At 33.3% G+C, this 57671-nt stretch carries 59 protein-coding genes and 2 tRNA genes (1 of these 61 running past the window's edge); 26 read left to right on the top strand and 35 right to left on the bottom strand.

The annotated features are described in order from the left end of the window. Positions 1-714: the 3' portion of a T9SS type A sorting domain-containing protein gene (locus GBH57_RS15350; RefSeq protein WP_151675383.1), read on the top strand. Its footprint begins 57 nt before the window's first position; 714 of the gene's 771 nt are visible here — the last part of the coding sequence; its start codon lies off the left edge, out of view; its stop codon occupies positions 712-714. 117 nt (positions 715-831) lie between these two features. Here the strand turns inward: GBH57_RS15350 and GBH57_RS15345 are convergent, their stop codons facing one another. The 10 genes from GBH57_RS15345 to GBH57_RS15300 form a co-directional block, all read right to left on the bottom strand. After that, positions 832-1131 (bottom strand): immunity 53 family protein, encoded by a 300-nt coding sequence (locus tag GBH57_RS15345; protein ID WP_151675382.1) that lies wholly within the window; start codon positions 1129-1131, stop codon positions 832-834. 152 nt (positions 1132-1283) lie between these two features. After that, the gene (locus GBH57_RS15340) at positions 1284-2027 is read right to left on the bottom strand and encodes a hypothetical protein (RefSeq protein WP_151675381.1); all 744 of its coding nucleotides are present in this window, start codon (positions 2025-2027) and stop codon (positions 1284-1286) included. 157 nt (positions 2028-2184) lie between these two features. Beyond that, positions 2185-2997 (bottom strand): hypothetical protein, encoded by an 813-nt coding sequence (locus GBH57_RS15335; protein WP_151675380.1) that lies wholly within the window; start codon positions 2995-2997, stop codon positions 2185-2187. Positions 2998-3127: 130 nt separating this feature from the next. Then, the gene (locus GBH57_RS15330) at positions 3128-4312 is read right to left on the bottom strand and encodes an asparagine synthetase B (protein ID WP_151675391.1); all 1185 of its coding nucleotides are present in this window, start codon (positions 4310-4312) and stop codon (positions 3128-3130) included. Positions 4313-4624: 312 nt separating this feature from the next. Next, positions 4625-6178 (bottom strand): replicative DNA helicase, encoded by a 1554-nt coding sequence (gene dnaB / locus GBH57_RS15325; RefSeq protein WP_151675379.1) that lies wholly within the window; start codon positions 6176-6178, stop codon positions 4625-4627. A 165-nt stretch (positions 6179-6343) separates the two neighbouring features. Beyond that, a complete protein-coding gene (locus GBH57_RS15320; protein WP_151675378.1) occupies positions 6344-7297 on the bottom strand; it encodes an acetyl-CoA carboxylase carboxyltransferase subunit alpha in 954 nt (317 codons plus the stop codon). A 221-nt stretch (positions 7298-7518) separates the two neighbouring features. After that, positions 7519-8412 carry a DMT family transporter gene (locus GBH57_RS15315; protein ID WP_151675377.1) on the bottom strand — a complete coding sequence of 298 codons (894 nt, stop codon included), beginning with the start codon at positions 8410-8412 and terminating at the stop codon, positions 7519-7521. Next, positions 8399-9478 carry an LptF/LptG family permease gene (locus tag GBH57_RS15310; protein WP_151675376.1) on the bottom strand — a complete coding sequence of 360 codons (1080 nt, stop codon included), beginning with the start codon at positions 9476-9478 and terminating at the stop codon, positions 8399-8401. Before GBH57_RS15310 ends, GBH57_RS15315 begins: the two co-directional genes overlap by 14 nt. Positions 9479-9553: 75 nt before the next feature. Beyond that, positions 9554-10684: a tRNA guanosine(34) transglycosylase Tgt gene (tgt, locus tag GBH57_RS15305; RefSeq protein WP_151675375.1), complete on the bottom strand. Its 1131-nt coding sequence runs from the start codon at positions 10682-10684 to the stop codon at positions 9554-9556. 123 nt (positions 10685-10807) lie between these two features. After that, on the bottom strand, positions 10808-11284 hold the full coding sequence (locus tag GBH57_RS15300) for a lipocalin family protein (RefSeq protein WP_235904728.1): 477 nt from the start codon (positions 11282-11284) through the stop codon (positions 10808-10810). A gap of 220 nt (positions 11285-11504) precedes the next feature. On the opposite strand from GBH57_RS15300, the gene GBH57_RS15295 reads away from it, so the two are divergent. Both GBH57_RS15295 and GBH57_RS15290 read left to right on the top strand, forming a co-directional pair. After that, on the top strand, positions 11505-12350 hold the full coding sequence (locus GBH57_RS15295) for a transketolase (RefSeq protein WP_151675374.1): 846 nt from the start codon (positions 11505-11507) through the stop codon (positions 12348-12350). A gap of 92 nt (positions 12351-12442) precedes the next feature. Beyond that, the gene (locus GBH57_RS15290; protein WP_151675373.1) at positions 12443-13396 is read left to right on the top strand and encodes a transketolase family protein; all 954 of its coding nucleotides are present in this window, start codon (positions 12443-12445) and stop codon (positions 13394-13396) included. 220 nt (positions 13397-13616) lie between these two features. Here GBH57_RS15290 and GBH57_RS15285 read toward each other — a convergent pair whose 3' ends face one another. Then, complete coding sequence (locus tag GBH57_RS15285; protein ID WP_151675372.1) at positions 13617-14552, bottom strand: FKBP-type peptidyl-prolyl cis-trans isomerase; 936 nt, start codon at positions 14550-14552, stop codon at positions 13617-13619. 77 nt (positions 14553-14629) lie between these two features. Here GBH57_RS15285 and GBH57_RS15280 point away from each other — a divergent pair, with 77 nt between their 5' ends. Then, positions 14630-15001, top strand: a complete 372-nt coding sequence (locus tag GBH57_RS15280) for an RNA-binding S4 domain-containing protein (RefSeq protein WP_151675371.1) — start codon at positions 14630-14632, stop codon at positions 14999-15001. A 44-nt stretch (positions 15002-15045) separates the two neighbouring features. Further along, entirely contained in the window at positions 15046-15546 is a 501-nt protein-coding gene (locus tag GBH57_RS15275; protein ID WP_151675370.1) for a phosphoribosyltransferase family protein, read from the top strand. Here the strand turns inward: GBH57_RS15275 and GBH57_RS15270 are convergent. Continuing rightward, positions 15538-16059, bottom strand: coding sequence for a shikimate kinase (locus tag GBH57_RS15270; protein WP_151675369.1), 522 nt, complete (start codon positions 16057-16059; stop codon positions 15538-15540). The two genes, GBH57_RS15275 and GBH57_RS15270, sit on opposite strands and share 9 nt — an antisense overlap. A gap of 164 nt (positions 16060-16223) precedes the next feature. Here GBH57_RS15270 and GBH57_RS15265 point away from each other — a divergent pair. From GBH57_RS15265 to GBH57_RS15225, 9 genes are all read left to right on the top strand, one after another. Beyond that, a tRNA-Lys gene (locus GBH57_RS15265) sits at positions 16224-16296 on the top strand. A 74-nt stretch (positions 16297-16370) separates the two neighbouring features. After that, a tRNA-Leu gene (locus tag GBH57_RS15260) sits at positions 16371-16453 on the top strand. A 355-nt stretch (positions 16454-16808) separates the two neighbouring features. Then, entirely contained in the window at positions 16809-17723 is a 915-nt protein-coding gene (locus tag GBH57_RS15255; RefSeq protein WP_161596109.1) for a MerR family transcriptional regulator, read from the top strand. Positions 17724-17779: 56 nt separating this feature from the next. Further along, complete coding sequence (gene crtID, locus GBH57_RS15250) at positions 17780-19246, top strand: bifunctional phytoene desaturase/3,4-desaturase (protein WP_151675367.1); 1467 nt, start codon at positions 17780-17782, stop codon at positions 19244-19246. Then, complete coding sequence (locus tag GBH57_RS15245) at positions 19246-20088, top strand: phytoene/squalene synthase family protein (RefSeq protein WP_151675366.1); 843 nt, start codon at positions 19246-19248, stop codon at positions 20086-20088. The genes crtID and GBH57_RS15245 overlap by 1 nt, the downstream gene beginning before the upstream one ends. Positions 20089-20153: 65 nt before the next feature. Continuing rightward, a complete protein-coding gene (locus tag GBH57_RS15240; RefSeq protein ID WP_151675365.1) occupies positions 20154-20603 on the top strand; it encodes a sterol desaturase family protein in 450 nt (149 codons plus the stop codon). 3 nt (positions 20604-20606) lie between these two features. Then, entirely contained in the window at positions 20607-21302 is a 696-nt protein-coding gene (locus GBH57_RS15235; RefSeq protein WP_151675364.1) for a lycopene cyclase domain-containing protein, read from the top strand. Between the two features lie 17 nt (positions 21303-21319). After that, the gene (locus tag GBH57_RS15230) at positions 21320-21919 is read left to right on the top strand and encodes a LysE family translocator (RefSeq protein ID WP_151675363.1); all 600 of its coding nucleotides are present in this window, start codon (positions 21320-21322) and stop codon (positions 21917-21919) included. A 43-nt stretch (positions 21920-21962) separates the two neighbouring features. Beyond that, complete coding sequence (locus GBH57_RS15225; protein ID WP_151675362.1) at positions 21963-22463, top strand: DUF1761 domain-containing protein; 501 nt, start codon at positions 21963-21965, stop codon at positions 22461-22463. Here the strand turns inward: GBH57_RS15225 and GBH57_RS15220 are convergent. The 10 genes from GBH57_RS15220 to GBH57_RS15175 all read right to left on the bottom strand — a co-directional run bounded on the left by GBH57_RS15220 (position 22446) and on the right by GBH57_RS15175 (position 34477). Further along, entirely contained in the window at positions 22446-23642 is a 1197-nt protein-coding gene (locus GBH57_RS15220) for a hypothetical protein (protein ID WP_151675361.1), read from the bottom strand. The genes GBH57_RS15225 and GBH57_RS15220 overlap by 18 nt on opposite strands. Before the next feature lie 46 nt (positions 23643-23688). Then, on the bottom strand, positions 23689-24252 hold the full coding sequence (locus tag GBH57_RS15215; protein ID WP_151675360.1) for a TlpA family protein disulfide reductase: 564 nt from the start codon (positions 24250-24252) through the stop codon (positions 23689-23691). A 103-nt stretch (positions 24253-24355) separates the two neighbouring features. Further along, entirely contained in the window at positions 24356-25429 is a 1074-nt protein-coding gene (locus tag GBH57_RS15210) for a hypothetical protein (protein ID WP_151675359.1), read from the bottom strand. A gap of 89 nt (positions 25430-25518) precedes the next feature. Further along, positions 25519-26187 carry a Crp/Fnr family transcriptional regulator gene (locus tag GBH57_RS15205; protein WP_151675358.1) on the bottom strand — a complete coding sequence of 223 codons (669 nt, stop codon included), beginning with the start codon at positions 26185-26187 and terminating at the stop codon, positions 25519-25521. 158 nt (positions 26188-26345) lie between these two features. Then, positions 26346-28616 (bottom strand): aconitate hydratase, encoded by a 2271-nt coding sequence (locus tag GBH57_RS15200; RefSeq protein ID WP_151675357.1) that lies wholly within the window; start codon positions 28614-28616, stop codon positions 26346-26348. Positions 28617-28882: 266 nt separating this feature from the next. Beyond that, the gene (locus GBH57_RS15195; protein WP_151675356.1) at positions 28883-29080 is read right to left on the bottom strand and encodes a hypothetical protein; all 198 of its coding nucleotides are present in this window, start codon (positions 29078-29080) and stop codon (positions 28883-28885) included. Positions 29081-29117: 37 nt separating this feature from the next. Further along, entirely contained in the window at positions 29118-30071 is a 954-nt protein-coding gene (locus tag GBH57_RS15190; protein ID WP_151675355.1) for an AAA family ATPase, read from the bottom strand. Positions 30072-30235: 164 nt separating this feature from the next. Beyond that, positions 30236-31693, bottom strand: coding sequence for a peptidylprolyl isomerase (locus GBH57_RS15185; RefSeq protein ID WP_235904727.1), 1458 nt, complete (start codon positions 31691-31693; stop codon positions 30236-30238). Next, a complete protein-coding gene (locus GBH57_RS15180) occupies positions 31671-32525 on the bottom strand; it encodes a peptidylprolyl isomerase (protein WP_151675353.1) in 855 nt (284 codons plus the stop codon). Before GBH57_RS15180 ends, GBH57_RS15185 begins: the two co-directional genes overlap by 23 nt. Beyond that, positions 32525-34477 carry a peptidylprolyl isomerase gene (locus GBH57_RS15175; protein ID WP_151675352.1) on the bottom strand — a complete coding sequence of 651 codons (1953 nt, stop codon included), beginning with the start codon at positions 34475-34477 and terminating at the stop codon, positions 32525-32527. Before GBH57_RS15175 ends, GBH57_RS15180 begins: the two co-directional genes overlap by 1 nt. Positions 34478-34635: 158 nt before the next feature. Between GBH57_RS15175 and GBH57_RS15170 the strand changes: the two genes are divergently transcribed. From GBH57_RS15170 to GBH57_RS15150, 5 genes are all read left to right on the top strand, one after another. Continuing rightward, positions 34636-35094: an SRPBCC family protein gene (locus GBH57_RS15170; RefSeq protein ID WP_151675351.1), complete on the top strand. Its 459-nt coding sequence runs from the start codon at positions 34636-34638 to the stop codon at positions 35092-35094. A gap of 103 nt (positions 35095-35197) precedes the next feature. Then, positions 35198-35434 carry a hypothetical protein gene (locus tag GBH57_RS15165; protein WP_151675350.1) on the top strand — a complete coding sequence of 79 codons (237 nt, stop codon included), beginning with the start codon at positions 35198-35200 and terminating at the stop codon, positions 35432-35434. A 54-nt stretch (positions 35435-35488) separates the two neighbouring features. Then, on the top strand, positions 35489-36037 hold the full coding sequence (locus GBH57_RS15160; RefSeq protein WP_151675349.1) for a hypothetical protein: 549 nt from the start codon (positions 35489-35491) through the stop codon (positions 36035-36037). 48 nt (positions 36038-36085) lie between these two features. Next, positions 36086-36859 carry a LuxR C-terminal-related transcriptional regulator gene (locus GBH57_RS15155; protein ID WP_151675348.1) on the top strand — a complete coding sequence of 258 codons (774 nt, stop codon included), beginning with the start codon at positions 36086-36088 and terminating at the stop codon, positions 36857-36859. A gap of 129 nt (positions 36860-36988) precedes the next feature. Then, positions 36989-37405 carry a hypothetical protein gene (locus GBH57_RS15150; RefSeq protein WP_151675347.1) on the top strand — a complete coding sequence of 139 codons (417 nt, stop codon included), beginning with the start codon at positions 36989-36991 and terminating at the stop codon, positions 37403-37405. A gap of 88 nt (positions 37406-37493) precedes the next feature. Here GBH57_RS15150 and guaB read toward each other — a convergent pair whose 3' ends face one another. From guaB to GBH57_RS15115, 7 genes are all read right to left on the bottom strand, one after another. After that, complete coding sequence (gene guaB / locus GBH57_RS15145) at positions 37494-38966, bottom strand: IMP dehydrogenase (protein ID WP_151675346.1); 1473 nt, start codon at positions 38964-38966, stop codon at positions 37494-37496. A gap of 187 nt (positions 38967-39153) precedes the next feature. Continuing rightward, positions 39154-39648, bottom strand: coding sequence for an Aq_1264-related membrane protein (locus tag GBH57_RS15140; RefSeq protein ID WP_151675345.1), 495 nt, complete (start codon positions 39646-39648; stop codon positions 39154-39156). Continuing rightward, a complete protein-coding gene (locus tag GBH57_RS15135; RefSeq protein ID WP_151675344.1) occupies positions 39648-40178 on the bottom strand; it encodes an FMN-binding protein in 531 nt (176 codons plus the stop codon). The genes GBH57_RS15140 and GBH57_RS15135 overlap by 1 nt, the downstream gene beginning before the upstream one ends. A gap of 107 nt (positions 40179-40285) precedes the next feature. Further along, entirely contained in the window at positions 40286-41461 is a 1176-nt protein-coding gene (locus GBH57_RS15130) for a putative porin (RefSeq protein ID WP_151675343.1), read from the bottom strand. 188 nt (positions 41462-41649) lie between these two features. Then, entirely contained in the window at positions 41650-42126 is a 477-nt protein-coding gene (locus tag GBH57_RS15125; RefSeq protein ID WP_151675342.1) for a heme-binding domain-containing protein, read from the bottom strand. A gap of 5 nt (positions 42127-42131) precedes the next feature. Beyond that, a complete protein-coding gene (locus GBH57_RS15120; RefSeq protein ID WP_151675341.1) occupies positions 42132-43703 on the bottom strand; it encodes a bifunctional metallophosphatase/5'-nucleotidase in 1572 nt (523 codons plus the stop codon). Positions 43704-43766: 63 nt separating this feature from the next. Further along, positions 43767-44630 carry a hydroxymethylglutaryl-CoA lyase gene (locus GBH57_RS15115; RefSeq protein ID WP_151675340.1) on the bottom strand — a complete coding sequence of 288 codons (864 nt, stop codon included), beginning with the start codon at positions 44628-44630 and terminating at the stop codon, positions 43767-43769. Positions 44631-44760: 130 nt separating this feature from the next. Here GBH57_RS15115 and GBH57_RS15110 point away from each other — a divergent pair, with 130 nt between their 5' ends. After that, a complete protein-coding gene (locus tag GBH57_RS15110) occupies positions 44761-45171 on the top strand; it encodes a hypothetical protein (RefSeq protein WP_151675339.1) in 411 nt (136 codons plus the stop codon). After that, positions 45149-45601 (top strand): hypothetical protein, encoded by a 453-nt coding sequence (locus GBH57_RS16135; protein WP_162851996.1) that lies wholly within the window; start codon positions 45149-45151, stop codon positions 45599-45601. Before GBH57_RS15110 ends, GBH57_RS16135 begins: the two co-directional genes overlap by 23 nt. 21 nt (positions 45602-45622) lie before the next feature. Here GBH57_RS16135 and GBH57_RS15100 read toward each other — a convergent pair whose 3' ends face one another. Both GBH57_RS15100 and GBH57_RS15095 read right to left on the bottom strand, forming a co-directional pair. Next, on the bottom strand, positions 45623-46237 hold the full coding sequence (locus tag GBH57_RS15100) for a LysE family translocator (protein ID WP_151675338.1): 615 nt from the start codon (positions 46235-46237) through the stop codon (positions 45623-45625). Between the two features lie 8 nt (positions 46238-46245). After that, positions 46246-47274, bottom strand: a complete 1029-nt coding sequence (locus GBH57_RS15095; protein WP_151675337.1) for a quinone-dependent dihydroorotate dehydrogenase — start codon at positions 47272-47274, stop codon at positions 46246-46248. A gap of 158 nt (positions 47275-47432) precedes the next feature. On the opposite strand from GBH57_RS15095, the gene pepT reads away from it, so the two are divergent. Then, positions 47433-48668, top strand: coding sequence for a peptidase T (pepT, locus tag GBH57_RS15090; RefSeq protein ID WP_151675336.1), 1236 nt, complete (start codon positions 47433-47435; stop codon positions 48666-48668). 114 nt (positions 48669-48782) lie between these two features. Here pepT and yajC read toward each other — a convergent pair whose 3' ends face one another. From yajC to GBH57_RS15070, 4 genes are all read right to left on the bottom strand, one after another. Then, complete coding sequence (yajC, locus tag GBH57_RS15085) at positions 48783-49073, bottom strand: preprotein translocase subunit YajC (protein ID WP_151675335.1); 291 nt, start codon at positions 49071-49073, stop codon at positions 48783-48785. 33 nt (positions 49074-49106) lie between these two features. Beyond that, positions 49107-49577, bottom strand: coding sequence for a DUF1573 domain-containing protein (locus GBH57_RS15080; RefSeq protein WP_151675334.1), 471 nt, complete (start codon positions 49575-49577; stop codon positions 49107-49109). 52 nt (positions 49578-49629) lie between these two features. After that, complete coding sequence (gene nusB, locus GBH57_RS15075) at positions 49630-50574, bottom strand: transcription antitermination factor NusB (RefSeq protein ID WP_151675333.1); 945 nt, start codon at positions 50572-50574, stop codon at positions 49630-49632. Between the two features lie 147 nt (positions 50575-50721). After that, on the bottom strand, positions 50722-51822 hold the full coding sequence (locus GBH57_RS15070; RefSeq protein ID WP_151675332.1) for a Glu/Leu/Phe/Val family dehydrogenase: 1101 nt from the start codon (positions 51820-51822) through the stop codon (positions 50722-50724). A 115-nt stretch (positions 51823-51937) separates the two neighbouring features. On the opposite strand from GBH57_RS15070, the gene GBH57_RS15065 reads away from it, so the two are divergent. From GBH57_RS15065 to GBH57_RS15050, 4 genes are all read left to right on the top strand, one after another. Then, entirely contained in the window at positions 51938-53695 is a 1758-nt protein-coding gene (locus GBH57_RS15065; RefSeq protein WP_151675331.1) for an ABC transporter ATP-binding protein, read from the top strand. 66 nt (positions 53696-53761) lie between these two features. Next, on the top strand, positions 53762-54160 hold the full coding sequence (locus GBH57_RS15060) for a PUR family DNA/RNA-binding protein (RefSeq protein WP_151675330.1): 399 nt from the start codon (positions 53762-53764) through the stop codon (positions 54158-54160). 94 nt (positions 54161-54254) lie between these two features. After that, positions 54255-56774: a M14 family zinc carboxypeptidase gene (locus GBH57_RS15055; RefSeq protein WP_151675329.1), complete on the top strand. Its 2520-nt coding sequence runs from the start codon at positions 54255-54257 to the stop codon at positions 56772-56774. Between the two features lie 96 nt (positions 56775-56870). Then, positions 56871-57413, top strand: coding sequence for a YHS domain-containing (seleno)protein (locus tag GBH57_RS15050; protein WP_151675328.1), 543 nt, complete (start codon positions 56871-56873; stop codon positions 57411-57413). The last annotated feature ends 258 nt before the right edge of the window (positions 57414-57671 follow it).

The raw sequence follows: 57671 nt of genomic DNA, 5'->3' as shown, positions 1-57671 counted from the left end.
AGTTACGCTCAATCAGTTTCATTACCGCAAGCTTCAATATCTGTCACTCCACTTGGAACAGTTGAAAATAACGGCACAGCTATAGCTGAATTTATTTTTGTTGAGTCGTCTGGTGTTGATGTCCAAAGTACATCATTTGACCAACCTAATGTTTCTATAAATGTTGACTTTTTATATATTGAATTAGCTGATGCTGATATTAGCCAGATTACTGGTACTCTTTTAGATTACTTTGCACCTGTTTATGATGCCACGAACAATATGCTTAGGTTTGATCAAACTGCAGTTATTCCTGGAGATTGGTTTGGATATGTAAACTTTCCAATTGATGTAACTCAAAATTCGACACAAGACGAATCATTTAATGGTTTCAATGCAAATATCGCAGCTGTTGATGCTGGTACTGATGCATCAGGAAATGCATCAATATTCACTTATACGGATGAAGACATTTTATTTACTGAAGATATTGAGCCATTAGTTTTCAATGTATCTCCAAACCCAACTACTGGAATTTTCAATATTAACCTTGAGAACAGCAACGATACACAAGTTGAGCTTTTTGATATATTAGGAAAACTAATTATCTCTAAAGACTATTACAACGTAGATTCAATTGAATTAAATATCGATTATTTATCTTCAGCTGTATATGTACTAAAAGTAACTTCAGATAATGGAGCAACCAATACAGTAAAAGTGATTAAAGAATAACTAACAACTACTTAGCTATCTCCTAAGAATTTAAGGATAACTAATAGCTATAAGAAAGCCCTTTAAATAGTATTTAGAGGGCTTTTGATTTTAATAAATAAACACTGTTTTAGAAAATTAAACGTTTTCAATTTTCTCAATCATCTCTTTAAATAAACCCAATAGAAAAATTAGTTTTCCAGAATCTCCAGCTGCGAAAAATTTTTGATCTTCAATTTTCACACCGTACCAATCCTGTTTACTATTTTCATTTAGAATCCAGCTTAGATTCATATTAGCCACTGATGTGTTTGATATATCTATCTCAACCTCCCAACCAGGATTATCTATTGTGATTATCTGAATACCTCCACCGTGTTCCCATTCTCCATTACAATTAGCTTTAAACCAGTTTTGTATCCACTCTAATATTTCCATTCACTATTTTTATTAATATTATTAAACGTTATTATTTTATTTTTTCTTCTCAATAAGCCAAATTTAAAAATTTGTCGAGCTCGAAAAGAACTGTAAAAATTGGGTTAAGCACCAATTTCCCTATAGTTTTTATACGGTGTTAGCAATAGTTTTTATTCAATTCTGCCATACCAAACTAATTCATCTTTCCAGTTAGTTTTATTGTAATCAACTTTTTCGTTAGTATAAACTCTAAAAATTTTACTAAAATTTGTTTGTTTTAAAATATTCCGAACTGAATCTAATTCAGATGTTTTAATTTTTTTATCTGCGATTAAATTAAAATGTAAGTTGGGTTGTATTCCTTGTTCTGTACTCGCCATATATTCGTACGCAAAATACTTTATATCGGTCAAATCTAAATTTCTGTCATCATCAGATTTTGCAATTAATTTATCTTTATTATATCCAACATAAATATTTAGTCCTACTGATGAATCTGGCTCTTTTACTAAATCCTGTTCTGTTGGTAATTCAATTGTCAGATAATTCCGTTTGAGTTGATAGTCAAATGCGTTTTTAATTCTTAAAATTGCTGGACCAAAAAAGCTATCTGTTTCTCGCTTAATAAATAGTGTATCACGATTTGTGCTTAATCTGTAATCAAATGATTTTGTTTTAAGCGCGAAACTATCAAGTCCTTTAATTGGTTCAAGATAGAGTTTCGATTTGTCAATATTCCATTCATTTATATAACTCATTCCCCATTCGTTTACAATCAACGAATCTTTGTAAAACTCAAATTCATTAAGACCATTTGGCACACTCCAATTCCCAATAAGTTTATCCTTTTCAGAGTTAGATGAGCAAGAACTTAAAATAATAATCAGTATTAATGTTCTATAAATGGGTTTCATTAATTTATTGCTAACGGTTTTGTGTATGATTAGTTGCGATGTTAAGCAACTAATTTAGCAAATAAATCACAGATAGAATATTCCGCAGGAATGTTCGTAAGTCGGCAGTGAACCAAGCAATTGATTATACACGTTGTTGCCTGCAGTAATTTATTCCTTAATTTTTCTCTGTAGTTATAATTTCATAATCGTATTCTTTCCCACAGGGACAATCTTCTAATAAATTAGGTTCATAGAAATTTATTAAGTTTCTAACTGCATATATAGCTTTTTCATATTCAAAATTTATTAATTTCCTATATAATGATTTGTATTTGGTATTAGAAATGTCAGAATTTGGGGTAAGGTGAATAATCTGATTTCTAAGTTCAATCACTTGTCTGACTTTTAAATTATCTCTCTTAGATTTTGTTCTAAACCTTTTTTCATAAACTTTTGGAAGTAAGGTATCCAATTTATGGGTTATAGAAGGCTCAAATATATCGCCGTTTTTATCAATGCATTCGTCTAATACACTTTTTGGAATCCTTCTATTTGCAAAACATTCAACAGATGATTGAAGATTTATTATACAATTTGAAGCATACTGAAAAAACTCCCCAAAAACCTTTAAGTCAATTGGTTTGTCTATTTTTTTTAAAGTAGGGGATTTTTCAAAGAGTTTTACCTTAGCAAACAATAAATTTCTATGAAACATTGTTGCATTTGAATATAAAATTGTGGTTGGATTTATTTCAGGAATTATGTATTTGACTCTATCGTGTAAGAAATCGAAACAAAAAATTAAAGAATCATCAAATTCCAATAGCAAGTCCTGACTGAACTCGTCTGATAGCTTTTTTGTTTTTAAATATTCTTTTGCTACAGTTTTGCTTTTCTCAGGAACCTCAATGTTTTTTAACGAGTCAGATAAATTGAAATTTTTCTTAATCTTTTTTGTCGGTTTTAAAACGATATGGCTTTTGCCCATATTATCTAAATGTTTTTTTTAATGCTGGCAACTAGTTATATAATACTCGTTATCATGGATATACTGTAAAACAAACAGGGTCCTATTGATTAGTTGTCATGGATATCCTGCAAGGTGTATTAGTTAACAATCACGTTTTCTGCTTCTTTTTCTTAGCAGCTGGAAATAACACGTTGTTTAATATTAAACGGTATCCTGGAGAGTTAGGGTGTAGTGCAAGTTCTGTTTTTGCATCTCCTACTCTGTGCTGGTAGTCTTCTGGATCATGCCCTCCGTAAAAGGTAAAAAAACCTTTTCCCTTAATACCATGTATATAACGAGCTTCGCCACTTGCTTTATGCTCTCCCATTACAAGCACATTACTTTTTACTGTTGCGCGCTCATAACTTGTAGTTTGCCCCATAAAACCTTTTACTAATGATGTATGGTTTTGAACCAACATACACGGAATTGGATCCCATTTAGCGCTATAATCCATTAATGAAAAGTAGTCGGTAATTTTATTCACTTTACGTTTAGTTGTCATATCAATTGATGAAAACTCGTACACCATTGGATTGCGTTCCAATGTAAAATCTTTAAAAGCAAAAGTTTTTTTGTCGTCAATTTTATTTTGGTAGTTAGCCTCACTTGGATCGCCATCAAACATAGGTTCGCAAATATCAACCCCTTCAGCAGCAAGTGCTATGTCAAAACTATCTGTAGCACTACACATAGCAAACATAAACCCTCCTCCTACTACATAATCTCGTATTTTTAAAGCCACATCTCGTTTTTCTTCGGAAACTTTATCATAACCAAGTTTGGCTGCCAATGCTTCACTTTTTTTCTTCTCTTCAATATACCAAGGTGCAGATCGATAAGCTCTATAAAATTTACCATACTGCCCTGTAAAATCTTCGTGATGCAAGTGTAACCAATCATACAATAATAACTCATCCCCCAGTACTTCTTCATCATAAATAGTTGTGTAAGGTATTTCGGCATACGTTAATACCATAGTAACTGCATCATCCCATGGCTGATTTCCTTTTGGGGAGTACACTGCAATTTTAGGTGCTTTCTCTAAAACTACCGCTTCCATATTTTGAGAAGGGCTGCTAATATCTAATAACAGTGCTTCCGTTTTTGAATCACTTAAAATTTCAAAAGAAACACCTCTAATCTGGCATTCTTTTCTAATTTCTTCAGTATCTGGAAGTAAAAATGAACCACCTCTATAGTTAAGTAGCCACTTTGCTTTCACATCTTTATCTAAAGTCCAGTACGTAATACCGTATGCTTTTAGATGTTCTTTTTGACCTTCAAGGTCCATTGGTATAAGTATATATGAAGCTGATGCCGTAAAGGACATAAGCATCAATAGTACGCAACTAATAAATTTTGTCATAATCTAAAAATAAAGATTCTAGTTCTAATTGTCCCGTAGATTTGGGATTTATTATAGACAATATTCACGCCAAAAATCAAATGAGATTCTACACTAAAATTAAAATAAAATAGGTCTGATTAACAACTTAACAAAGTTATCCAATCTGACCTATTAATTAGTTTAGGTTTCAATATTTAAACTATTATAGTGTAATAACCATAGTAGTTAAACAGCTACTTTTTAAGTTCGTTATAATTAAAACGGAACCTCATCATCACCGCCTCCAAGTCCTGGAGTATCAAAAGGAGTTCCAAAGGCATCTTGAGCAGATGGAAAATTATCTGGTTTAAAGGTATCGTCATTAGCAGCAGCATTCATACTTGATGCAATTTCATTTGTAAATGGAAAAGATTCTAGGTTTTCAAACTTACCTAAATGTCCTACAAATCGAAGTCTAATTTCGTCCAGTCCACCATTACGGTGTTTGGCTACAATAAATTCACCTTGTCCTTCTGTAGGAGAATGTTCATCATCATCCCACTCATCAATTTTATAATATTCTGGTCTGTAAATAAACGATACAATATCTGCATCTTGCTCAATTGCTCCAGATTCACGAAGATCACTTAGTAATGGACGTTTAGATCCACCTCTGGTTTCCACAGCACGTGATAACTGAGACAGTGCTATAACAGGAACATTTAATTCCTTAGCGAGTGCTTTAAGGTTACGCGAAATTGTTGAAATTTCTTGTTCACGATTTCCACCACCTTTTGTTCCACCAGCAGTCATTAACTGCAAGTAGTCAATCATTATAATTTTAATACCATGTTGAGAAGCTAGTCTACGAGCTTTTGCACGTAAATCGAAAATAGAAAGTGAAGGTGTATCATCAATAAATAAAGGTGCTTTTTCAAGTCCTTTCACTTTAACGTTTAACTGTTCCCATTCGTGTTGTTCTAAGTTTCCGGTACGTAACTTTTCCGAAGAAAGACCCGTTTCCGAAGAGATTAAACGAGTAATTAACTGTACTGAAGACATCTCACAGGAGAAAAACGCTACCGGTACATTGTGTTCTACTGCCATATTACGAGCCATTGACAGTGTCAAAGCCGTCTTTCCCATACCAGGACGAGCTGCAATAATAATTAAATCGGATGGTTGCCATCCCGAAGTAAGTTTATCAACTTCGGTAAAACCGGATGGTATACCAGAAAGTCCTTCTTTATTGGCAATATCCTGAATACGTTCTTTTGCTTGACGTACTAAATCACTAGCAGTCTCACTTGATCGTTTTAAGTTTCCTTGAGTTACATCATACAGTTTACTTTCCGCTTGATCTAATAGGTCAAAAACATCAGTAGTTTCATCGTAGGAGTCTTCAATAATCTCACTAGATATTTTAATTAAACTACGCTGAATATATTTCTGTAAAATTATTCGAGCGTGAAACTCAATGTGCGCAGACGATGATACTTTTTGAGTTAACTGGACCAAGTAAAACTCACCTCCTGCAACCTCTAATTGCTGAGCCTTTTTTAATTGTTGCGAAACAGTTAATAAGTCAATAGGTTGACTTTCATGAAATAGCGTATTAATGGCGTCAAATATGTGCTGGTGTGCTACTTTGTAGAAAGCATCGGTACTTAAAATATCGATAACCTCATCGACACCTTTTTTATCAATCATCATTGCACCTAACACAACCTCCTCTAACTCAACAGCTTGCGGCGGTATTTTTCCTTTTTCAAGGTTAATTACCGGCGTAGCGCGCTTTTTAAAAGATGTTTGAGGCTTAAGGTTTTCCATAGAGCGAATGTAAAGAAATTGTTAACTGAGACGTTAAAATTTAGTTAATCGATGTTCACCGTTCATGAACAATCGACCTGTTAATAAGTTAATATTTTTGTTAATAACCACAAAAAAACCCGAAGTCAAAACTTCAGGTTTTTTAAACTGTTAGTATGACCAAAGTTAGCCTTTGTAGACTCCCATATTAAAATATTTTTCCATTCGACTTTCAACAAGATCTTTTGGTGATAAGTCTTTTAATGTAGCATATTCTTTTTCAATTGCAGTTGCGACTGTGGTGAATGTTTTTTCACGATTAGCGTGTGCTCCTCCTATTGGTTCTTTTACAATTAAATCGATAAGCTTTTGCTTTTTCATATCGGTTGCTGTCAACTTCAATGCATCTGCCGCTTGTTCTTTAAACTCCCAGCTTCTCCATAATATAGACGAACAACTTTCTGGAGAAATTACTGAGTACCATGTGTTTTCTAACATTAGTACGCGGTCACCAACACCTATTCCTAAGGCTCCACCACTTGCCCCCTCACCTATAATCACTACAATTATTGGCACTTTAAGTCGTGTCATTTCAAGGATGTTTCTTGCAATAGCTTCTCCTTGTCCGCGTTCTTCAGCTTCAATCCCAGGAAATGCACCAGGGGTATCAATTAAACATACAACAGGTACATTAAATTTTTCGGCAGATTTCATTAAGCGTAATGCTTTACGGTATCCTTCAGGGTTTGCCATCCCAAAGTTTCTGTACTGTCGTGTTTTAGTATTGTACCCTTTTTGTTGACCTACAAACATATAGCTTTGGTCACCAATTTTCCCTAAACCACCTACCATTGCTTTATCATCTTTAAACCCACGGTCTCCGTGAAGTTCTAAAAATGAGTCACCACAAATGGCATTAATATAGTCCATAGTGTATGGACGATTAGGGTGCCTAGATAACTGAACTCGTTGCCAAGGCGTCAAGTTTTTATAGATATCTTTTTTAGTATCGGATAGTTTTTTCTCTATTTGTTTACAAGTATTGGAAACATCAACATCGCTCTCTTCTCCAATAGCGCAAGCCTTTTCGTATTGCTCTTGTAATTCTTTAATTGGTAATTCAAAATCAAGGTACTCCATAGTCTTTTTGAGATATTTAGTCTTGGGTCTAACTGCAAATATAAAATATTGTTTCAAGCAATTCGACTCTTGCGATTTTTTTCTTAACAATCGTTAGTTAGTTTCTCTCTTCGGAAATTATAACGCGTTAGTAATTGTGCTTTTAAATGAATAATTATTAAAATTATTTTTTTTTAGAACATAAACGAATCAACCCACAATTCATTTCAATTGAATAGTAATTATAAGATAGCTTTGCTTCTTCCTAAGCTGTTTTTTACAATTCCATTTGCTACAACTGTTACTATTATTAATGCTGCTCCATAATAAAATTGTGGACTCATATACTCATCATCACCTAATATCAATAATGCGAGAATGATACCGTACACTGGTTCCATATTAATAGTAAGCATTACGGTATATGGTGAAATCCATTTCATTACATGTACTGATGCAATAAACGCATAGGCAGTGCACGCTGATGCTAATATAAAAAGGTAAATTAAATCGTTTTGAGACAGCACAAAGAATTCCGCTGTAAAATTTCCGTTTAAAATTAAATAGCCTGTAATGAATAGTACACCAAAGCCTAATTCATAAAGCGAAATAACTGAAGCTTTATATTTAACCGCAAATTTCCCATTAATTACAGAAAATAAAGCTCCTAAAAATGATGCAGATAATGCTAGTAATATACCAGTAAAATAATCGCCTTCAACATTGAATATAATCGCTAGTCCAGCTACTACAATTAAACCGAACATTACTTCGTACCAGATTACTTTACGTCTATAAAAAATAGGTTCTAAAATGGATGTAAACAAAGCTCCCGTTGACATTATTGCTAACGTCACTGAAACATTTGAAGCTTTAATTGCTCCAAAAAACGCTAACCAATGCAAGGCTATAACAATTCCTGCAATACAGAAACCACCTATAGTTTTCCAAGTAAATTTAAGCGATTCCTTACGGTATAAAACCCATAAAAAGATAAGTGATGTAGCCATTAACATGCGATACCAAACTAAGGGTATTGCCTCAATTGAAATGAGCGCACCCAGTACTGCTGTAAATCCCCAAATAAAAACTATAAAATGAAGATGTAAGTAATTGAGTAGTTTATCGTTTTGCATTGCGTAATAGATATATTGCCAAAATAGCAAATACAATATTAGGTGCCCACGTTGCAACAAATGGTGAAAAATCACTTTGCTCAGCAAGGGTCCCAAAAATTTTATCGAAGAAAATAAATACCATCCCAATGGCAATACCTATGGCAAGATTAACACCCATACCTCCTCTTCGTTTTATCGAAGAAACTGCTACAGCAATAATGGTCAATATATACGCTGAAACTGGCAAACTCCATCGTTTATAACGTACAACTTCATATCTATTAATTAAGTTAGACCCTTTGTCTTTTTCTCTTGCAATAAACTTATTAAGCTCTGGGAGGTTTAACGTTTCAGCTATATATTTTACCGGAGTAAGATCATCAAGGTCAAAACTAAAAACTGTATCTAATTTTTGTTGACTCTCAATAATATCATTATTCTCCCCAATTATTCGCTTTTTATATTGAAACAATGAATAGGTACTATCCTCAACATTATATTTAATTCGGTTAGCTGAAAGCTTGTATTTTAATTTCTGATCTTCAAAATGTTCTAAAGTAAAGTTACTTCCTGACTTTTCTGTTACATTAAAGTAGCTTACGTAGATGTAATCATTTTCATTAATCTGCCTATAAACATTGGCTTTCTCCCTATCCTGTTTTCCTTTTTTAAGGTATTTAAAAGAGAATTCATTAAAACCTAAACTAGCCATTGGAGCTAAGTACATTCCTAAGAAAAATGCTCCAACACAAACTATTGTTGCACCTATCATATAAGGACGGAGAAATCTATAATACGAAACTCCACTACTTAAAAAAGCAATAATCTCTGTGTTATTAGCCAGCTTAGACGTAAACCAAATTACCGACAAAAATAAAAACAGAGGAAACAACAGGTTTGCAAAATAGACGGTGAAATCTAAATAATACTTCACCACTTCGAAGAAAGGCACTTCGTTTGACAGAATTTTATCAATCTTCTCAGCCAAATTCACTGTAATCCCAATAGGAATAAAAAGCAATAATAGAAGCACAAAGGTCCCTAAGTATCGTTTTAATATGTATTTATCAAGAATGCTTAACAAGGCGGCTTATAGTTTGTGATTTGTTGAAACTTGAGTTTTAATCAAGCTTGATTTTCTAAATTCTATAGAATTCAATTAAAGACGTTTGTCCATCTGCTTAACCATCATATTCTTCCACGGTGTGTAATCTCCCGCTAAGATATGTTTTCTAGCTTCACGAACCAACCAAAGGTAAAACCCTAAATTATGAATGGTTGCTATTTGGCGTCCTAACATTTCATTTACTGTAAATAAATGACGTAAGTATGCTTTACTGTATTCTGTATCAACCCAAGTGATTGCCATTTCATCAATTGCTGAAAAATCAGCTTCCCACTTCTTGTTTTTTATATTAATTGTACCGTGCGCTGTAAACAACATTCCGTTTCTACCGTTACGAGTAGGCATAACACAGTCAAACATATCAATACCTAAAGCAATATTTTCTAAAAGGTTAATAGGCGTACCTACTCCCATTAAATAACGTGGCTTATCTTTAGGTAGTATAGCCGTAACGACTTCTGTCATTGCGTACATTTCTTCAGCAGGTTCCCCAACTGACAATCCACCTATAGCGTTCCCCTCTGCTCCTACACCAGCGATGTATTCAGCAGATTGTTTTCTTAAATCTTTATAGGTACTCCCTTGCACAATTGGAAAAAATGTTTGGCTGTAATCATATTTAAACGGCACTTTGTCAAGATGCGTTAAGCAACGCTCTAGCCATCTATGGGTCATATGCATAGAACGTTTTGCGTAATTATAATCACAAGGGTATGGTGTACATTCATCAAAAGCCATAATAATATCAGCTCCAATACTACGCTGTATTTCCATTACATTCTCAGGTGTGAATGTATGGTAGCTTCCATCAATGTGTGACTTAAACTTTACACCTTCTTCTTTAATTTTTCGATTAGCCGAAAGTGAATAAACTTGGTACCCTCCACTATCGGTTAAAATATTTCGGTCCCAATTCATGAACTTGTGCAAACCACCAGCTTTCTCGAGGATGTTAGTTCCTGGACGTAAGTATAAATGATAGGTGTTTCCTAGAATAATATCAGGATTAATTTCGTCACGAAGTTCTTTTTGATGTACCCCTTTTACAGTACCCACAGTACCTACGGGCATAAAAATAGGAGTTTCAATAGTACCGTGGTCTAATGTTATTGTTCCTGCTCTTGCCTGTCCGGCTATGTCTGTTGCTTCTAGTTTAAAATCCATTGTCAATATTAAGTGGCTGCAAAGATACCGTTTCAATAAACCTTTTAGAAGTGTAAAATGAATAAAAAAAGCCTTTAGTTAAAATTACTAAAGGCATGAGTACTACAAAAGGAGTAAAACCCCTTAATTACGTTCAAAAGTTAGCAGATCAGTTCCTCCATTGCCGCCACTAACATCAATTAATTCTATTTTAGTTACACTAACCGAAACGAAATCCCAATCATCATTCAAATCTTCAAAATCATCAGATTCAGATACAGTAAATAAAAGTAGAAAATCATCATCACTAGAACTATTACCATCATCATCACTTGAGCTATTGCTACTATCATCAGTAACAGACCAAGTTCCACTCACAGTTCTAATATCATTGGAAGCATTTACAGTTCCGTTATCGTTAAATGTGAATGTATAACTAGAAAAATCTGAAGTCTCATCGTCACCTGAGTCTATAAATTTAGTCACACGCCAAGTACCATCTTGAGCTATCTGTGTTGTTTGCGCCGCACTATTAGAATTGTTTGCATTACCATCATCATCACTTCCACAACTCAATAATAATGAGCTCAATAACAAAAAAAATATCATTTTAGGTTTCATAACTACTGTATTTAAAATTAGACACTAAAATAACGATATTTTATGCTAATTATTTTATCTATAAATTTTTAAATCAAATATTATAATAGGTTATTTCAAACCTTAACTTAAACACTTCTGTTAACAACCCGTCTTTTTCGTTAATAACATAACTTAGGTATATTTTGAATGGTTTTAAGATTCAAGTATTTTTGACACCTCTTAATAACCAAGCAAAGAAATGGCAAACATTCAAGAATTAGAAGCATTTGTAACACAAGTACGTAGAGATATCGTTAGACAGGTACACAAAGTAAATTCCGGACACCCAGGAGGATCTTTAGGTTGTGCTGAGTTTTTAGTAGCGCTTTACCAAGAAGTAATGGAACGTAAAGAAGGATTTGATATGAACGGAATTGAAGAAGACTTATTTTTTCTTTCTAACGGTCATATTTCTCCAGTATTCTATAGCGTTTTAGCACGTTCAGGATATTTTCCGGTGGAAGAGTTAAATACTTTTAGACTTTTAAATTCAAGACTACAAGGACACCCCACTACTCACGAAGGATTGCCTGGTATTAGAATGGCATCTGGATCTTTAGGTCAAGGTATTTCAGTAGCTATTGGTGCTGCCGAAGCTAAAAAACTTAACGGAGACAGACATTTAGTATACGCTTTATGTGGTGATGGTGAATTACAAGAAGGACAAAACTGGGAAGCAATTATGTATGCTGCAGGGAATCAAGTTGACAACTTAATTGTGAGCATTGATCTCAATGGACAACAAATTGATGGCGCAACGGATAACGTGTTACCAATGGGTAATATCAAAGCAAAATTTGAAGCTTTTGGATGGGATGTAATTTCTATTGCAAAAGGTAACGATGTTGCTAGTATTATTGATGGACTGAATAAAGCAAAATCTCATTCTGGAAATGGAAAACCTATCTGTGTATTATTACACACAATTATGGGGAACGGAGTAGATTTTATGATGCATACGCACGCTTGGCACGGAAAAGCTCCTAACGACGAGCAACTGGAATCAGCACTAGCTCAAAATGCTGAAACATTAGGAGATTATTAATCTCCATTAAATTCCTTGTAATTAGGAACATATTTTAATTATAGAAATAGATTCTACAACCATAAAATACACTCACTCACGTGAGCATTACTATGAAAGAATACAAAGACACAGGTAAAAAAGATACACGATCAGGTTTTGGTGCCGGATTGACTGAACTAGGTAAAACAAACGATAATGTTGTTGCGCTTTGTGCAGATTTAACTGGATCCTTAAAAATGGACGAGTTTAAAGCTAATCACCCAGAACGTTTTTACCAAGTAGGAATTGCAGAAGCTAATATGATAGGTATGGCTGCAGGGATGACTATTGGTGGAAAAATTCCTTTTACAGGAACTTTCGCTAATTTCTCTACAGGTCGTGTGTACGATCAAATTCGCCAAAGTGTTGCATACAGTGGAAAAAATGTAAAAATTTGTGCATCTCACGCAGGTATAACTTTAGGTGAAGATGGTGCAACACACCAGATTCTTGAAGATATTGGATTAATGAAAATGCTTCCAGGAATGACTGTAATCAATACATGTGATTACAACCAAACAAAAGCTGCAACACTTGCTATTGCTAAACATGACGGCCCTGTTTACTTACGTTTTGGACGCCCTAAAGTTGCTAATTTCACTCCTGAAAATGGAGATTTTGAAATTGGAAAAGCTGTAAAACTACAAGAAGGAACCGATGTTACTATTGTAGCTACAGGACACTTAGTATGGGAAGCACTTGAAGCGGCTAAAACGTTAAATGACCAAGGACTTAGTGCAGCAGTAATAAATATCCACACAATAAAACCTTTAGATGCTAACGCTATTATCAATAGTGTAAAAACTACAGGCTGTGTAGTAACTGCTGAAGAACACAACTATATGGGAGGTCTTGGAGAAAGTGTAGCTCGCATTTTAAGTGAAAACCACCCAACACCACAGGAATTTGTAGCCACTAAAGATACTTTTGGTGAAAGTGGGACTCCAAATCAATTAATGGAAAAATACGGCTTAAACGCTGAAGCTATTGTAAATGCAGCAAAGAAAGTTGTTGCTAGAAAATAAAATAAGCGACAATACTACTTCGGAAATATTCAACAATTAATAATTACACATTTAGTTTAGTAATTACTAATTCAAACTAAAAAAGGATCAACTCTCGTAGATCCTTTTTTAGTTAAAGCCATTTTAGATAAATATATAGGCCTTTGTAAAATTCTTAAAATTTCGGCATAAAAAAACCGCTATATAATTTAAATAGCGGTTTTAATAATACTACTATATTTTAACTATCCGCATCTAAATAATCAACAATACCATCACCATCTTCATCTGGAAAAGTGATAGAACCATCTTCGTTGATGATAATTTCATCTTCAGTTGGTCTTCCATCATTATCATCATCTGCATCAATATAGTTATTTAACGCATCACCATCTGTGTTGTCATCTTCTTCTAAACCGTTCCCGTTTAAGTCTTCCATCACAGAAGGAATACCATCTTCATCTTGATCTCCTACTTCTCTTTCGAATAATTGGAAGGAAAATATTAATTGAGAATACAACGGTATTGTTACAGCAGATCCTTGTGGTGGACTTACGTAATATCCTAATCCACTTTGCATAAATACAGCACCAACTCCAAAGTTTTCGTACACTACAGTTCCGTCAGGATTAGTTGTAAAACCAGTTCCTGCGTTAAATTCAATAAGTGCATCTTGCAAACCATTTACTATTTGAGTTAAATCAAATTGCACAGGAATTACCGAACTATCAAAAAGCATAACTCCTTCTTGACTCTCCTCATCATTTACATAAGTACCTTCGTAATTAATACGTACGATATCTGGGAAATCTGGGCTTTCACCTTCCCCTTGAATCGCTTTTAAGTAGTACAATTTGTATTGCACATCCTCATTAACACGATCTTGAACCATCTTAAATTCCACTTGATTTATAAGTGCAATTTTATCGCTATTATCTCCAGCGATAGTATCGAATTTAATTTTGAAATCAAAATCAGCAGGTGGACTTTGAAACTCTTCATAGTTATAAAAGTGAGTTTCTAAATATTCCTCAACTTCAATTGTGGAATCTACTACTTCAACAGCTCTATCCCTTGCTTCAACAAAAGTAGTCCCATCTCCATCATCATCTCCACAAGCACTAAATATTAGAGATCCTATTGCTACAAGAGGTAGCATATAAATTAATTTTTTCACAGTTTTTTATTTTAAGTGCGCAAGATACAATTTTCAGTTATTTTTGTTTAGATGATTTACGCACAAATTAGTATTATATGAGGGTTGATAAATATTTATGGTGCATACGCTACTTTAAAACTAGAAGTATCGCTACACAAGCTTGTAAAAAAGGTGCTGTTAAAATTAACAATGTTTCAGTCAAGCCCTCAAGAGACGTCTATCCAGGAGACAATGTTACAGTTAGAAAAAACCAAATAACATATTCGCTACGAGTACTGGACCTTCCTGCAAGTAGATTAGGCGCTAAATTAGTTGACATCTACCGCAAGGACACTACTCCCGCAGAAGCGTTTGAGCATTTAGAACTTGTAAATTATTCTAAAACATACTATAGGAAAAAAGGTGTAGGACGCCCTACTAAAAAAGATAGACGAGATATTGATGATTATATTGATGGAGAAGAATAATCTATAACACGCTTTTGTATCTTTGATTTTTTTGATAAATACTTATGACAACAACAACTGTAATACTTGATAAAAAACAAATTGCGCACAAACTACGCAGAATTGCTTACCAAATTTACGAAGCTAACGTACAAGAAGAGCAAGTAATAATAGCAGGAATTGTCGAAAACGGTTATACTGCCGCAAAAAAGATAAAAAAACTTGTCGAAGAAATTTCGCCTATTAAAGTGACTCTTTGTAAAGTATTTATAGACAAGAAAAACCCAACCGCAGAAATTACAACTTCGCTCAAAGAAAAAGAGTACACTAACAAGTCACTAATACTTGTTGATGATGTACTTCACTCCGGCACAACATTAATCTACGGAGTAAAACACTTTTTAAATGTACCTCTTAAGCAATTTAAAACAGCTGTTTTAGTAGATCGAAACCACAAAAAATTCCCTATTAAAGCAGACTACAAAGGTATTTCGCTATCAACATCACTGAATGAAAATGTCTCAGTTATCTTTGAAACTGGTAAGGACCGAGCTGTATTAGAATAGCTTTACAACGATTTCAGAAACTATATCTTTTATCGTTTTATCATCAACTGAAACCATTTGTGAGGCTTGATTATAATAAAAGCCTCTTTCAAATAGATGCTTACGGATATAGTCGTTTAAATCTTCTTTAGACGATAAATGCTTAATTAACGGCCTTTGATCGACTTCAGTATATAAACGATCAGTTAAAGCGCTATTTGAAGCCTTTAAATAGACTGACAACACCCCTTCCTGTTTATTTATAAATTTCATAGTATCTCCAAAACAAGGAGTCCCTCCCCCTAAAGATAAAACAAAGTCATTTTCATCTTTTAAAATCGATTCTAATACTTCACGTTCTTTCTTTCTGAAGTAAATTTCTCCTTTTTTCTGAAATAATTCAGTAATTGAAGACGATTCATTCTTTTCAATTTCGAGATCTAAGTCTAAAAAAGTGTGGTTAATTGCTTCCGAAAGCACTTTTCCAACACTACTTTTTCCACTTCCCATGTATCCAAGCAATATTATTTTCATTTTTTTTTCAAAGTAATTTACTTGTAAATTAGAGGGTTACAAATAAAGTTTAAAATAAGTTCAAATTTAATTTAAAAAGTTTTGAATTATCTATAAAATGATAGTATATTTGCATCCGCTTAGCAAAACAAAATGAGTTGTTAAGTTAAATGCAATAGCATTTTGACCAGTTAGCTCAGTTGGTAGAGCACCTCCCTTTTAAGGAGGTGGTCCTGGGTTCGAGCCCCAGACTGGTCACAATTAAAAAGTTAAACTTCGTGTTTAACTTTTTTTGTTTACGGTTGTTTCTAATTGTAAACTCATCTTCCTCTACCCGGGTGCTGGAATTGGTAGACAGGCACGGTTGAGGGCCGTGTGCACTTGTTGCGTGTGGGTTCAAGTCCCATTCCGGGTACAAAACAAAAGTCGTCATTTGAAATGATGGCTTTTTTCATTTAATACTACCAACAAATTAAGATCAAACACATCTCTAATACCATAGAATGCAATCTTATATTTCCTACAAAATTCCTACAATAGCATTCTGCTAAGTAAATACCATATCATAATACAAACTAAGTCCACTTAAAATCAACCTAGTTTGATATGTAAAAGATCAAAATTATATTCACAATCACCTCACAGCTAATCACTAAACAATTCCAGTAAGTGATTACAAGAATATATGCAATAAATTTTATATTGCTTTTAGGTATAACATGTACTTGCTGTTTTTTTCGTACTTTGACCACCACAACAACAATCTAACAATGAGTATTAAAACACAATTTAGCATTAAGGATTTAGAAAACCTTAGTGGAGTAAAAGCGCATACTATCCGTATTTGGGAAAAGCGCTATAATTTATTATCCCCAGAGCGTACTGAAACTAATATTAGACGTTATTCAATAGAGAGTCTTAAAAAAATCCTAGATATCGCATATTTATATAACGAAGGCTATAAAATTTCCAAAATAGCCTTATTAGATGATGATGCTTTAAAGCAGATGATAATTTCATCTATAGAAAATGCCCCTTCAGAAGATCTTGCTATCAACAATTTTAAGAAAGCAATGCTCGCTTTCGATACCGTACAATTCAATACAATTTTCAATAAGCTAAAATTAAGCCTCAGTTTTGACGAAATATTCGAAACTGTATTTATCCCCCTATTAACTCAAATAGGCACTCTATGGCACACTAAAGCGATTGACGTAGCTCACGAAAGATTTATTTCTGAACTAATAAAAAGGAAAACTATTTTTCATATAGAACAAGAATCGCAAGAAAACCCATACAATCCTAAAAGGCAGACCTTTTGCCTTTTTCTCCCAAATAAAGAAATTCACGAGATAGGGTTACTTTTCACAAACTACTTACTTATCAAGGCTGGTTTCAATACTATTTATTTAGGCCACGACATTCCCTTAGAGAGCTTAAACAAATTAAGAAATAGCGATAAGCTAACCTATATAGCTTATTTAACAGTTTCACCAGACACTAATGAATCTGGTGAATATTTCAACCAATTTAATATTACATTTAATAGTGAAACACCTCCAGAATTATGGCTTGTAGGTAGTAAAACATCAAGTATTGACCCATCAAGTCTACCTCGTAATATTTCACGATATGACAGTTTAGAAAGCTTTTTAAATAAAGTAAAAAGCTTAAATAAATCATAAATTGAAGCACCACAGGACAATTCTGTTTAATTAATTGTGTAGATTTGTTAAACAAAATGAAAAAACAAACAATCGCCATAATAGGTTCAGGATTCTCATCCTTAGCAGCTTCTTGCTATTTAGCACAAGGAGGCAACAACGTAGTTATTTACGAAAAGAATGAAACAGTAGGTGGGCGTGCTCGCCAACTTAAAAAAGAGGGGTTCACATTTGACATCGGTCCTACTTGGTATTGGATGCCAGATGTATTTGAACGTTTCTTTAGTGATTTTAATAAAAAACCTTCAGACTTCTACGAATTAATAAAACTTAATCCTGCATATAGTGTATACTTTGGCAAAGACGACTTTATTACTATTGAAGATACATTAGAAAAAATATGTGCCGCATTTGAGAATGAAGAAACAGGAAGTAGTGAAAAGCTAAAAGGTTTTATGGCACAAGCTTTAGACAATTACAACATTGCTATCAAAGATCTTGTTTATCGTCCTGGAGTATCACCATTAGAATTGGTTACTCCTGTAACAATTAAAAAATTAGGCCAGTTTTTTAGCACCATAAGTAAAGATGTTCGCAAGGAATTTAATAATCCGCGTTTAATATCCATCCTTGAATTTCCTGTGCTATTTCTAGGAGCTAAACCTTCAAACACACCTGCATTTTATAGTTTTATGAATTATGCAGATTTTGGATTAGGAACTTTTCATCCAGTTTCAGGAATGTATGCGGTGATAAAGGGAATGAAGAAACTCGCAGAAGATTTGGGCGTTGTCATTAAAACAAACCAAAACGTTGAAGAAATACTTACTGACAATAACCAAGCAAAAGGAATTAAAGTTAATGGCGAGAATATTTTGGCAGATATCGTTTTAAGTGGTGCAGATTATCATCATACCGAAACGTTACTACCTAAATCTCTTAGGCAATATTCTGAAAGCTATTGGGAAAAGAAAACATTTGCTCCATCATCATTACTTTTCTATGTTGGTTTTGACAAAAAACTTAAAAATGTAGAACACCACACCTTGTTTTTTGATGTTGATTTTGAAAAACATGCTACGGAAATATATGATACTCCAAAATGGCCTGAAGACCCATTATTTTATGCAAGTTTTCCTTCAAAAACAGATACAAACTGTGCGCCAAAGGGTCAAGAAGCTGGAATATTCTTAATTCCATTAGCTCCAGGTATTGAAGATACACCAGAATTAAGAGCCCTTTATTTCGAAAAAATAATGACACGTTTTGAAAATTTAACAAGTCAAGAAGTAAAAAATCATGTTATATTTAAGGAGTCTTTCTGCATCAATGATTTCATAGAAGACTATAATTCATACAAAGGAAACGCGTATGGGTTAGCAAATACATTATTACAAACTGCTTTTTTAAGACCAAAACTAAAAAGTAAGAAAGTACGTAATTTATATTTTACAGGACAATTAAGTGTTCCTGGACCAGGTGTTCCCCCGTCATTAATTTCGGGTAAACTAGTAGCAGGCTTAATCTCTAAACACAACGCATAGTGAAGGAATTGTTTGATAAAGTATCGCGAGAATGTAGCAAGAACGTAACGAATGCATATAGTACATCGTTCTCACTTGCTACAAAGATGTTAGCACCTACTATACGCCAAGATATTTACAATATTTATGGCTTTGTTCGCTTTGCAGATGAGATTGTAGATAGCTTTCACGATTATGACAAAGAGATGCTTTTTGCTCGATTTGAAAACAGTTTAAAAGAAGCATTAGAAGATAAAATTAGCTTAAACCCAATTCTTAATTCATTTCAAGAAACTGTTCATAAATATGAAATTGATTACAAACTAATCGATTCATTTATGAAGAGTATGAAACTTGATCTTACAAAGTCCACATATTTAACTGAGGATGAATATAAAGACTACATTTACGGTTCAGCAGATGTTGTAGGTTTAATGTGCTTGAAGGTTTTTGTAAAAGGAGATACAGAAAAATTTGATGCCTTAAAAGACGGAGCAATGTCACTTGGATCTGCTTTTCAAAAAGTGAATTTTTTACGTGATTTAAAGGCAGATTTTGAGGGATTAAGCCGTACGTATTTCCCAAATACAAATCTTACAGCCTTAGATGAAATTTCAAAAAATGAAATCATTGCTGACATTGAAGAAGATTTCAGAAAAGGATATCAAGGTATTTTAGATTTACCAGCTGAAGCTAAATTTGGTGTTTTTATGGCTTATAGATATTACCGTAGATTGCTGAAGAAATTAAAAAATACTCCAGCAATTGAAATCAAGAACGCAAGAATACGCGTTCCTGATTATGAAAAAGTTGGATTACTCACTAGAAGTTATGTAAAATTTCAGCTTAATTTAGTTCGCTAATTAGAACATGCTTACTAGTAATAATTGATTTTAAAACAACGTTTACTAAATATAAAAATTAAGTAATGACCATTATATTTTGGATTCTTATTTTTCTAGGCACATTCCTCATTATGGAATTTATGGCTTGGTTTACACATAAATATGTTATGCATGGTTTTTTATGGAGTCTTCATAGAGACCACCACCACAAAGACCATAAAAGTTGGTGGGAACGAAATGATTTTTTCTTCATTTTCTATGCTGCAGTAAGTATTGGATGCTTCATTAGCTGGCAATACTATGGCTTCTGGGCTGGATTACCTATTGGACTTGGCATATTCGCATATGGACTTACCTACTTTTTAGTTCACGATATATTTATTCATCAACGTTTTAAACTATTTAGAAACGCTAACAACTGGTACGCAAAAGGTATTAGACGTGCACACAAAATGCACCACAAGCATTTAGGTAAAGGTGATGGTGAATGTTTCGGAATGTTAGTTCCTCCATTGAAGTACTTTAAAAAGTAGCCAATGAATACACTCTATTTGTATCTAAATATTGGTTCTTTAATCATCCCATTTCTATTTAGTTTCTACCCAAAATTCCAGTTTTACAAACTATGGAAAGGCTTATTTATTGGGAATATTATAATGATGGCATTATTTATTCCTTGGGACATTATATTCACCAATAATGGTTTTTGGGGATTCAATAATATATATATAAGTGGATTTAAACTACTTAACTTACCTATTGAGGAGTGGCTTTTCTTTATTTGTATTCCTTACGCATGTATGTTCACCCATTATTCACTTAGATATTTTTATCCGAAACTTGCCTTCGGGAAGCGAGCTACTTCAATTACATACATCATACTACAATGTATAATGATTATAACACTTTGGTATAATTATGACAAATGGTACACCCTTATAAATTTCGGCTATGCCATATTATTACTAGGCCTAGTGTATAATTTGAAACGCGAACAACTTCAAAAATTTTTACCTACTTTTATAATTATTCTTCTTCCTTTCTTTTTAATAAATGGTATTTTAACTGGAAGTTTTATTGAAAATCAAGTTGTTTGGTATAACAATACTGAAAATTTAGGTATCCGAATTTTTACTATTCCAATAGAAGATAGTATTTATGCTCTCACAATGCTTCTTACGGTTTTTGTTGTAATGGAGAAAGTAAATAACACTGAAACTGCTATAGATTAGATTTACTATATTGACCTATGGAAATCTTAACAGGTATTCTTTTAGGCCTTTCAACATTATTATTTGTTGGCCCCGTATTTTTCTATCTAATACAAGCCACACTTCAAAAAGGTACATATGCAGGAATCACTGCTGCTTTAGGAATTATATTAGGAGATATACTTTACGTTTACTTCTGCTTAAACGGTTTAGAGAATTACCTTAATAAACCAGGACATATAAAAGCAATTGCTGTTACAGGTGGACTACTGCTACTCTTATTAGGTTTAGAAAATTTTTTCAGAAAACCTAAAGCTAATTCAAACCTTACTAAAAGTTTAAATAAATCGCTTGTGGCTATATTTTTTAGAGCCTTTGTCCTAAATTTTGTAAACCCATTTGTATTTGTTGTTTGGGTAGGTTTTCTTACCTATTCTGAAACAAAATTTTCTACTCAAGCTACGCCTTTAATATTAGTTTTCACACTTGCAGTCATTTTTATTACTGATATTATTAAAGTGTTTTTAGCAAAAAAACTTTCCTACTTTTTCAATACTGAAAGACTTCTTTTATTCAGAAAATTTACAGGAATCCTAATGATTATTTTTGCAGTAAAATTGTTTTGGACGGCTATATAATTAATTTAGCATATATTTAAACTAACCTTAAAACCAACACATTATGTTCCCTAATTTAATTTTTGTAGTAGTTGCAGCCTTAGTCCCATTAGTTATGGGATTTCTATATTACCACCCAAAAGTATTCGGAAATGCCTGGATGAAAACTTGTGGCCTTACTAAAGAAAAACTTGAAAGAGCCAATATGCTTGTTGTATTTGGCGTAACGTTTATACTTTCTCTATTAATGAGTATGTTTTTATTCTCGCTTGTAGTGCATCAAACTGATATTTACTCAACGCTAATCAATGAGCCAGGCTTTGGTGAAGAGGGATCTGCCGTAATGAACGAAATAAACAATTTTATGACCTCCTATGGAGATCGCTTTAGAACTTTTAAACATGGTGCTTTACACGGAGGCCTTGTTGGTGGTTTTATAGGTCTTCCTATTTTAGTAATAAATGGTTTATTCGAAAGGAAAGGATTTAAATACGGTTTAATTAACGCAGGCTATTGGATTATTACGTTAGCTATTATGGGCGGTATTTTATGTCAATGGGGATAATTCCACTTTATAAAAATCAGCTTTAAAAGGTTTTCGGAGTTCATAAGGACTAGCGGAAACCTTTTTTAATATTGACGCCATCAATATATGTGTAATACTAGTTGTATGCCTTGCAAAAAGCGTCATTGGTACGGGAACAGCTCCTAACGAACTTTTCAATAGCTCAGTTGTTCTACCAAATTGCAGTGAGCTCACACCTAACTCAATCGCTTCATTTACATAATCGTACAACAAGCTCTGATAAATAGCATAAACTTCATTAAACTTGTAATCAATACCAACGTAGTTAGCCTCTAAAACTTGCCCGTTTAAAAATGCAGTGCTAAAGCCAACCATAAGATCATTCTTAAACAAGGCCTTAAAAATAAATAAGGAACTCAACTTTTCTTTGAGTGAAGCAAAAGTTTGTGCGTCCATCCTACCAAAACGATAATCTGACTGTTCTAAAACATTTTCGAACAACCCATTTATTCGTTTACTATGTATAAGTATTCCTGAAGCATCTAAATTTCTTAACTCAAGCGTATCAGCTTTTTTAAACACACTGTTTGCTTTGGTTCTATATTTCGCTTTAACATCACTTAAGTAATCGGCAAAAGTTTTCCAATGCCCTGCAATAGGTAACACCATATTAACATCAATGTGATAGTTTTGAAAACCCTCATCTAGTAACTGAGCTGGTATTTTTAAACTGTCTGGGAAAAATTCTTTAAAAAGGATTACTTTGGTTTTAGCTAAGCCCTCTTTTTTCTTCTGAAATTTTATGACTTGACTTGAAGCTTCTATTAAAAGCCGTCCCATTTCTGAAGTGCTAACTAAGTCATTAAATGCAAAACCTGTTTCTCCAGTGGCAAACACATTACCACAAACCAAAAGTTGTTTTGAAAAGAATCCTTGACTGTCTTTACCAAAATGACATAACACTTTTTTAGAATGTTTATCCTTTGTGTAAATAAACGGTGCAGATTGAAAGACAACTGCACTTACTGCGTTTAAAGAAGCATCCTTAAATAGCACATAGTAAAACTGGTGCTCAACACTCAATGATTGCTCTAATGCTTTAAGATAATTTCTATTTAAATAGATAGTTGAATGACTCACAATAGCATCCCATTGTTCCGAATCGATTTCGTCGATAGAGGTTTTAATTGTAAATGTATATGAAGCTATATCTATCAAATAAAATGGTATGTAAAAAGTAAAGTTACAATTTATATTAATGAAATTATAACTCCATCAACCTATCGAGAGTCTCGTGAACGGAATTACTATTCCAATCTGCTGCACCTACTTTTTGAATAACAATTGCTCCATCCTTCCCTATTAGATAGGTTGTAGGTAATGAATTAGAATTAAGTTTTTTAGGCGCTGATGATCTAGAAATATATACAGGAAAATCATATCCATTTTTGAGCATGAAAGCATTCAGTTTTTCAGGCGCTTCATCCGTTATAAAATAAAACGAGACCTTATCTCCGTAAGCATTATATAATTTTTGAAGCGATGGCATTTCAGCAACACAAGGAGGACACCACGTTGCCCATTTATTAATTAGCAATATATTACCTTCATTATTTTTTAGATTAGTACTCGCTCCTTTTAGGTTACTTAATGACCAATTATAATCATGGAGGAGCAATTGATCATTCTTTGATATTTCAGAAGGAGAAAAGGACATCAATCTTTGAATAAAAACTTGAATTGGCATCCTTGTTTGAGGTACCAACAATAAAACGAAAATAATTACAAAAAGGAGATTACTCCAGTTCTTTTTAAAAAATGCATTCATAGTTTCAAAAGTAGCTTAATAGTACGCAGTTTAAAAGTTTACATAAAGAAAGGCGCAATGAAAATATATCATTACGCCTTACACTACTAACAAAAAAACAGTCTTAATTTCTTGTAACAGATATTGAATTTGACAAACTAAAACATCCATCAAGATCTGCTAAGTTTTCCATAGGCGCTAAGCCTTGCAAACCATCTTCATATCTAATGTAATAGATAAAGCAAACACCTACACCTGCTCCATCAAAGTCTACTCCTTCTAATGCTTCAATAGTTGGCGGTAAACCTAAAATAGCTCCTGTTGCTCCATCTGTAATAATCCAAGTTCCATTAGTTCCTGTTTGTGTTCCATCTAAAGCTATACCGCTAACCATATCTGGATTTCCATCAACGGTAAATGTAAATGGACCACCTGTTACCACACCACCGTTAGTTTCATTTCTAGTAACTGAAATTGAGTTTGAAAAATCAAAATTTCCACTAAGTCCATCAACATTCATTCCTGGTTCTAACCCTGATAATCCTTCTTCATAACGTAAATACCAAATCAAACAAACCCCTGCGCCTGCGCCATCAAAATCTACTCCTTCAAGTGCCTCTGTAGTTGGTGGTAACCCTAAAATATTTCCTAAATCATCTGTTATAACAAATGTTCTCAAACTGCCAGTTGCATTAGCATCAGTACTAATACCACTTACCATATCTGGCACTCCATCAATACAAAAAGTAAAAGGATCTCCAGATAACACCCCGGCTTCAGGACCTGCATTTCGTGTCACTAATATTGAATTAGACACATCAAAAACTCCACCTAAATTATCTAAATTTTGTCCCATTTCAAGACCTGAGAGTTCGCCTTCAAAGCGCACATACCAGATTAAACAAGATCCTACTCCTGCTCCATCAAAATCTACACCTTCTAGTGCTTCGGTTGTGCTTGGTAAACCTAAAATATTACTATCTGCATCAGTAATTACAAATGTTCTATTTGTACCAACAGCATCTGGATCTGTTGTTATTCCTGAAACCATATCTGGAACACCATCCACTAAAAATGTAAAAGGTCCTCCCAAAATTGTTCCTGCATTTGGCTCAATAGCCGCTACTGTGTTGTCATCATCACTATCACAAGCTGCAAAAAAGCCCATTGTTAAGACGATTAAAAATAATTTTTTCATAAGTAAATTGTTTATTTAATAATAGTTATACTACAAAAGTACTTTCCATATTTACTTTGAAATGTTAGCTAGCTTACATTAGCCATTTTTTATGCAGAAATTTTAAGTCTAATTTCATTTCGACTAAAATCAATTTGTCCTAACTCCTTTAGTTTATTCATTATAGAATTAAAAGTAGGGCGTGAAGTCCCTATTAAATGAGCGATATCTTTTTGGGTGTAAGGGTGTTTTATAATTGTATCTCCTGTATTTGGACAACAATAGCCGTATTCGTCTGCGAGTTCTTTTAAAAATTCAGAAACACGTGTCTCTGCATCTTTAAACATAATAAGCTCTAAGCGACGTTCTAATTTTCTAATTCTAAAACCAATAAGCTTGTAAACTTTGAAACTTAATGTGCGGTTGTCTCGCATTAAATTATGCATAGTTTCAATGCCTACAGGACAAATTGAAGTTTTATTATCGATAGACATTGCAAACTCATTTCGGGATTCCTCACCCAAAATAGCTTTTTCTCCAAAGAGTTCTCCTTTAGACAAAATAGCTTTTACAACCTCATCTCCTTCCTCAGTATAATGACCAATTTTAACTTTTCCATTTTCTATTAGATATACTTTGTTAGCTGAGTCTTTTTCGAAATAGATGAAATCTTCTTTTTTATATGAGTTTAAAGAATGTGTTTTTTTATACTCTTTAAATTTATGCGGGCATAACATCCCAAATAAATTTACATCTTCAAAAGTCCAAATAGATTTCATACTGTTGTTTTATTAGTATTACAACAGTCGAAGATTGACAGTATTACTTACAAAATAAGCTTTTTGAAAAATTCATCACAAGATTAGTTACTAAATATTAAGCATGAAAAAAGCCCTCATAAATGAGAGCTTTTTAAAGTTATAATATTTCAGAAATACTATGCGTTTTGTTCTTTTATCAAGTTCAATGCACTACCTTTTCTGTACCACTCAATTTGAGCTTCGTTATATGTGTGATTCAGCATAATTACATCCTTGCTACCATCTGCATGAACAACTTCCAGAGTTAATTGCTTGTTTGGAGCGAAGTCTGCGATATCTACAAAGTTAAATGTATCATCCTCTTGAATTAGATCATAATCTGCTTCATTAGCAAATGTTAAACCTAACATACCTTGTTTTTTCAAGTTTGTTTCGTGAATACGTGCAAATGATTTTACAATCACTGCTGCAACACCAAGATGACGTGGCTCCATAGCTGCGTGCTCTCTTGAAGAACCTTCACCGTAGTTGTGGTCTCCCACTACTACAGTTTTAACTCCAGCAGCTTTATAAGCTCTAGCAGTATCTGGCACACCACCAAACTCACCATCTAATTGATTTTTAACAAAATTTGTTTTCTTACCAAAAGCATTTACTGCTCCAATTAAACAGTTATTAGAAATATTATCTAGGTGACCTCTGTAACGTAACCAAGGACCAGCCATAGAGATATGATCAGTTGTACATTTACCAAAAGCTTTAATAAGCAATTTAGTTCCTTGCATCTCACTATCTTTAATTGGCTCAAATGGAGTCAATAATTGTAACCGCTCACTAGTATCGCTTACACTTACAACTACACCGCTACCATCAGCAAGTGGCTCAACATACCCATTCTCTTCAACTTCAAAACCATCTGGTGGCAACTCCCAACCTGTTGGTTCGTCAAATTTAACCTGCTCTCCTTTATCATTAGTTAAAGTATCTGTTAAAGGATTGAAATCTAATCGTCCTGCGAAGGCTATTGCCGCAGTTAATTCTGGAGATGCGACAAAGGCGTGTGTATTTGGGTTACCATCTGCACGCTTTGCAAAGTTTCTGTTAAACGAGTGTACAATGCTATTTTTAGGAGCATTTTTAGGATCTTCGTAACGTGCCCATTGACCAATACAAGGTCCACAAGCATTTGTAAAAATCTTAGCGCCTAATTTTTCAAAACGCTGTAAAATTCCATCACGCTCTGTTGTATATCTTACTAATTCTGAACCTGGGTTGATACCTAGTTCAGCTTTTATAGAAAGTCCTTTTTCTAAACCTTGCTTAGCAATTGAAGAAGCTCTTGATAAATCTTCGTATGAAGAGTTTGTACAAGAACCAATTAAACTCCATTCAACTTGAAGAGGCCAGTCATTTTTAGTTGCTTTTTCTGTCATATCAGATCCAACTTTCGTTGAAAGATCTGGCGTAAAAGGTCCATTTAATAAAGGTCCAAGTTCAGATAAATTGATTTCAATTACTTGATCAAAATAATGTTCTGGGTTTGCATATACTTCAGCATCTGCAGTTAAGTGTTGTTTCACCTTATTAGCTGCATCAGCTACATCAGCTCTATCCGTCGCTCTCAAGTAACGTTCCATAGACTCATCGTAACCAAAAGTAGAAGTTGTTGCTCCTATCTCTGCACCCATATTACAAATAGTACCTTTTCCAGTACAAGACATTGCTGTAGCTCCAGGACCAAAATATTCAACAATCGCTCCTGTTCCACCTTTAGCAGTTAGAATTTCGGCAACTTTTAATATCACATCTTTTGGAGCTGTCCATCCACTTAACTTTCCAGTTAAACGAACTCCTATTAACTTCGGAAATTTTAATTCCCAAGCCATTCCTGCCATAACATCAACAGCATCTGCTCCACCTACTCCTATGGCAACCATTCCAAGTCCACCAGCATTTACCGTGTGACTATCTGTACCAATCATCATTCCACCTGGGAATGCGTAGTTTTCTAACACTACTTGGTGAATAATTCCTGCTCCAGGAGCCCAAAATCCAATTCCGTATTTATTAGAAACTGAACCTAAGAAATCAAACACTTCGTTACTAACTTCGTTAGCACGTTTTAAATCTTTTTTAGCACCTTGCTTTGCTTGAATTAAGTGATCACAGTGAACTGTTGTAGGCACTGCTACTTTATCTTTACCAGCTTGCATAAACTGTAATAAAGCCATTTGCGCAGTTGCATCTTGACAAGCAATACGATCTGGTGCAAAATCTACATAATCTTTCCCTCTTGTAAACGCCTCTGTAGGCATTCCATCCCAAAGGTGATTGTATAATATTTTTTCTGAAAGTGTAAGCGGTTTACCCACAACCTCACGTGCTTTATCTACACGCTCAGCCATTTGAGCATACACCTTTTTAATCATATCGATATCAAAAGCCATAATATTGTTGTTTTAGTTTTTGGTGTTTATTCTTGTAAAACGTCGCTGTTTTTCAAGTCTCGCGAAGTTACGAAATTTAGAAATATTTTAAAAATATACATAGGATTTGGACAATACCTAACAATATCCCAAAATAGCCAATAAAAACAACCTTAAAAATACGAAATTCGTAAAATTGGATAGTGAAAATTATTAATTTGAGAATTGTTTATTCGAAAATATTTACGTTTTTATTGTATTCAAAAAAATTAATGAAATGAATGGTACTATTTCTTCATCTTTATTAAAATAACAATAGCTAATACTGCTGCAACTACTTCAATAATACCTCCAAGCATTACAATATTATTTGCTTGCATTATTCCCCAACCTAACTTATAACTTTTAAAAACAAGACCAATAACAACAAGTGCTGCTCCTAAAATTATTAATATTAGTGGTTTTCTGAAATTACTGAGATCCATTTTTTAATTCTTTAAAATTTCCGTAGAAACATTAGTACTAAAATAAACTTGTAATAATCTCTTCAATTGATAATCCTTCAGCTTCAGCCTTGTAGTTTTTAATCATACGATGACGTAGGATTCCTATTGCTACTTTTTGGACATCTGCTATATCTGGAGAAAATTTACCTTGTAATGCAGCATTTGTTTTTGCTGCTAAGATTAAGTTTTGTGATGCACGAGGTCCTGCACCCCAATCAATATATTTTTTAACTAGTTCTGGTGCTGCTTGACTTTTAGGTCTTGTTTTACCAACAAGTGTTACCGCATATTCTACCACATTATCTGCAACAGGAATACGTCTAATTAATTGCTGAAAGTCTATGATCTCTTGCGCAGAAAAAAGCGCATTTACTTTTTCAACTGCTCCAGCTGTTGTTGCTTTTACTACCTGAACTTCTTCTTCAAATGTTGGGTACTCTAGGTTAATAGCAAACATAAAACGGTCTAACTGAGCTTCTGGCAAAGGGTATGTTCCTTCTTGCTCAATTGGGTTTTGAGTTGCCAAAACAAAATAAGGTAAATCTAATTTATAGTTTTGTCCTGCAACAGTAACTGAACGCTCCTGCATTGCTTCTAATAAAGCTGCTTGTGTTTTAGGTGGTGTTCTATTAATCTCATCTGCCAAAACTATGTTTGAAAAAATAGGCCCTTTTATAAATTTAAATGTTCTGTTTTCATCTAATATTTCAGAACCAAGAATATCACTTGGCATTAAATCTGGCGTAAACTGAATCCTTTTAAACTGTAAACCTAATGCTTGAGAAACCGTGTTAACCAATAATGTTTTTGCTAATCCTGGTACTCCAATTAATAAAGCGTGACCTCCAGAAAATACAGAAAGCAGCACTTGCTCTACAACTTCGTCTTGCCCAATAATTACTTTTTTAATTTCTTGCTTTAGTGCTTCGTATTTTGAAACAAGTTGCTTTACAGCTGCTACGTCTGACATAATTTTATATTGCTATTTCTTAATTCTAACCTATACTAAAAAGCGTATTGGTATTAATTCATAAAAATAAGGAAACTTTATAGGATACAGAAAAAGGTTAAAAGTTAATTGCAATAAGATTCGCTTAACTTTTAACCTTTAACAAGTTATTCTAGTATGTTTTCTTACTTGATTTTTTTAACCCAATCACTTGCAAAATCACAATCTTGGTAATCTTCGTTTACGTTAACGTAAGTATTCTTGATGTGTTTGTCTTGCCATTTTTCGATTGTTGTAATCTGCTTCTGGCGTAATGCAAGCTCCTTAATTTTTTCGTAATCTTTTACAAAATCTGCTGGGTGCTCATCGTATCGTTTAGATACCGTTAAAAACTTAAATGTTTTCTTACCTGTTCTATCTTGATCAATAAATATTTTAGAAACCTCTCCCTCTTTTAAATTGTAAACCTGTGCACTTAATGTTGGATCCATTTTAGTTAAATCCAAACGTGTATCTAATGTTTGTGGGTTTGTTAATTGTCCTCCATTATTTCTAGTTGTTAATTCATCTGAATATAATCGAGCTGCATCACCAAAAGAAATACTATCATTAATAATACTCGTTCTAATTTTCTCTACTCTTTCTTTAGCTTCATTTATAGTTGATTCGCTTAACTCGGGAAACAAAATAATGTGCCTTACATCAATTTCCTGCCCTCTAATTTTATCAACTTTCAAAATATGAAAACCGAATTCCGTTTCAAAAGGCTCACTAACTTCTCCTTCTAACAATGAAAATGCGACGTCTTTAAACTCTTTTGCATAAGGATCTCCTCTTCGCATACTTGGCAACAAACCTCCTTTACCTGCTGCTCCGTCTTTTGAGTATAAAACTGCTTTGGTAGCAAAACTAGCTCCATTTTCAACAATATCTGCTCTAAATTCATTTAATCTATCTATTACAGCTTGTTTAGAAGCTTCTGTAATTTTAGGTTCAACTACAATTTGAGCTACCTCAACCTCAGCACTAAATACTGGGCGTTCATCTTCTGGAATTGCAAAGAAAAACACACGAACTTCTTCTGGTGTTACCTCTACATTTTCTACAACTCTAGCTTGCATTCTATTTGCTAGTTCTAAATCACGCTTTGCATCACGCAATTCTTCTTTTAATTGAAGTAAATTATCTTTACGATAGTAGTCAACTACTTTCTCTTCACTACCAAGTTGCCCTATCATATATTGAACTAACTGATCTACTTGCGGATTAAGCTCAGCATCAGTTACCATAATACTGTCAATTTTTGCTTGGTGTAAATAAAGCTTGTCCTCCATTAATTTACCTAGTAATTCACAACGAGTAATATCATCAGTTGACACTCCGTTTTGTTGAAATTCTAAATAACTTTTATCTATATCACTATCTAGAACAACATACTCACCTACTACTGCAGATACACCTTCAGCTTTAAAGCGCTTAAAAGGTTTAAGACTATCTACAACTCTATTTTCTAGAGATGTATTTAATAATGGATTTTCTTTTGCTACTCCTGTACTATCAACCATAATTACTTCCTGAGAAATGGCAAGTTGACTCACTAGTAGCACTAAAAGTAATAAGCTACTTTGGCGTGTATATTTCAAAATCTTTGTTTTTAATGGCATCTTTTGTAATGTCTTTTTCTAATTTTTTAATGAGCTCTAACTTTCGTTTACTCAAAATAATCTCTTCAATTGTAGGTTTAATGTATGCTAATGGTGCAATATCATTAGGATTTAATACGTCCACTATTTTCAGCAAATATACCCCTAATGAATCTTCTAATTGTTTGAAATCTGATTTTTTTAATGCCGTACTTTCATTAGACTTTAGTACCGGCAGCTGCTTTAAAACAGATTCCTTTTTAATCCAAATAGAATCATTGAGATTTACATTTTTAAACTCTAGGCTCATGCGTTGAAGATCTTGTTGATCCTCTGTATTAAAACGAGTAAATTTTTTCTTTGTTTCAGAAATATTCGCAAATTTAGAATCAACGTGAATATATCTTAACTTATAGAGTGTTTCAGTTAAACTGAAATTCTCTTTATTAGCCTCGTAGTAACTTTCTATTTTTTCAGTAGTAATAGTGCTATCTAGCTGCTTTAAAACTATTGCTCCTTTGTACGCTTCTGTAAAAAGGTCATTTTTATAATCTTCCACCATTCGCTCATAATTTGAGATACGATCCTGTGAAAGGTTTATTTTAGCTTGATTTAATAAAAGTTGTTGTGTTGCCCATCTATTAATATAATTACTTACAATGATAGCACTGTCCTCTTTTGATGTTGCTTCAGTAACTAAATCATTAATATCTTCTTGATACAAATAGCTGTTATTTACACGCGCCACAGGGTTTTCACTAGGTGTCTGTTTAAAATAATCACAAGAAACCAGCAATAATAAACTAAAAAGTAACACGATAACTCTAACCATTATTTATAGCGTTTCTTTAATTTTTTTAATGTTCTCTTATCAACATCTACTTTGTATTTAGCTTGTAGTGAATTGATCCAATCATTTTCTATTTGATTTTGATATTCACTCATTACACGCCCTTTAACTTCTTCAAAAGTTTTGGTGCTAGGTGGTAAAACTTCTTTTATGTTTACTACAGAATAAGTTTCGCCATTTGAAAGTACATCACTCACACCCTTTTGGAATGCTAATCCTTCTGGTAATGTTGCGTCATTTTTTTCATACCTTCCCGAAGAAATGATTATATGAACTTTATCATTTGTGTTTAATGCTGCTTTTATAGCTTCTGCAGTTTTACCAGCTTCTAACATTGCTTTAGCTTCTTGAATTTTAGCACTATCTCCACCTGATAATATTTCAGCATCAATACGTTCATCCCAACTATAATTAGAAGCAACAGTTTGATAAAAACGCTCTAACCCCAATGTATCACGTTTGGCTTTCTGCCAAATATTTTTCTTCATTACATCAAAAATTAAAAGCCCATCTCTATACTCCCCAATTATTGCTCCAAATTCTGGGTTTTCAGATTCTAATTGTTCGTTTAGATACTCTTTAATTTCAATTGATTCAAACTCATTATACATATTCTCTATGTAATCTCGCTTTGTTGGTTTTTTCTCAGCAAAACGTTGTCTGTAATAAATGTATTCTGCAAACTCATCATAGTAAATATCCTTGTTTCCTATTGTAAATACTACTTTATTTCTATCACCAGTTAAAGTATCGGTAATTTTCCATTTACTTTTTGTAACCTCATCTGAAGCATATTCATCGAAAAAGTCTAAATACTCGTATCTCTTAATTCCATATTTTTTTATGATATCCTGAGTTACTTGTGTTGAAATGACTTTAGAACGATCTCCTTTTTTTATTTTACGGTACAAATCTTCTTTTTGCTCCTCGAAAGAACGCTCTTTCATTTTCTCTTCTAATTTTAAAACATGCCATCCAAAACGAGTTTTAATAGGTTTAGACAAATCACCTGGATTCTGTAAATTATACGCACTGTTTTCAAACGAATCTGACCTAAGCTGTCCTCTTGAAAAAGCCTTTAACTTACCTCCTAATTTTGCTGAGTTTTTATCATCTGAAAACTGTTTAGCTAATTCTTCAAAATTACTTCCTTGTTGCAGCATTTTGTACAATTCGTTAATGCGTTCTTCTGGATTAAAAGATGGATCGTCTTTTTTCTCAGTAATCATAATATGCGAAACAACGATTGGCGATTCTCTTATACGACGATCATTCACTTTAAGTACGTGGTAACCAAAGTTAGTTCGTACGATATCACTTATTTCTCCTACAGGAGTGTTGTATGCCATATTCTCAAATGGATAAACCATAGAGAATACTGTAAAATAACCTAAATCACCACCTCGCTCTTTTGCACCTGGTTCCTCAGAATTTTGTTTTGCTAAGGCTATAAAATCTTCACCAGCTAAAGCTCTTTCGCGAAGACTTTTAATTTTGTTATACGCTTTTAAAGTGTCCTGTGGCAAAGCATCATAACCTACTTTAATTAATATGTGATTTGCATTTATTTGCTCTTTTCCGCGATTATAAGCTTCTTCAGCAATACCTTCAAAAAGGCGCGTTTCATTTACATAATTACGAGCTAATTGATCTCTATATTTTGTAAACTCACGTTTATAGGCTTTATCTTCATCAAGGTTTTGAGCATAAGCTTCAGCTACTTTCAATTTATAATCAATAAATAAATCTAAATACCCATCAATGGTTTTTTGAGATTCGTCTTTAACGAGTTCTAGATTTTTTTTGTAAACTCTCTCAAACTCATTTACAAGTATAGGTTCTCCTTCAATTGTCATCAATACATCCGTAGGTTTTTGTGCAAATGCAGTGGCTACGATTAGGAAAAAGGCAAAAATAAAAGTTGTTTTTTTCATCTTTATATATCAAATATTTAGGGTAGAAATTATAGCCGCAAAAATAACAAATTAAGCACGGCGTGCAAATGTATCTAGTTAACGAGAACTAGCACTTTTAAGTACACTGAAATGCTAAAAATCTACTAACTTTACGAGGACTAATAAAAATGCTGCAAATGAAGTACCAAACAAAAATTATTATCAATGCTCCTTTGAAAGAAGTGATTGAAAAACTTGACAATCCTGACAATATGAAACATTGGCAAAAAGGACTAGTGAAGTATATAAATATCAATGGACTAGACACTGGTACTCCAGGCGCACAAATGGAATTACATTACAAAATGGGCAACCGTGATATGGTTTTAACTGAAACTGTATTAAAAAATGGTTTTCCTAATTTTTTTGAAGCAAGTTACACAACCAAAGGTGTTTATAATATTCAGAAAAATTACTTCAAAGAATTAAGTCCTTCAAAAACCGAATGGATTGGCGAAAATGAATTTAGGTTTCAGAGTTTAACTATGAAGGCATTTGGTTTTTTAATGCCTCGTATTTTTAAAAAACAGAGTCTGGAGTTTTTTGAAGCATTTAAAGCTTATGTTGAAAACGAAACTTCAGTTATTAAGGATTAAAAAGAATTCATTAAAATTACAGCCTTATCGCCTAATCTTTATTGTCTTTAAAAAAAATCTCTTATTTTTAGAGCACAACAAATTCTAAATTAATAAAACCATTATGAATAGAATAAAATTAATTTGGGATTTTCGCGGCCCTAATGCTGCACCTATAGCAGCTCATCATATTGTACATTTAAAAGAATTTTCACTAGCAGAAGGTTTAGAAAATACCATTTGTAATACAGAAGAAATTACACCTATGCACCACATTGCTTATATGATTGTTGACGAAGTACATATGGCAGACCTAAGAGAGCGTTTAAAGCCTAATAGAGGACAAAAGTATAATTCCTAATTATACTCAATAATTGAAATAAACTAACAACACGCAATACTCCTTTAAGTATTTATGGAATTGATAAAGATAATTTTCTTTGTTATTGGCACATTCTTCGGAAATGAGAACAGCCGCATCGCTGCAGAAAAAACGATTGTTACAATTGACAACTCCGAAATGACTATGACCATTAATCAAAAACATCTTATTTCGGTAATAAAAACCAAAGAAGATAGCTTGACAGTTGCAAAAGAACTCGCCTTAATAGTTAATAAAGAAAATACTTGGACTCAAGAATTAGATAAATTTTCATCAAAAAAATACGAGTTATACCAAACAAAAAATGGAAATTTAAATGCTATAATAACTTTAGCTTTTAACCAAAAAGAGGATTTGAAAGATTTTGCTTTAGAAACACTTAATAATGGAAGTTACTCATTAATCTATATACCTAGGTGGAACTTAACATCTTCAAACGGAAAAGTAGAAGGTAATTATTGGCATTTTGAAAACACAAATACAATTACATTTGAGCTTGAACCATTTAAAGATATTCCAAAAGAATATAAAGACTATATAAAAAGTCTAGCACCAATGTGGCAATCAATAAATCAACAATAGTATTTAAATTAAAATTTCCGACTAACAAACCGCCCCAAAATCTCCTCTATGCAACAAGAACACCTCGATCTTTTTAAAGAAGTATTTGACAGCTATAAAGAATACAATGGAACAGTTGTTGAAAAACACATTCAGAAACTAAGAGAGTTAGACAAATACCTCCCTCCAATGGAGTCGTTTTTCATCGTTACAAATACTACTAAACAAATTTATGAGTTTGTAAGTAAAAATTTCGAATACACTCTTGGACTCAATAGAGATAAAATGGCTAATGAAGGTGTTCCTTATTGGTTTTCACATTTCCATCCACAAGATCTTCCAGTATGGATGAGCGCTCTAGAAGATTTAATGGTTTTTACTATGACTGAAGTTCCTTTAGAAGATAGACACAAATTAAGCTATACTTGGAATTTTAGAGTAAAAAATGCTAAGGGTGCATATCTAAATGCGTTAGAGCACCAGACGCCTACTTACTTTGACGAAACAGGAAAACCTGTAATTGGTATTGCTCATTTTAGTATTACCGGTAAAAATGAACAGCGACCTATTATAGGTACTGTAAAAAAGTTAAATGAGAATAATGAATATGAGACTATCTATTACAAGAACTATTCACAAAAACTCATTACAGATACAATCAGTAATCGCGAAAAAGATGTTGTTAGACTTTTGGCTTTAAACAAAACAAGCAAAGAGATTAGCGAGAAACTTTTTATAAGTCCGCACACTGTTAGCGCACACAGAAAAAATATTTTAAAAAAATTAGATTTCGATTCTACTCAAGAGCTTGTACAATATTGTATAGTAAATCAGTTGTTTTAAAAATAGCTATTCGTAGAATTAAGAAAGTCCATTCAATAAATAGAGTGGGCTTTTTTTTGTAATCTGATATATATCATAACTTATAAATAGATACTTCTGTAATTTTGAGTAAACATAAAACAAGTATATATGAACAATGTAGAGTTAAACCAAGGAGAGATAAAAGTAAAATTTAATACCCCAAGCGCAGGAAAGTTATCTTTTGCTGATTTAGGCATAAAGAATGAAGCAAATAAACTTGATGGAGGTTTACTTAGATTAGTATTTGATCTTGAAGGAATAGGTGAATATAGCTACTATCAAGTTCCAACAATCGAATTATTTTACGAGGAAAATATGGCTGAAACACATTGGGCATGCGAGTTTAATGGAAAAACAATTTTAGACAAATCTGACAATCACGGGCAGTCTACTGTGTTATTATTAAACAGAAAAGTATTAAACAATCTTGAACAGCATCATAAAAACGCATTAATAGTTCACGGACAATTTCCAGAACCAGCAAAGCTTAATTTAGAAAAATCTTATATCCATTTTTTTAAGTAGAAGTAACATTTATATAATTAATAAAAAAAAAGCCCAATCTTAAATTAGATTGGGCTTTTTTCTATTTACTTAATATTTCCGAAGAAAATTAACGACTATAATTAGGCGCTTCTTTTGTAATAGTTACATCGTGGGGATGGCTTTCATTAATACCACTAGCAGTAATTTTTACAAATCTTCCTGTTTCTTTTAAAGTAGCTACATCTTTAGAACCGCAATATCCCATTCCTGCTCTAAGTCCACCAATAAACTGAGTCATACTTTCTAATAGCTCACCTTTATACGGTACACGACCTACAATACCTTCCGGAACTAATTTTTTAATATCGTCTTCTACATCTTGGAAATAACGATCCTTAGAACCTTGTTTCATTGCTTCAACACTTCCCATTCCTCTGTAAGACTTAAATTTTCGTCCTTCGTAGATAATTGTTTCTCCTGGAGATTCTTTTGTACCTGCTAAAAGCGACCCTAGCATTACACAATCTGCTCCAGCTGCAAGAGCTTTAGGAATATCACCTGTATATCTAATTCCTCCGTCCGCAATTACTGGGACTCCACTCCCTTTTATAGCAGCAGCAACTTCTAATACAGCAGAAAATTGCGGGAAACCAACACCTGCAACAACACGAGTTGTACAGATTGAGCCTGGTCCAATTCCTACTTTAACTGCATCAGCACCAGCATCTACTAAATATTTAGCAGCTTCTGCCGTAGCAATATTACCTACAATGACATCTAATTCTGGAAATTTGCTTTTTACTTCTTGTAACACTGTCACAACACCCCTTGTGTGTCCGTGAGCTGTATCAATAATTACAGCATCAACTTGTGCTTCAACTAAAGCAGTTGCTCTTTCAACTACATCTGGAGTAACTCCTAATGCAGCAGCAACACGTAATCTACCATAGGTATCTTTATTTGCCGTTGGTTTTTGAGTAAGTTTAGTTATATCTCTAAAAGTGATTAACCCAAGTAATTTACCTTGATCATCAACCACTGGTAATTTTTCAATTTTGTTTTTCTGTAAAATTAATTCAGCTTCTTTTAAGGAAGTTCCTTTTGCTGTTGTAACAAGATTCTCTACCGTCATCACTTCACTCAACTTACGCGAAAAATCTTTTTCGAAACGTAGGTCTCTATTTGTTACAATACCAATTAGTAAACCTGCCTCATTGATAATTGGAATTCCACCTATGCTAAATTCGCGCATTGTTTTTTGCGCATCACCTACAGTGTTATCCTTTTTTAAAGTAACAGGATCTTGAATCATCCCGCTCTCTGCACGTTTTACTTTTCTAACCTCAGCAGCTTGCTGCTTAATAGTCATATTTTTATGCAAAACTCCTATTCCACCTTCACGTGCGATAGCAATAGCCATAGCGCTTTCAGTTACCGTATCCATTGCTGCAGATACAATAGGCACATTTAACGTAATATTTCTTGAAAATTTAGTTTGAATTGAAACCTCTCTTGGTAGAACTTCAGAAAAAGCTGGTACTAAAAGAACATCATCGTATGTGAGTCCTTCTCCTATAATTTTATTTTCGTGTGCTGTCATTGCAATTAGATTTTACTTTCTGAAGTATTGAAAGTGGTTAACATTTAATTGCGTGCAAAAATACTACTATTAATTAAGAATTAAAGAGTCAATAAAGCGAATTAACAATCAACTTTAAAAATTAATTTTAAAAATTTAAAAAATTGAGTGATAAATGAAAGTTTCAACTAGTAGTTAAACTGAAATATTATTGGTTTGGTTTTTTTACTAAATCACGCAATATTGCTAATACTCCTAAAAAGTAAACTGCAGTCATTAATATACCACTAAACATTACTATATATTTCATCCAATGGTAACCCATCCACAATAGCCAAATACCTCCAAAAGTGAGCAAAATAGATACAAATGGTTCCACCATTAAAAAAGATTTCAACTTTCTTGGAAGTGATGTCATCGCCACTAAGCTTCCTAACAGAAAGAAAATAAACGACATTGATAAAATGTGAGTATGAATAATAGTGAGCATTTCGCGTGCACCTTTTTCAAATTTCATTACTTGAGCATCTTCTACCTCCTCATTACCTAAGTAATTTTCTTCAATACCATTTGGCGAATCTGAATCAGTTTGACTTACAAAAGTCAATCCTGTGACATACCCAACAGTTAATACAACAACAAAAGCTGTTATAAATAATTTTACATGTGAAGGGAATGTTTGAAGAAGACCGTTAAATTGCATTAAAGTGCTTTTTTAGCTTGCAAGGTAGCAATACTTTCTAATAATTCATTAACTGCTTTTGTCATTGAACGAACAGAAATGGTTGCACCACTAATAGGTATTATATCTTCTTGATATTTCAACTCTTTAGTCCCAGCTTTAGAACCTTCAAATTGGCGCAACCATCTTTTACTTCCTATTTCTCCACCGTATTCTTCACGATATACAAGTACTTTACTTTTAGTAATAATAAAATCCTTATCAAATAATACTATATAATCAAACGTTGCCGTTTTACTTGGCGCATTGCCTACATAACCATAGCCTAAGAAACTTCCGTTTGCTTCAATTTTAAAAAGGTTTTCTTTTGAAAATTCGGAAGGTGTATTGGTATTTAATGTTTCAGAAATAGTTAATGGCGTTTTACTGAAATTTTCAATCTCATAAAACTTCGCTATAGCCTTATCAGCTTTTTTTGCAATTTTCTCAGGAATTACAAATGCCGAAAAAACAAAAGCTAACACTGTTATTAAAAGAAACTTTTTAACCATAATTCTGTTGTATTTAATGATGTTCTAAAAACCAAAGTTTATGCCAAGAACGAACTAATTATAAATGAAAATAACAAAGCGTAAAGCTTTAAAATTTCAGCTACATACTAGAACCAAACTCCAAGACCAAAGTTTAACTGATTTGGCACATCAGCATCACTTTTATTATCTCTAAATTGGTAATCTCCTTTTACCACCACTCCTGGTGCAATGTGATAACTTAATCCTGTTGTCAAATCTGTTCTATTAAAAGCATCATTTCTAACTAGGTTGTCTTCTGTTGCTGCGTGTGTATCGTAATTTTCATAACGAGCGAAAGCAAAAAGTTTTTGCCTTTTAGCAATAGGTAAAAGGTTATAAGCTGCTTCCACATAGTACCCTTGCATTGCACTTCCTAAATCGCTTTCGGTTAGCGCATTGTACGCATCAGTATCACTTAATGAAGCATAAATAAATTGACCTCTTGCAGTAAAGTTTCTGTAGTTATATCGTGCGTCAAACCCTACCATAGCAATACCTATGTTTGCTCCATCGATATCCTCAACATCATCTTCAGCTTGTGTTTGACCAAAATATCCTGAAAGACCTAATCTTAATCCTGGAATACCGTAGTAATCAAACTTAGTTGATAAAGTAGGCGTATCTACTGTAGATTTAATCGCCTTTTGACGACCTCCACGCAAACCATTACTTCCTTTAAGTACTCCATTTACACCACCTGCGCCATCTGCATTTGTAGATTTGAAACCATTAAATATATAAGCTTGGTAACCAAGTGATATTTCAGAAAAACGACCTGTAACTCCCACTCCTATTTCTCTCCAGGTAGTTGGCACAATAACGTTATCTAATGCAGGACGTTCTGTTCCATTAAAGGTTGTAGGTTCGTGATACTCATTTACAATCCCCATAGGAACTAACATTAAACCTCCACGAAGACTCATATTATCTGAAATTGCGTAGTTAACAAATGCTTGCTCTACAAAAATTTCTTCCACATGTTCCACTTCAATTTCAGTTACAAATTGTGTTTTTTCATTAAACTTATAACCTACTAACAATACCAAACGTTGTACATCTAACTCACCATTGTCTCCTTCTGGTTGGTTGTAAGTTATTTCACCATAACCACCTATTGTAACTCTCTTACCATAGTTTCCTGATAAAATAGATTGTGCTGCATTTAATTGTTTTTGCGGATCAAGATTGATACTATCTTGTGTTATTTGCGCTGTAATAATTGATGTAAATGCTAATGCTAATACTAATAAAACTCTTTTCATTGCTTTTATTTAGATTGAATACAAATAATGTAAAATTTCAGTCCGCAAAAATAAAATAGATTTAGGGTATAACAAAGCTTATTTAGATTTATTTTAAATAAAATAAGGAGCTGTATATTATAACATATGCAGCTCCTTTTATCTATAGACTTCAAATGGTCAAAACGACTATGAAGTTTAAATAATGTCTATTTTGCTAATTCAGAAATCTCTTTTTGATAACGTAATCTTAGCACTTGCACCCATTGTATTAATTTATCAGCATCTTCTTTAGGTAACTCGCCGTGCAACCAAGTATATGAATCTAGTGGCATCTCGCCATCCTCAACAAATTCTATTAGCTCATCAAGCTTGTGATCTTTCTTTTTCGCACTATACGATTCCCAAGCACTTACATTAAAATGTTTTTTACCATTATCAATATGATCTTTTAACCAATAAGAAGCTGGTGCAATTTCTGCATACCAAGGATATATTGTATGATCACTATGGCAATCATAACAATGTGTTTTTAATAAAGCCGCCATTTCAACTGATGGTTTTGTTTCGGCTTCAAAAAAGGCAACTGATTCATATCCACTTTCGTTTTTCTCTGGTCTAATAAATTGCATTAGTACAAATGCTCCTAAGGCAACTAATAGTATAATTTTTAAAATTTTATTCATAGCATTTATTTTAGAGTTTTCATAAAATCGATTACTGCTTTTCTAATATCGTGAGCTGCTTCTTCCCTTACTGGAACATATATGCTTTTCACTCCTGGACTATCTGCAGACAATATAGGAATATCTAGCCCTTTTAATAAGTAGTCACTTAAAGCTAGTGTATATATTTTATCATTTATCAACGGCTTAGCACCTAAGTACCATACACCATTTTTATTCTGAAGTTTATACCTATGTAAATATGCCCCTGTACCAACACTTTTTTCGCCGTAATCTAGCACTTGCATTAATAACTCTCCAGTAATTTCAACTCGCTGAACATTTCCGCCGAAAGGCAAAACTCTAAAAACATCTATTGCAGATATTTCATTTTCTAATACATCATCAAGCCTTATACTACCACCATTTACAATAGCAGCATCAACAGGTAGGTTAAAACTCTTAGCCATTCCTTCAGTGATAATTTTACCAAGATTAGTTTGTTCACTTCGGTTAGGTTTATCTAAACCATTTAGCGGTTTTTTAGCAAAATATACTATCTCGTTAGGATTATCTATCACATTTTTAAGCTCAGCTTCAAGTATTGACCCCCACTTATCAACAACAACTTTAACCTTAGGTAGTTCAGGAGTATTTGCTGTAATAGGCACTAACTCTGAGTCTATTTTTAAAAAATCTGCTTTGTGATTATACGTTAATGTATGTACGTAAATTGTGCGCGCATTAGCATCTGCTTTAGCCACTTTAGCATGAGATGTAGGCACAAGCATTGCAGTGTGCTCGTGTCCTCCAAGAACTAAATCAATATTAGGCAAACTCTCTGCTAGTTGCATATCTTGTTTAATACTTAAATGCGTTAACCCAATAATTATATCACTTTTTGATTGTTCTAAAGCTGTATAAGCACTTTTTCCTTCAAGCATAAAATCACTGTAATACACATAATCCATAGGATTAGAATCGATAGTTACACTAAAAAAGCCAAGTCTAACAGGATATTCTTTACCTATATTAATATCGTAAAACACCGTTTCAGGAATTGGTGTTGAATCTAAATTTTTAACCGTATTAAACGTACGGATGTCATCTCCATTTTTCTGAAACACATTTGCGCTTGTCCATTGAAACTCACTTTCATTTAATCGTTCTTGAAGCTCGTTTTCTTTTAAATCAAATTCGTGATTTCCAAATGTTGCAAGGTCAACTCCCATCACATTCATCACATCAATCATTTGTTTTCCTTTTACGCGCTTGCCATCAACTTTAAGCGTACCTATTAATGAAGGATTTAAAAAATCGCCCGCCATTACTAGGTAAGTATTTGGATTAGCATTTCTTATCGAATCTGTTACATAAGCAACACGAGCAAGCCCCCCATATTGACCTCCGCTAAGTGGTGCAATTTCATACACATCATTCATCTGCACTAATTTAATAGTAACAGTTTCGTTTGATTTAACTTCGGAAATTTTACTGGTTTTACAACTTGCAAATAGCAAGAAAATAACAGAGAATATGAGAAGAAAATTTCGATTCAAACATTTATAATATGAAATATAGCTCTTAGAATTTTTCATTGTATACTATTGAAATTTTCGAAATAGATTTAAAAAATGGTTCTATAGTCCACTTCCCACCTATTAATGATAGGTATTAAATATTTTGCTAGCTTCGTTATGAGCACTTTCAAAACTCATTGGGTTTATTGTATTAGGTACTTTTTCAGTATTGAAATAGCTTAGCATTTTCTCAGTTGGCATATTACCCGTCAAATCATCTTTAGCCATTGGACATCCACCAAAACCTTGTATTGCACCATCAAATCGCATACATCCAGCTTTATAAGCTGCATCGATCTTTTCGTGCCAAGCTGTTGGAGTTGTATGAAGGTGAGCACCAAATTCAATTTGAGGATATTGCTTGATTAAGTTAGAGAACAAATAGTCGATAACTTCTGGTGTACTAGAACCCACAGTATCACTTAGCGATAATATTTTAACTCCCATTCCCGCTAGTTTTTCTGCCCATTCTCCTACAATTTCAACATTCCAAGGATCACCATAAGGGTTTCCAAATCCCATTGACAAATAGGTTACCACCTCTTTATTATGTGCATCTGCAATGTCTAGAATTTCATCTAAAGTATCAATAGACTGAGCAATAGTTTTATGAGTGTTTCGCATTTGGAAATTCTCCGAAATTGAAAAAGGAAATCCTAAATATTGTATTTCAGGATGTTCAACCGCAGCAACTGCCCCTCTTGTGTTAGCTATAATAGCAAGTAATTTACTGTTAGTTGCAGATAAATCTAATTGTGCTAAAACTTCAGCAGTATCTACTAATTGCGGAATCGCTTTCGGCGAGACAAAACTCCCAAAATCAATTGTATCAAATCCACAGCGCAATAACGACTGAATATATTGAACTTTCTTCTCTGTTGGAATCCAGTCCTTTATACCCTGCATTGCGTCCCGTGGACATTCTATAAGTTTTACATTTTGCATTACTGTAAAGATAGTTAGAAATTTGTGTTACAACATAGTCTTTTCTTTCACTTTCAAAAATTGACGTTGAACTCAATTCTGATCACTGTAATTCCTTTTTTCGTATCTTAGCTATCCTAAAAAGATGACTATGAAAACAGTAAAAAAAATTGTATCAACTGCTGCATTTGCACTACTAGTTTTAGTTGCGAGTAACACAACTGCTCAAAATCAAACTAGAGAAACATTCATTCCTTTTTTAATTGACATAAATCTTACAGATACGGAGGTAAATTTAACTTGCAATGATGGATGCGCTTGGAAAACACTTTCATTTAATTCTACAAACGGAAATAATCAATGGATTGACGCTAGTGGATTGACACAAAAAAACACACTATCTTCAATTGATAAAAAACTTTCACCCTTTAGAATTTCGTTTAAAAAAGTTGACGATAAATTAGTTTTAAAAAGCACTCAAGGAGCTGCATGGAAGGAAGTCCCATTAAATGCAGATGCACGTTTTACTATGCAAATTAATGAGTTTGGGTTTATACAGTAGATATTTAAATCAATTACTAGCAATATTATTTTTAACAGGGTTTGTTTGTTTTACTAATGCACAAGAAAACATAAATAAAAAGCAGGTGGTTGGCTTTGCGTGTTATTTTGATGGTAAACCTTCTAAAACTGTAGAAAAATACACTTTAAAACTAGAAAACAAAAAGTATCAGTGGATTTCAAGAAGACTAGATTCTGATAATAACGCAGAAAAATATTTATCGGTATTAAGTCTTGAAAATCTTTCTAATTTAGGAAACTATAAACTTAGCAAAAAAGAAATAGCTATAATTCAAGAAGTAAAAAACTCAAAAGAATTGGTTTCTGTTTGTTCCGGTTGTAGCTACTTCCAAAAAGTATGTTTGAAAGATATGTTTACAGTTGAAATGCGAACTATGTCTACAAATTGGCTAAAAAATATACTTAAGTAATATAAAATCTTAAATTATTTTCTACGGCACCAATATAAAAACGGCTATTCCAATAAAGACAATAATTTGCAGCCATTTTAAAACAAGTCCTATATTTTTATTATGACGTAGATACGAAGAAATACTACCCGCTAACAAAGCAATTCCACTAAACACAATAAGACTCACAAACATAAATGTGAAGCCTAAAATAAAAATTTGAGAAACCGTTTCACTTTCAGGATTCCAAATGAATGCCGGAAAAAAAGCAAGGAAAAATATCATCACTTTTGGATTCAATAAATTCATAATAAACCCTTGTTTAAATAATTGAGCTGCAGATTTATTAGGGGCATTCGCTCCAAGTAAAATTTCAGAATCACTTGAAAATACTTTATATGCTAAGTATATTAAATAACACGCGCCTAAAACTTTAATGCCGTAGAATAAGGATTCGTTAGCAGTTATAATCGCGGAAATCCCAAAAGCAAGCAAACTTGTATGCACAATACAACCACTAATTAAACCAACCGTTGTAGCAATACCACTTTTAACACCATTAACTAAGGACTGTGTTAACACATAAATATTATCTGGCCCCGGACTCATAGCGAGCACAATTGTTGCAATCGAAAACAGATAAAGATTTTCTAACATTAGATGTATTAAGAGTTCAAGATAGCTTTATTAATTTTTTTAATTAGAGAAGGTCCTTCATAAATAAACCCTGTGTACACCTGTACTAAACTTGCACCTGCATCTAATTTCTCTAAAGCATCTTTCGCACTATGGATTCCTCCCACCCCAATAATTGGGAATGCACGATTACTCTTATTAGAAAGGTATTTAATAACCTTCGTACTTTTATCTTTTATAGGTTGACCACTTAACCCTCCATTACCTATTTGAGCCAAGCGCTCATCGGTTGCTTTTAATCCTGTACGATCGATAGAAGTATTACTAGCAATTACGCCATCTAGCTTTGTTGCTAACACAAGATCCACAATTTCATCTAATTGCACATCATTTAAATCTGGCGCAATTTTTAATAGAATTGGTTTTTGTTTTTCAAAAGACAAATTGGCTGTTTGCACTGCTCCTATTAACTCTTCAAGATAATCTTTATCGTTTAATTTAGCATGACTCCCTACATTAGGACAACTTACATTGAGCACAAAATAATCGACATACGGATGCAAAGCATTAAAACAAGTTAAATAATCTGCTGTATAGTTTTCAGGTAATGTTTGTGTGTTTTTACCAATATTACCACCAATTATCAGTTTGCCTTTATTCTTTTTTAGTTGTTCAATAGCAGCATCTAGTCCATCATTATTAAACCCCATTCGGTTAATAATACCTTTATCGTCTTTTAGCCGAAATAATCGTTGTTTAGGATTTCCTTCTTGCCCAAGGGGCGTTACTGTTCCTATTTCTATAAAACCAAAACCAAAATTAGCCAGCTCATTATACAACACTGCGTTTTTATCAAACCCTGCAGCAAGTCCCACAGGATTTTGAAACGTAAGTCCAAAAAGAGTACGCTCTAATCTTTTATCAGTTACTTTATACAAACTTGTGAAAAGTCCTCCCAACCCTAACTTATGGCAAAATTTAATCAAAGAAAAAGTAAAATAATGCACTTTTTCAGGATCAAAACTAAATAGTATTGGGCGTAATAACAGTTTATACATCAGTGGGTTTTTGGAAATACAAAAGTACAAAATCACATTCATTTCAGATGGATGATTAATTGTAAAAGAAAGCCTAATGTTGATTATGAATCGGAGCCTAAATTTGGTATTTTTGAGGTACTATTAACGTATTAAAATTTCGGCTTTGCCATAGAGTTATGATTGAAAAACAACACCTTATTGATAGATTTATTAGTTACGTAACCGTTGACACAGAAAGTGATCCGGAAAGTGACACTACTCCTAGTTCAGCAAAACAATGGGACCTGGCAAATGCGTTAGTGGAAGAATTAAAAACCATTGGATTAGTTGATGTTACTATTGATGACAATGCTTATATAATGGCTACACTACCTAGCAATGTAGATCACGATGTACCTACAATTGGTTTTGTTTCGCATTTTGACACCACACCAGATTTTACAGGAAAAGATGTTAACCCTCAGGTCATTGAAAACTATGATGGAAAAGATATTGTTTTAAATGAAGCTGAAAATATTGTTCTTTCTCCAGATTATTTTGAGGATCTTTTACAATATAAAGGACAAACAATTATCACTACTGATGGTACAACTTTATTAGGAGCTGATGACAAAGCTGGTATCGCTGAAATTATTAGCGCAATGGAATACTTAGTAAAACACCCTGAACTTAAACACGGAAAAATTAGAGTTGGATTTACACCAGACGAAGAAATAGGTCGTGGAGCACATAAGTTTGATGTTAATAAATTTGGAGCTGAATGGGCATACACTATGGATGGTAGCCAGATTGGTGAACTTGAATATGAAAACTTTAATGCAGCAGGTGCTTTAGTAACAATAAAAGGTAAAATTGTTCACCCAGGGTATGCTAAGGGTAAAATGGTGAACAGTATGTATATTGCTACTGACTATATTAACTCATTACCAAGGTTAGAAACACCTGAACACACCGCAGATCGTGAAGGCTTTTTCCATTTATACAGTATTAAAGGTGAAGTAGACAGCACGCAATTACAATACATTATTAGGGATCACGATAGAGGGCATTTTGAAGCTCGTAAAGAGATGATGGTTAAACTAGCTAACGAACTTAACTCTCAATTTGAAAAGGAAGTGGTAAGCGTTGAAATTAAAGATCAGTATTTTAATATGCGTGAAAAAATTGAACCAGTGATGCATATTGTTGACTTGGCAGAGGAGGCAATGAAACTAGCTGGCATTACTCCACTAATAAAACCAATTAGAGGTGGTACTGATGGATCACAATTAAGTTTTATGGGATTACCTTGTCCTAATATATTTGCTGGAGGACATAACTTCCACGGAAGGTTTGAATATGTTCCAGTTGAAAGTATGCTAAAAGCCATTGAAGTGATTGTAAACATCGCTCAATTAGCAGCAAAAAAATAGAAAATTTATACCATTAAAAAACCTCTAACATTTTAAATGTTAGAGGTTTTTTTAGTTTATATAACTTTAGATTAATTACTCAGTTTTAAAAGCTGAGCATTAAAAGTCAAAGCACTATTTTTTGATTAGTGTGTTCTCACTAAGTTTTTGGCTCATTTCCATAGAAAGTGCTGAAGTTTCAAACTTTACTTTTCCAGCTCCTGTTTCAATGATACAAGTACCGTCATCATTTAGACTAAGTATTTTACCGTGCATTCCGCTTTTAGTAACAACCTTTGATCCTGCTTTGATTTCAGCTATGTATTTTTTTTCCTTTTTTTGCTTTTGCATTGATGGACGTATCAAAAAAAAATACATCACAGCAAATAGCAAAACAATAGGAAGCATCTGGCCTAAATCGCCCATATCAGTGCTTTTTAAATATTATTAATTTCTAGATTACTTTGTTGCTCCTGCTGCTGCTCCCTCTTTAGGGTTTACAAAAGCTTTGATCAACAATGTTTCTTTACCAGCTTCAGTATTAGCAGTAATTGTTACTGTTTTACTTACTTGGTTTTTACCTGAACCATTAAATTTAACTAACAATTCACCTGACTCACCTGGAGCAACTGGCTTATCAGTATAAGTAGGTACTGTACAACCACAGCTAGATTTAGCGTCAACTATTACTAAGTTACTTTTTCCTGTGTTTGTAAATTTAAAAATGTGCTCAACTGGAGTTCCTTGTGTAAGTTCACCAAAATCGTATTGCTTTTCTTCAAACTGCATAACTGGGTATTCACCAGCTTTTGCGTCACGGTCTGCTGCTGCAGTAACATTTGTCTCGTTTACGCTATCAGCTGCATTTTTCTTACAAGATGTAAATGCGAATAGTGCCATTACTGCCACCACTAAAATTGAATTTTTCATAGTTAAAATAGTTTTAATTTTTAAGAGCGCTAATTTACTCAAATTTTTAGTTCTAACGAAGCCCGCGACCAACTTTCTTGATTTTTTCAGATTCCGTTAGCTCCTTCACTAGTTTATCTAAAATACCGTTGATAAAGATGCTACTTTTAGGAGTAGAGTACTCTTTAGCGATTTCAAGATATTCATTGATAGTTGCTCTAACAGGAATAGACGGGAAATAAAGAAATTCTGAAATCCCCATTTTTAGAATAATCATATCTAATTCTGCAATACGATCTTGATCCCAATTAGGAGTTTTCCCTTCAATAGCACCAGCTAATTTTTCATCATTAAGGATAGTTTTTCTTAATAATTGCTGAGCATACTCTCGGTCATCTTCATTTTTATAAAGTTCTGGAAGTACTAAAGCATCTGCATTTTTTTCTGAAATTTTACCTAAAGATTTTACTATAGCAGTATTTACAATTGGGAAATCATCTACCCACGTCATTCGCTTATCTTCTAGATACTCGTAGTATTTTTCATTAGGAGCAATAACTCTTTTAAATACCTTAACTAAAAAGTCTCGATCATCTTCAAAAGTAGTTTCAGTATTTTTTAAATATTCTTTAAAGAATTTCTGAGAGCGAAGTTCTTTTAAAAGTATTGTTACATACTCATCGTCTTGTTTCCAATAGTTGATATTTCTATTTTCCACAAAGGTGTTTAATGGCTCACTATGCTCAATTAAGTCAAGGGCTTTATTGTCTAAGAAAGAACGACTATAATTACGTTCCTGCTCTGTCGCAAGGTGTTTTTTCTGTGATGTTTTTAAAAATTTCTCTTCGGCAAGTCGCATTTCTACAAGTAGTTGTAGTGTTAATGCATACAGATCAAGCATTTGTTCTATGCTATAAAACATAAATTTCTCTTGCTTATCCAAGTCTGGATTATTGCTTTGGCGCAAGGCATAAATTGATTGTAATACCTTTACTCGTATATGTCTTCGTGTCAACATAGTTTTAAAGAACTTTGATTGGTTTAAGTGGCTTCAATCGTTAAAATTTCGGCTAAAAAAAGCACCGCATTTGTATTTTAAATGCGGTGCAAAGATAATTTAAATTAACTTCAGATTTTAGAAATATAAATTCTGTTTTGTACTTATTTATGATTTTTCTGCTTTTCTAGCGTCAATTCTAGCCTGAGCAATTGTTAATGCGGCATTATGAGTTGAAATACCTTTTGCATCTGCTGTACTTAATATTTCTAAAGTAGTAGTATAGATATTTTCAGTTTTGCGAATAATTTCTTGTCTTCCGTAGTTCTCTAGTTCAGCGTAAACATTGATAATTCCACCTGCATTAATTAAAAAGTCCGGCGCATAAACAATACCTCTTTCTCTCAAAAGTTGTCCGTGCTTGACTTCGTCTGCTAATTGGTTATTTGCAGCTCCAGCAATAATTTTTGCTTTAAATTGATTAATTGTTTGATCATTAATTGTCGCTCCTAAAGCACAAGGTGCGTAGATATCCATTTCTTCACCATAGATATTATCCCCTCCGTAAATTTCTACACTATATTTATCACGAACTTCTTCTAAACGTTCTTGATTGATATCGCTGATATAAACCTTAGCTCCTTCATTACTTAAGTGTTCAACTAAAGCTTCTCCTACATTACCAATACCTTGCACATATATTACACGATTTTCTAAATCATCGTTTCCATAAGTGTGCTTAGCAGCAGCTTTCATACCCATAAAAGTACCGTATGCCGTAATGGGCGAAGGATTTCCAGCACCACCTTTATCTTCGCTAATTCCAGTAACATAAGGTGTTACTGTACGCACTAAATCCATATCTGCAGTAGTCATCCCTACATCTTCTGCAGTAATATATTTACCATTAAGACCGTTTACAAACTCTCCAAACTTCAACATTAACTCTGGAGTTTTTTGAGTTTTAGCATCACCAATAATAACAGCTTTACCACCACCTAAATTCAATCCAGTGATTGCACTTTTAAAGGTCATACCTCTAGATAAACGCAATACATCATTCAATGCTTCTTGTTCGCTATTGTATTGCCACATTCTTGTTCCTCCTAAAGCAGGACCTAAAGTGGTATTATGTATCCCAATGATTGCTTTTAAACCTGTATCTTTGTCATTGCAAAAAACGATTTGCTCGTGATCTTTAAATGATAATTGCCCAAAAACAGGTGCAAATTTTTCAATATCTTTGTTCGTTAATATCTCTGTTGTCATAAGATTAAAATTTTTACATCCTCAAAAAGGACGTGCAAAAGTAATTGTTTGTTGACTATGTGACAAAAAGAATGTTGTTAAAATGCGAATTTGTTAATAACTCGCAATGCCATAAATGAAAGAACTCCAATACCTTAATAAATATTTACGCAAGTACAGCGGTAGGCTATTCCTAGGGATGTTTATCACCGTAGTCGCCACAATTTTCAAACTAGTTGTACCTATGAAAGTAGGTGATTCTGTGAACGTTGTAGAGAAAAAAATCAATGGAGAAATAACAGATATGGCTTTTGTTCAGTCTGAATTATTACAGAATATCCTCATACTTTTAGGAGCGACTGTACTCGCTGCTTTATTCACTTTTGTAATGCGACAAACTATAATTATTGTTTCTAGAAAAGTTGAATACGATTTAAAAAATGAAGTTTATGCTCACTATCAAAAACTTTCCTTAGGCTTTTATAAACAAAATCGAACAGGAGATTTAATGAATCGAATTAGTGAAGATGTTGGAAAAATTCGTATGTATATTGGACCAGCAATAATGTATAGCACAACCACTATCACTTTATTTATTGTTGTAATTTCATATATGTTCTACACTGCGCCAGAACTTACTCTATATGCAGTTACTCCTCTACCCATTCTATCCATTTTAATTTACAGACTTAGTATTTCAATACATAAACGAAGTACAGTTGTTCAACAATATTTATCAAAGTTAACAACATTTACGCAAGAAAGTTTTAGTGGAATAGGAGTTATTAAAGCTTATGGAATCGAAGCTCGAATCAATGACGAGTTTGAAGAACTTTCTGAAGGAAGTAAAAATAAGAATATAGATCTTGTAAAAGTACAAGCGCTTTTTTTTCCATTAATGATGCTTTTAATAGGCGCAAGTAATATTCTTGTTATATATATAGGTGGAACAAAATTTATTAGTGGAGAAATTGAAAATTTTGGGACTATCGTAGAATTTTTAATTTACGTAAACATGCTTACGTGGCCAGTAGCCATTGTAGGTTGGGTAACATCAATGATTCAACAAGCTGAAGCTTCACAAAAACGAATCAACGAGTTTTTAAAAACCGAACCAGCAATAATTAACTACATACAAGAAAAAACTTCGATACGAGGAAAAATTGAATTTAAAGAGCTAACATTTACATATGGGGATACTAATATTACTGCGCTGAAAGGAATAAACTTTACAATCAACCCAGGAGAAACTCTTGCTATTATAGGAAATACAGGTTCTGGTAAATCTACAATACTTGAACTAATTGCTAGGCTGTACGATGTGGAAGATGGAATGCTACTAATTGACGACAAACCAATTAAACAAGTAAACCTTCAAAGTCTTAGAGGCTGTATAGGTTACGTCCCTCAGGATGCATTTCTTTTTAGCGAGTCTATAAAAGATAACATCAAGTTCGGAAAAGAAAATGCCACTGATGAAGAAGTGATAAATGCCGCAAAACTTGCATCTGTACACCGAAATATTAATGGTTTTAAAAATGGTTACGATACCATATTAGGTGAACGAGGTATCACATTAAGTGGTGGACAAAAACAAAGAGTTTCAATTGCAAGAGCCGTTATTAAAGACCCAGAAATTCTTCTTTTTGATGATTGTCTTTCAGCAGTTGACACAGAAACTGAAGAAGAAATACTCAAAAACCTTCATAAAATTTCAGAAAAGAAAACCACGATTATTGTCTCACATAGAATCTCATCTGCTAAAAATGTAGATAAGATTATAGTACTTGAAGAAGGCGCTATAATACAGCAAGGAACTCATAATGACTTATTAAACAAAGATGGTTATTACAAAGAATTGTACCTGAAACAGCTCACCGAAAAAGAAATGTAATATATAGTTGGTGTATTTATATTTTTTTTAGATTTTTGAGGGAAACAAACATATCAAATTATTACTATGAGCGATAATTACGCAATGGAGCAAGAAGAAATATATAGCAAGGTAATGCGTGCTGGAAGACGCACATATTTTTTTGACGTTAGAGCCACTAAGGCTGGAGATTACTACTTAACTATCACTGAAAGTAAAAAATTTACTAATGATGATGGTTCGTTTCACTACAAAAAACACAAAATCTACTTATATAAAGAAGATTTTCACGAATTTAAAAACAACCTAGACGAAATGATACAGTACGTTATCAATGAAAAAGGTGAAGAAGTAATTAGTGAACGTCATCAAAAAGATTTTAAGAGAGAAGAACAATCTTCTTACAATTCGAATCCCTCAACTCAAGAGGATACAGAACAAAATCCTGAAACAAACTTTACTGACATAAGTTTTGACGACATATAGTAGTTAAACTTTCAAATTATATGAAACCGCTTTAGTTTTACTGAAGCGGTTTTTTTATTTTTAAGCAATTGAAAAAAGAAAAAAAATCTCAGCTATGAAAAAAATACTAACCTTAGTACTACTTCTGTTTATTAGCGTATTAAACGCACAAATTAAAACCGAATCGTTATCCTATTACCTACCTACAGATGTAACATATAATGAAGACATCCCAAAACCAGCTGAGATTATTGGGCATGAAGTTGGAGAATGGCACATTACACATGATAAGTTAGTCTACTATATGCAAACTCTTGCGAAGGCTAGTAATAGAATCACAATCGAGAACAGAGGCAACACCTTTGAAGGGCATCCACTAATACTACTAACAATCACATCTCCTGAGAATCATTCTAACATTGAAAATATTAGAGAACAACATCTATCTCTAACATCAAAAAATGGAGGTATTATGGATGTTAATACTATGCCCATTGTTGTTCAAGAAGGTTTTTCAATTCACGGTAATGAAGCAAGTGGATCTAACGCAGCATTAGCAGTAGCATATTATTTGGCAGCCGCTCAAGGTCCTAAAATAGACAAATTACTAAACGATGTGGTTATATTATTTGACCCATCATACAATCCTGATGGTCTTCAACGATTTGCGTATTGGGCAAATACAAATAAAAGTAAAAATATAAATCCAGACCCTAATGATAGAGAATACGATGAAGTATGGCCTGGAGGTCGTACAAATCATTATTGGTTTGATATGAATCGTGACTGGCTACCTGCGCAACTTCCAGAAAGCAGAGCTCGTATTGAAACATTTCACAAATGGCTCCCTAATATTCTTACAGATCATCACGAAATGGGAACAAACTCAAGTTTCTTTTTTCAACCAGGAATTCCATCACGAACACACCCATTAACGCCCTTAGAAAACCAAGCTTTAACAGGCGAGATAGGAACATATCACGCAAAAGCCTTTGATAAAATAGGGAGTTTTTATTATACTGAAGAGGATTATGACGATTTCTACTACGGAAAAGGATCTTCATTTCCAGATATAAACGGGAGTATAGGTATCCTATTTGAACAAGCATCCTCAAGAGGTCACGCCCAAGAAAGTGACAATGGAATCCTCACTTTTCCTTTCACAATTCGTAACCAGTTTACCGCAGCTTTATCAACTCTTGAAGCGGCAGTAGCTATGAGGACCAAAATTTTAAAATATCAACAAAAATTTTACAAAGAAGCTTTTAACCAAGCTTCAAAAGGTGGAGCTATTGTTTTTGGTGATGAAAAAGACCCCTCAAAAGCTTACCATCTAGCCGAAATATTAAAGCGTCATAATATTTCATTTCACGAAGTTGCTTCAGATTTTTCACTAAACGGGAAGAATTATAAAAAAGGGGCTAGTTATATTGTTCCAAAAAACCAAAGACAAACTAGACTTATTGAAGCTATGTTCGAAAAACGCACTTCATTTAGAGATAGCTTATTTTATGATATTAGCGCTTGGACATTTCCTCTAGCTTTTAATTTAGATTACGATGAAAAGGTTTCACTAAATAAAGCTGGAGCTGTTATTGATGAACTCAAAAAACCAGCAGCCGCAGCACCATCTAACTCAAACTATGCTTACTTGATGGAGTGGCACGATTACTACGCACCAAAAGCTTTAGCTATGATTTTGGACAAAGGAATTAGAGCAAGCGTTGGTATGGCACCCTTAACTAGCGGAAACACTCAATACGATTATGGAACAATTTTAATTCCTGTCAAAAATCAAAATATATCCCCTAATGAAATTTCACAATTTATCAATCAAGTAGTAAAAAATACAGGTATTAAAATTTCGGCAGTAAGCACTGGACAAACTAGTGGAATAGATTTAGGTAGCCGAAAGTTTAGAGCGTTAGAAATGCCTAAAGTTGCCTTACTAGTTGGCGAAGGCGTTAACCCTTATGATGCAGGAGAGATTTGGCATTTATTCGATCAACGTTACGATATGATGATTACAAAGTTAGACACTAAAGATTTCAGCCGAGTTGATTTAAGCAGATACACTGATATTATTTTACCTGCTAGCTGGGGTTCTGCACTAGACAAAAATGATATTGAACATTTGAAAACGTGGGTTTCAAACGGAGGTACTATTATTGGATATAAAAATGCTGGTCGTTTCTTTGATAAAAATGATTTTATGAAGATTAAATTTAAGTCTCGTAAAGATTCCGCAACAAATATAACTTTTGAACAACGTCGAGATCACTCAGGAGCACAAGTTGTAGGAGGTGCTATTTTTGAAACTACGCTAGACCGCTCACACCCTATTGCTTTTGGTTACAAAAACAACACACTACCTATGTTCAGAAATTCAACAACTTTTATGGAAAAAGACAAGAATAGCTATAACAATCCTATTCAATATACTGCAGACCCATTGTTAAGTGGATATATTTCTTCTCCTAATCTGAATAATTTAAAAAATACTGCTGCATTTAAAAAAGGAAATTTAGGACGTGGAAATGTTATATATTTCACAGACAACACAAACTTTAGAGCTTTTTGGTACGGTACAAATAAGTTATTAATGAATGCTATTTTCTTTGGTGACGAAATGTAATATTTATAACAGTGTATATAATCAGCAAACTTGGTAACAGATACTAAAATTTTACGTCTATATACCAACATCTAATAAAACATAATACAACCAACTATGAGAACATTATTACTCCTTGCATTTACCACTATCCTTTTATCGTGTACAGCAAACAAAGAAGCTATAAATACTAACAAAGATGGATACATAGCCGAAGGTTATGATGTAACTGAATATTTCAACGGAAATGCTATTAAAGGTAAAACTTTGTACACAGCAGGTCACAATGGTGCTTGGTACAAATTTGCTTCAGAAGACAATAGAAGTAAATTTGAAGCCAATCCAGATATGTATGAACCACAATATGGTGGATATTGCGCCTATGCTGTAGGAGCTAATGGAAGCAAAGTTGAAATCAATCCTGAAAGCTTTTTAGTTGATAATGATAAATTATTTTTATTTTATGACAATGCACTTGCAGATACTAAGCAAAAATGGTTGAATGAAAACCCTGAAGAGCTTAAAAGAAAAGCTAATGAAAATTGGCCAAAAATCAAAGAACCAGCAAATGCTGTAGCAAAAGCAAAAAGAGAAAAAGAAAGAGAGTTAAGAATCGCTGCTCGTAAGGCTAAAAAAGCTAAACGTAAGAGAAAAAAATAATCGTCTTTTAATTAACAGATATTGGCTAATTTATATTTCTATCTTGAAACGTTAGCTTATAAATCAAACTATTAGTAAAATCAAAGTTGTTTATTATTACATATTAAATCGGTTCTATATAACACATTTTACTATACTAAAAAAGCACCTTTCAGTATGTAACCGAAAGGTGCTTTTTGTTTTATACATAGTCTTTAATGAACTAGCGTTTTAGTGAGAAGTGTCCTCGTAACTCTTTTGTTACATTTTCTTCTTGGT

The sequence above is a fragment of the Patiriisocius marinus genome, from assembly GCF_008974325.1.
Taxonomy (GTDB): domain Bacteria; phylum Bacteroidota; class Bacteroidia; order Flavobacteriales; family Flavobacteriaceae; genus Patiriisocius; species Patiriisocius marinus.
This window is presented reverse-complemented; position numbering and strand designations above follow the sequence as displayed.

What these genes read in the sequence shown, in the direction of transcription:
- GBH57_RS15060 (WP_151675330.1), top strand. Translation starts at nt 53,762, where the DNA reads ATGAGCGATAATTACGCAATGGAGCAAGAAGAAATATATAGCAAGGTA.
- GBH57_RS15315 (WP_151675377.1), bottom strand. Translation starts at nt 8,412, where the DNA reads ATGCAAAACGATAAACTACTCAATTACTTACATCTTCATTTTATAGTT.
- GBH57_RS15050 (WP_151675328.1), top strand. Translation starts at nt 56,871, where the DNA reads ATGAGAACATTATTACTCCTTGCATTTACCACTATCCTTTTATCGTGT.
- GBH57_RS15135 (WP_151675344.1), bottom strand. Translation starts at nt 40,178, where the DNA reads ATGGTTAAAAAGTTTCTTTTAATAACAGTGTTAGCTTTTGTTTTTTCG.
- GBH57_RS15130 (WP_151675343.1), bottom strand. Translation starts at nt 41,461, where the DNA reads ATGAAAAGAGTTTTATTAGTATTAGCATTAGCATTTACATCAATTATT.
- GBH57_RS15115 (WP_151675340.1), bottom strand. Translation starts at nt 44,630, where the DNA reads ATGCAAAATGTAAAACTTATAGAATGTCCACGGGACGCAATGCAGGGT.
- GBH57_RS15330 (WP_151675391.1), bottom strand. Translation starts at nt 4,312, where the DNA reads ATGGACCTTGAAGGTCAAAAAGAACATCTAAAAGCATACGGTATTACG.
- GBH57_RS15120 (WP_151675341.1), bottom strand. Translation starts at nt 43,703, where the DNA reads ATGAAAAATTCTAAGAGCTATATTTCATATTATAAATGTTTGAATCGA.
- GBH57_RS15125 (WP_151675342.1), bottom strand. Translation starts at nt 42,126, where the DNA reads ATGAATAAAATTTTAAAAATTATACTATTAGTTGCCTTAGGAGCATTT.
- GBH57_RS15095 (WP_151675337.1), bottom strand. Translation starts at nt 47,274, where the DNA reads ATGTATAAACTGTTATTACGCCCAATACTATTTAGTTTTGATCCTGAA.
- GBH57_RS15110 (WP_151675339.1), top strand. Translation starts at nt 44,761, where the DNA reads ATGAAAACAGTAAAAAAAATTGTATCAACTGCTGCATTTGCACTACTA.
- GBH57_RS15150 (WP_151675347.1), top strand. Translation starts at nt 36,989, where the DNA reads ATGAACAATGTAGAGTTAAACCAAGGAGAGATAAAAGTAAAATTTAAT.
- GBH57_RS15300 (WP_235904728.1), bottom strand. Translation starts at nt 11,284, where the DNA reads ATGAAACCTAAAATGATATTTTTTTTGTTATTGAGCTCATTATTATTG.
- GBH57_RS15345 (WP_151675382.1), bottom strand. Translation starts at nt 1,131, where the DNA reads ATGGAAATATTAGAGTGGATACAAAACTGGTTTAAAGCTAATTGTAAT.
- GBH57_RS15190 (WP_151675355.1), bottom strand. Translation starts at nt 30,071, where the DNA reads ATGTCAGACGTAGCAGCTGTAAAGCAACTTGTTTCAAAATACGAAGCA.
- GBH57_RS15295 (WP_151675374.1), top strand. Translation starts at nt 11,505, where the DNA reads ATGGCAAACATTCAAGAATTAGAAGCATTTGTAACACAAGTACGTAGA.
- GBH57_RS15275 (WP_151675370.1), top strand. Translation starts at nt 15,046, where the DNA reads ATGACAACAACAACTGTAATACTTGATAAAAAACAAATTGCGCACAAA.
- GBH57_RS15070 (WP_151675332.1), bottom strand. Translation starts at nt 51,822, where the DNA reads ATGACAACAGAGATATTAACGAACAAAGATATTGAAAAATTTGCACCT.
- guaB (WP_151675346.1), bottom strand. Translation starts at nt 38,966, where the DNA reads ATGACAGCACACGAAAATAAAATTATAGGAGAAGGACTCACATACGAT.
- dnaB (WP_151675379.1), bottom strand. Translation starts at nt 6,178, where the DNA reads ATGGAAAACCTTAAGCCTCAAACATCTTTTAAAAAGCGCGCTACGCCG.
- GBH57_RS15270 (WP_151675369.1), bottom strand. Translation starts at nt 16,059, where the DNA reads ATGAAAATAATATTGCTTGGATACATGGGAAGTGGAAAAAGTAGTGTT.
- GBH57_RS15170 (WP_151675351.1), top strand. Translation starts at nt 34,636, where the DNA reads ATGAAGTACCAAACAAAAATTATTATCAATGCTCCTTTGAAAGAAGTG.
- GBH57_RS15080 (WP_151675334.1), bottom strand. Translation starts at nt 49,577, where the DNA reads ATGAAAAATTCAATTTTAGTGGTGGCAGTAATGGCACTATTCGCATTT.
- GBH57_RS15100 (WP_151675338.1), bottom strand. Translation starts at nt 46,237, where the DNA reads ATGTTAGAAAATCTTTATCTGTTTTCGATTGCAACAATTGTGCTCGCT.
- GBH57_RS15230 (WP_151675363.1), top strand. Translation starts at nt 21,320, where the DNA reads ATGGAAATCTTAACAGGTATTCTTTTAGGCCTTTCAACATTATTATTT.
- GBH57_RS15140 (WP_151675345.1), bottom strand. Translation starts at nt 39,648, where the DNA reads ATGCAATTTAACGGTCTTCTTCAAACATTCCCTTCACATGTAAAATTA.
- GBH57_RS15240 (WP_151675365.1), top strand. Translation starts at nt 20,154, where the DNA reads ATGACCATTATATTTTGGATTCTTATTTTTCTAGGCACATTCCTCATT.
- GBH57_RS15205 (WP_151675358.1), bottom strand. Translation starts at nt 26,187, where the DNA reads ATGAAATCTATTTGGACTTTTGAAGATGTAAATTTATTTGGGATGTTA.
- GBH57_RS15175 (WP_151675352.1), bottom strand. Translation starts at nt 34,477, where the DNA reads ATGAAAAAAACAACTTTTATTTTTGCCTTTTTCCTAATCGTAGCCACT.
- crtID (WP_151675367.1), top strand. Translation starts at nt 17,780, where the DNA reads ATGAAAAAACAAACAATCGCCATAATAGGTTCAGGATTCTCATCCTTA.
- GBH57_RS15200 (WP_151675357.1), bottom strand. Translation starts at nt 28,616, where the DNA reads ATGGCTTTTGATATCGATATGATTAAAAAGGTGTATGCTCAAATGGCT.
- GBH57_RS15225 (WP_151675362.1), top strand. Translation starts at nt 21,963, where the DNA reads ATGTTCCCTAATTTAATTTTTGTAGTAGTTGCAGCCTTAGTCCCATTA.
- GBH57_RS15215 (WP_151675360.1), bottom strand. Translation starts at nt 24,252, where the DNA reads ATGAATGCATTTTTTAAAAAGAACTGGAGTAATCTCCTTTTTGTAATT.
- GBH57_RS15290 (WP_151675373.1), top strand. Translation starts at nt 12,443, where the DNA reads ATGAAAGAATACAAAGACACAGGTAAAAAAGATACACGATCAGGTTTT.
- GBH57_RS15255 (WP_161596109.1), top strand. Translation starts at nt 16,809, where the DNA reads ATGAGTATTAAAACACAATTTAGCATTAAGGATTTAGAAAACCTTAGT.
- GBH57_RS15280 (WP_151675371.1), top strand. Translation starts at nt 14,630, where the DNA reads ATGAGGGTTGATAAATATTTATGGTGCATACGCTACTTTAAAACTAGA.
- GBH57_RS15195 (WP_151675356.1), bottom strand. Translation starts at nt 29,080, where the DNA reads ATGGATCTCAGTAATTTCAGAAAACCACTAATATTAATAATTTTAGGA.
- nusB (WP_151675333.1), bottom strand. Translation starts at nt 50,574, where the DNA reads ATGTTGACACGAAGACATATACGAGTAAAGGTATTACAATCAATTTAT.
- GBH57_RS15160 (WP_151675349.1), top strand. Translation starts at nt 35,489, where the DNA reads ATGGAATTGATAAAGATAATTTTCTTTGTTATTGGCACATTCTTCGGA.
- GBH57_RS15340 (WP_151675381.1), bottom strand. Translation starts at nt 2,027, where the DNA reads ATGAAACCCATTTATAGAACATTAATACTGATTATTATTTTAAGTTCT.
- GBH57_RS15165 (WP_151675350.1), top strand. Translation starts at nt 35,198, where the DNA reads ATGAATAGAATAAAATTAATTTGGGATTTTCGCGGCCCTAATGCTGCA.
- GBH57_RS15155 (WP_151675348.1), top strand. Translation starts at nt 36,086, where the DNA reads ATGCAACAAGAACACCTCGATCTTTTTAAAGAAGTATTTGACAGCTAT.
- GBH57_RS16135 (WP_162851996.1), top strand. Translation starts at nt 45,149, where the DNA reads ATGAGTTTGGGTTTATACAGTAGATATTTAAATCAATTACTAGCAATA.
- GBH57_RS15235 (WP_151675364.1), top strand. Translation starts at nt 20,607, where the DNA reads ATGAATACACTCTATTTGTATCTAAATATTGGTTCTTTAATCATCCCA.
- tgt (WP_151675375.1), bottom strand. Translation starts at nt 10,684, where the DNA reads ATGGATTTTAAACTAGAAGCAACAGACATAGCCGGACAGGCAAGAGCA.
- yajC (WP_151675335.1), bottom strand. Translation starts at nt 49,073, where the DNA reads ATGGGCGATTTAGGCCAGATGCTTCCTATTGTTTTGCTATTTGCTGTG.
- pepT (WP_151675336.1), top strand. Translation starts at nt 47,433, where the DNA reads ATGATTGAAAAACAACACCTTATTGATAGATTTATTAGTTACGTAACC.
- GBH57_RS15065 (WP_151675331.1), top strand. Translation starts at nt 51,938, where the DNA reads ATGAAAGAACTCCAATACCTTAATAAATATTTACGCAAGTACAGCGGT.
- GBH57_RS15335 (WP_151675380.1), bottom strand. Translation starts at nt 2,997, where the DNA reads ATGGGCAAAAGCCATATCGTTTTAAAACCGACAAAAAAGATTAAGAAA.
- GBH57_RS15320 (WP_151675378.1), bottom strand. Translation starts at nt 7,297, where the DNA reads ATGGAGTACCTTGATTTTGAATTACCAATTAAAGAATTACAAGAGCAA.
- GBH57_RS15055 (WP_151675329.1), top strand. Translation starts at nt 54,255, where the DNA reads ATGAAAAAAATACTAACCTTAGTACTACTTCTGTTTATTAGCGTATTA.
- GBH57_RS15210 (WP_151675359.1), bottom strand. Translation starts at nt 25,429, where the DNA reads ATGAAAAAATTATTTTTAATCGTCTTAACAATGGGCTTTTTTGCAGCT.
- GBH57_RS15180 (WP_151675353.1), bottom strand. Translation starts at nt 32,525, where the DNA reads ATGGTTAGAGTTATCGTGTTACTTTTTAGTTTATTATTGCTGGTTTCT.